The organism is Streptomyces sp. NPDC044002 (genome assembly GCF_056434525.1).
Genome location: NZ_JBWKEZ010000060.1, coordinates 1 through 47,775, shown reverse-complemented (window position 1 = coordinate 47,775; position 47,775 = coordinate 1). Strand labels below are relative to the sequence as shown.

The 47,775-nt window shown below is 74.0% G+C and carries 46 protein-coding genes and 1 pseudogene; 23 read left to right on the top strand and 24 right to left on the bottom strand.

The features are described from left to right. Window positions 1-198: 198 nt before the first annotated feature. A complete protein-coding gene (locus AC07A6_RS32700) occupies window positions 199-567 on the top strand; it encodes an ArsR/SmtB family transcription factor (protein WP_478779537.1) in 369 nt (122 codons plus the stop codon). Here the strand turns inward: AC07A6_RS32700 and AC07A6_RS32695 are convergent. Then, window positions 564-1,934 (bottom strand): FAD-dependent oxidoreductase, encoded by a 1,371-nt coding sequence (locus tag AC07A6_RS32695; RefSeq protein WP_478779536.1) that lies wholly within the window; start codon window positions 1,932-1,934, stop codon window positions 564-566. The two genes, AC07A6_RS32700 and AC07A6_RS32695, sit on opposite strands and share 4 nt — an antisense overlap. Before the next feature lie 52 nt (window positions 1,935-1,986). Further along, complete coding sequence (locus tag AC07A6_RS32690) at window positions 1,987-2,643, bottom strand: DUF305 domain-containing protein (RefSeq protein WP_362462490.1); 657 nt, start codon at window positions 2,641-2,643, stop codon at window positions 1,987-1,989. A 76-nt stretch (window positions 2,644-2,719) separates the two neighbouring features. Here AC07A6_RS32690 and AC07A6_RS32685 point away from each other — a divergent pair, with 76 nt between their 5' ends. Then, entirely contained in the window at window positions 2,720-4,207 is a 1,488-nt protein-coding gene (locus AC07A6_RS32685; RefSeq protein ID WP_362462487.1) for an LVIVD repeat-containing protein, read from the top strand. 6 nt (window positions 4,208-4,213) lie between these two features. Here AC07A6_RS32685 and AC07A6_RS32680 read toward each other — a convergent pair whose 3' ends face one another. The 4 genes from AC07A6_RS32680 to AC07A6_RS32665 all read right to left on the bottom strand — a co-directional run bounded on the left by AC07A6_RS32680 (window position 4,214) and on the right by AC07A6_RS32665 (window position 7,170). After that, window positions 4,214-4,846: a TetR/AcrR family transcriptional regulator gene (locus AC07A6_RS32680; protein WP_478779535.1), complete on the bottom strand. Its 633-nt coding sequence runs from the start codon at window positions 4,844-4,846 to the stop codon at window positions 4,214-4,216. Between the two features lie 37 nt (window positions 4,847-4,883). Further along, the gene (locus AC07A6_RS32675; protein WP_362462481.1) at window positions 4,884-5,549 is read right to left on the bottom strand and encodes a phosphatase PAP2 family protein; all 666 of its coding nucleotides are present in this window, start codon (window positions 5,547-5,549) and stop codon (window positions 4,884-4,886) included. 34 nt (window positions 5,550-5,583) lie between these two features. Next, window positions 5,584-6,522 (bottom strand): M56 family metallopeptidase, encoded by a 939-nt coding sequence (locus tag AC07A6_RS32670; RefSeq protein ID WP_362462478.1) that lies wholly within the window; start codon window positions 6,520-6,522, stop codon window positions 5,584-5,586. A gap of 102 nt (window positions 6,523-6,624) precedes the next feature. After that, window positions 6,625-7,170: a DUF5134 domain-containing protein gene (locus tag AC07A6_RS32665; protein WP_478779534.1), complete on the bottom strand. Its 546-nt coding sequence runs from the start codon at window positions 7,168-7,170 to the stop codon at window positions 6,625-6,627. A 132-nt stretch (window positions 7,171-7,302) separates the two neighbouring features. Here AC07A6_RS32665 and AC07A6_RS32660 point away from each other — a divergent pair, with 132 nt between their 5' ends. Beyond that, window positions 7,303-7,845 (top strand): GNAT family N-acetyltransferase, encoded by a 543-nt coding sequence (locus tag AC07A6_RS32660; protein WP_362462472.1) that lies wholly within the window; start codon window positions 7,303-7,305, stop codon window positions 7,843-7,845. Window positions 7,846-7,850: 5 nt separating this feature from the next. Here the strand turns inward: AC07A6_RS32660 and AC07A6_RS32655 are convergent, their stop codons facing one another. Beyond that, window positions 7,851-8,543, bottom strand: coding sequence for a glycerophosphodiester phosphodiesterase (locus AC07A6_RS32655; RefSeq protein ID WP_478779533.1), 693 nt, complete (start codon window positions 8,541-8,543; stop codon window positions 7,851-7,853). A gap of 257 nt (window positions 8,544-8,800) precedes the next feature. Further along, window positions 8,801-9,496 carry a PadR family transcriptional regulator gene (locus tag AC07A6_RS32650; RefSeq protein WP_478779532.1) on the bottom strand — a complete coding sequence of 232 codons (696 nt, stop codon included), beginning with the start codon at window positions 9,494-9,496 and terminating at the stop codon, window positions 8,801-8,803. Between the two features lie 49 nt (window positions 9,497-9,545). Between AC07A6_RS32650 and AC07A6_RS32645 the strand changes: the two genes are divergently transcribed. The 5 genes from AC07A6_RS32645 (at window position 9,546) to AC07A6_RS32625 (ending at window position 14,834) form a co-directional block, all read left to right on the top strand. Further along, entirely contained in the window at window positions 9,546-10,688 is a 1,143-nt protein-coding gene (locus AC07A6_RS32645) for an LLM class flavin-dependent oxidoreductase (protein ID WP_478779531.1), read from the top strand. A 213-nt stretch (window positions 10,689-10,901) separates the two neighbouring features. Beyond that, on the top strand, window positions 10,902-12,308 hold the full coding sequence (locus AC07A6_RS32640) for a DUF6421 family protein (RefSeq protein WP_362462461.1): 1,407 nt from the start codon (window positions 10,902-10,904) through the stop codon (window positions 12,306-12,308). A gap of 32 nt (window positions 12,309-12,340) precedes the next feature. Further along, complete coding sequence (locus tag AC07A6_RS32635; RefSeq protein ID WP_362462458.1) at window positions 12,341-13,090, top strand: SDR family oxidoreductase; 750 nt, start codon at window positions 12,341-12,343, stop codon at window positions 13,088-13,090. After that, window positions 13,087-14,148, top strand: coding sequence for a threonine aldolase family protein (locus tag AC07A6_RS32630; RefSeq protein ID WP_362462455.1), 1,062 nt, complete (start codon window positions 13,087-13,089; stop codon window positions 14,146-14,148). Before AC07A6_RS32635 ends, AC07A6_RS32630 begins: the two co-directional genes overlap by 4 nt. Window positions 14,149-14,234: 86 nt before the next feature. Continuing rightward, complete coding sequence (locus AC07A6_RS32625) at window positions 14,235-14,834, top strand: transglutaminase-like domain-containing protein (RefSeq protein ID WP_362462606.1); 600 nt, start codon at window positions 14,235-14,237, stop codon at window positions 14,832-14,834. Here the strand turns inward: AC07A6_RS32625 and AC07A6_RS32620 are convergent. Further along, the gene (locus AC07A6_RS32620; RefSeq protein ID WP_478779530.1) at window positions 14,770-16,017 is read right to left on the bottom strand and encodes an MFS transporter; all 1,248 of its coding nucleotides are present in this window, start codon (window positions 16,015-16,017) and stop codon (window positions 14,770-14,772) included. The genes AC07A6_RS32625 and AC07A6_RS32620 overlap by 65 nt on opposite strands. A gap of 82 nt (window positions 16,018-16,099) precedes the next feature. On the opposite strand from AC07A6_RS32620, the gene AC07A6_RS32615 reads away from it, so the two are divergent. Then, window positions 16,100-16,720 (top strand): CGNR zinc finger domain-containing protein, encoded by a 621-nt coding sequence (locus tag AC07A6_RS32615; RefSeq protein WP_478779529.1) that lies wholly within the window; start codon window positions 16,100-16,102, stop codon window positions 16,718-16,720. A 7-nt stretch (window positions 16,721-16,727) separates the two neighbouring features. Here the strand turns inward: AC07A6_RS32615 and AC07A6_RS32610 are convergent, their stop codons facing one another. After that, window positions 16,728-17,456 (bottom strand): lysophospholipid acyltransferase family protein, encoded by a 729-nt coding sequence (locus AC07A6_RS32610; RefSeq protein WP_125814484.1) that lies wholly within the window; start codon window positions 17,454-17,456, stop codon window positions 16,728-16,730. Window positions 17,457-17,699: 243 nt separating this feature from the next. Here AC07A6_RS32610 and AC07A6_RS32605 point away from each other — a divergent pair, with 243 nt between their 5' ends. The 5 genes from AC07A6_RS32605 (at window position 17,700) to AC07A6_RS32585 (ending at window position 22,310) form a co-directional block, all read left to right on the top strand. Beyond that, window positions 17,700-18,020, top strand: coding sequence for a thioredoxin family protein (locus AC07A6_RS32605; protein WP_362462446.1), 321 nt, complete (start codon window positions 17,700-17,702; stop codon window positions 18,018-18,020). Between the two features lie 254 nt (window positions 18,021-18,274). Beyond that, on the top strand, window positions 18,275-18,805 hold the full coding sequence (locus tag AC07A6_RS32600; protein WP_478779528.1) for a flavin reductase family protein: 531 nt from the start codon (window positions 18,275-18,277) through the stop codon (window positions 18,803-18,805). 202 nt (window positions 18,806-19,007) lie between these two features. Beyond that, complete coding sequence (locus AC07A6_RS32595) at window positions 19,008-19,793, top strand: electron transfer flavoprotein subunit beta/FixA family protein (protein ID WP_007262570.1); 786 nt, start codon at window positions 19,008-19,010, stop codon at window positions 19,791-19,793. A gap of 59 nt (window positions 19,794-19,852) precedes the next feature. Continuing rightward, entirely contained in the window at window positions 19,853-20,815 is a 963-nt protein-coding gene (locus tag AC07A6_RS32590; RefSeq protein ID WP_362462441.1) for an electron transfer flavoprotein subunit alpha/FixB family protein, read from the top strand. Window positions 20,816-21,011: 196 nt separating this feature from the next. Beyond that, window positions 21,012-22,310 (top strand): DUF6986 family protein, encoded by a 1,299-nt coding sequence (locus AC07A6_RS32585; RefSeq protein WP_362462439.1) that lies wholly within the window; start codon window positions 21,012-21,014, stop codon window positions 22,308-22,310. Between the two features lie 29 nt (window positions 22,311-22,339). Here AC07A6_RS32585 and AC07A6_RS32580 read toward each other — a convergent pair. After that, window positions 22,340-23,557 (bottom strand): annotated as a pseudogene (locus AC07A6_RS32580) (MFS transporter); the annotation flags it as partial. Window positions 23,558-23,612: 55 nt separating this feature from the next. Between AC07A6_RS32580 and AC07A6_RS32575 the strand changes: the two are divergent. Beyond that, the gene (locus AC07A6_RS32575; RefSeq protein ID WP_478779527.1) at window positions 23,613-24,602 is read left to right on the top strand and encodes an ArsR/SmtB family transcription factor; all 990 of its coding nucleotides are present in this window, start codon (window positions 23,613-23,615) and stop codon (window positions 24,600-24,602) included. 12 nt (window positions 24,603-24,614) lie between these two features. Here the strand turns inward: AC07A6_RS32575 and AC07A6_RS32570 are convergent, their stop codons facing one another. Then, complete coding sequence (locus tag AC07A6_RS32570) at window positions 24,615-25,601, bottom strand: LacI family DNA-binding transcriptional regulator (protein ID WP_362462603.1); 987 nt, start codon at window positions 25,599-25,601, stop codon at window positions 24,615-24,617. 229 nt (window positions 25,602-25,830) lie between these two features. On the opposite strand from AC07A6_RS32570, the gene AC07A6_RS32565 reads away from it, so the two are divergent. Continuing rightward, on the top strand, window positions 25,831-26,868 hold the full coding sequence (locus AC07A6_RS32565; protein ID WP_478779526.1) for an NUDIX hydrolase: 1,038 nt from the start codon (window positions 25,831-25,833) through the stop codon (window positions 26,866-26,868). A 50-nt stretch (window positions 26,869-26,918) separates the two neighbouring features. On the opposite strand, the gene AC07A6_RS32560 is transcribed toward AC07A6_RS32565, so the two are convergent. Together AC07A6_RS32560 and AC07A6_RS32555 are read right to left on the bottom strand one after the other, a co-directional pair. Further along, entirely contained in the window at window positions 26,919-27,617 is a 699-nt protein-coding gene (locus tag AC07A6_RS32560) for an MBL fold metallo-hydrolase (protein WP_362462431.1), read from the bottom strand. 112 nt (window positions 27,618-27,729) lie between these two features. Then, complete coding sequence (locus AC07A6_RS32555) at window positions 27,730-29,094, bottom strand: M20/M25/M40 family metallo-hydrolase (protein ID WP_478779525.1); 1,365 nt, start codon at window positions 29,092-29,094, stop codon at window positions 27,730-27,732. A gap of 161 nt (window positions 29,095-29,255) precedes the next feature. Between AC07A6_RS32555 and AC07A6_RS32550 the strand changes: the two genes are divergently transcribed. Next, entirely contained in the window at window positions 29,256-30,584 is a 1,329-nt protein-coding gene (locus AC07A6_RS32550; protein ID WP_386272203.1) for a geranylgeranyl reductase family protein, read from the top strand. A gap of 111 nt (window positions 30,585-30,695) precedes the next feature. Here the strand turns inward: AC07A6_RS32550 and AC07A6_RS32545 are convergent, their stop codons facing one another. Beyond that, window positions 30,696-31,157: a nitroreductase/quinone reductase family protein gene (locus AC07A6_RS32545; protein WP_362462426.1), complete on the bottom strand. Its 462-nt coding sequence runs from the start codon at window positions 31,155-31,157 to the stop codon at window positions 30,696-30,698. A 150-nt stretch (window positions 31,158-31,307) separates the two neighbouring features. On the opposite strand from AC07A6_RS32545, the gene AC07A6_RS32540 reads away from it, so the two are divergent. Both AC07A6_RS32540 and AC07A6_RS32535 read left to right on the top strand, forming a co-directional pair. Further along, complete coding sequence (locus AC07A6_RS32540) at window positions 31,308-32,006, top strand: TetR/AcrR family transcriptional regulator (protein WP_362462424.1); 699 nt, start codon at window positions 31,308-31,310, stop codon at window positions 32,004-32,006. A 135-nt stretch (window positions 32,007-32,141) separates the two neighbouring features. Then, complete coding sequence (locus AC07A6_RS32535) at window positions 32,142-33,098, top strand: spherulation-specific family 4 protein (protein ID WP_478779524.1); 957 nt, start codon at window positions 32,142-32,144, stop codon at window positions 33,096-33,098. A 96-nt stretch (window positions 33,099-33,194) separates the two neighbouring features. Here the strand turns inward: AC07A6_RS32535 and AC07A6_RS32530 are convergent, their stop codons facing one another. Beyond that, window positions 33,195-34,397: a GDSL-type esterase/lipase family protein gene (locus tag AC07A6_RS32530; RefSeq protein ID WP_478779523.1), complete on the bottom strand. Its 1,203-nt coding sequence runs from the start codon at window positions 34,395-34,397 to the stop codon at window positions 33,195-33,197. Window positions 34,398-34,492: 95 nt separating this feature from the next. Beyond that, a complete protein-coding gene (locus AC07A6_RS32525) occupies window positions 34,493-35,236 on the bottom strand; it encodes a maleylpyruvate isomerase family mycothiol-dependent enzyme (RefSeq protein ID WP_362462409.1) in 744 nt (247 codons plus the stop codon). 120 nt (window positions 35,237-35,356) lie between these two features. On the opposite strand from AC07A6_RS32525, the gene AC07A6_RS32520 reads away from it, so the two are divergent. Next, window positions 35,357-36,001, top strand: a complete 645-nt coding sequence (locus AC07A6_RS32520) for an alpha-ketoglutarate-dependent dioxygenase AlkB family protein (protein ID WP_478779538.1) — start codon at window positions 35,357-35,359, stop codon at window positions 35,999-36,001. Between the two features lie 41 nt (window positions 36,002-36,042). Beyond that, window positions 36,043-37,305 carry an ROK family protein gene (locus AC07A6_RS32515; RefSeq protein ID WP_362462406.1) on the top strand — a complete coding sequence of 421 codons (1,263 nt, stop codon included), beginning with the start codon at window positions 36,043-36,045 and terminating at the stop codon, window positions 37,303-37,305. A 51-nt stretch (window positions 37,306-37,356) separates the two neighbouring features. Here AC07A6_RS32515 and AC07A6_RS32510 read toward each other — a convergent pair whose 3' ends face one another. Next, on the bottom strand, window positions 37,357-37,902 hold the full coding sequence (locus AC07A6_RS32510; protein ID WP_362462403.1) for an ATP-binding protein: 546 nt from the start codon (window positions 37,900-37,902) through the stop codon (window positions 37,357-37,359). 209 nt (window positions 37,903-38,111) lie between these two features. On the opposite strand from AC07A6_RS32510, the gene cds1 reads away from it, so the two are divergent. After that, window positions 38,112-39,275, top strand: coding sequence for an L-cysteine desulfhydrase Cds1 (cds1, locus tag AC07A6_RS32505; RefSeq protein WP_362462400.1), 1,164 nt, complete (start codon window positions 38,112-38,114; stop codon window positions 39,273-39,275). Between the two features lie 8 nt (window positions 39,276-39,283). Here cds1 and AC07A6_RS32500 read toward each other — a convergent pair whose 3' ends face one another. The 6 genes from AC07A6_RS32500 to AC07A6_RS32475 all read right to left on the bottom strand — a co-directional run bounded on the left by AC07A6_RS32500 (window position 39,284) and on the right by AC07A6_RS32475 (window position 46,322). Beyond that, window positions 39,284-39,772 (bottom strand): SRPBCC family protein, encoded by a 489-nt coding sequence (locus AC07A6_RS32500; protein WP_386272197.1) that lies wholly within the window; start codon window positions 39,770-39,772, stop codon window positions 39,284-39,286. Between the two features lie 128 nt (window positions 39,773-39,900). Next, a complete protein-coding gene (locus AC07A6_RS32495; RefSeq protein ID WP_478779522.1) occupies window positions 39,901-42,411 on the bottom strand; it encodes a right-handed parallel beta-helix repeat-containing protein in 2,511 nt (836 codons plus the stop codon). 147 nt (window positions 42,412-42,558) lie between these two features. Further along, window positions 42,559-43,143 (bottom strand): Rv1733c family protein, encoded by a 585-nt coding sequence (locus tag AC07A6_RS32490; RefSeq protein ID WP_362462391.1) that lies wholly within the window; start codon window positions 43,141-43,143, stop codon window positions 42,559-42,561. Between the two features lie 190 nt (window positions 43,144-43,333). Further along, on the bottom strand, window positions 43,334-44,161 hold the full coding sequence (locus tag AC07A6_RS32485) for an MOSC domain-containing protein (protein ID WP_478779521.1): 828 nt from the start codon (window positions 44,159-44,161) through the stop codon (window positions 43,334-43,336). A gap of 134 nt (window positions 44,162-44,295) precedes the next feature. Then, window positions 44,296-44,874: a DUF6643 family protein gene (locus AC07A6_RS32480; protein ID WP_362462385.1), complete on the bottom strand. Its 579-nt coding sequence runs from the start codon at window positions 44,872-44,874 to the stop codon at window positions 44,296-44,298. Between the two features lie 266 nt (window positions 44,875-45,140). Next, window positions 45,141-46,322 (bottom strand): glycosyltransferase, encoded by a 1,182-nt coding sequence (locus tag AC07A6_RS32475; RefSeq protein WP_478779520.1) that lies wholly within the window; start codon window positions 46,320-46,322, stop codon window positions 45,141-45,143. A 204-nt stretch (window positions 46,323-46,526) separates the two neighbouring features. On the opposite strand from AC07A6_RS32475, the gene AC07A6_RS32470 reads away from it, so the two are divergent. Then, window positions 46,527-47,321 (top strand): glutamate racemase, encoded by a 795-nt coding sequence (locus AC07A6_RS32470; protein ID WP_362462379.1) that lies wholly within the window; start codon window positions 46,527-46,529, stop codon window positions 47,319-47,321. Window positions 47,322-47,775 lie beyond the last annotated feature (454 nt).

Genomic DNA, 47,775 nt, shown 5'->3' with positions numbered 1-47,775 from the left:
AAACCCCGCACTGGCCCCGCAGGGGGATCGTCAGCTTAGGCGAGGGAACCCCCAAACAGGACAGGAACCACCCCAGTTGGCACCCCGGGGGCGTCCCCGCCCCCCCCGCCCCCCCCCCCGCCCCCTTCCTACGACACCTCTCGTACGATGGGAGTCCGAGGGGGAATCCCCAGCCCGGCCGAACGAGTGGAGCAGGACATGACGGAACGCGACACGGCCCGCGCCCTCGCCCACCCCGAGTCGTGCGAGATCCGGCTGGAGGGCGTCCTGCACGCCCTCTCGGACCCGATGCGGCTGTCCATCGTCCGCGAACTCGCCTCCACGGACGCCGAACTGGCCTGCTCCGACTTCGTCCTGCCGGTCACCAAGTCCACGACCACCCACCACTTCCGGGTGCTGCGCGAGAGCGGCGTCGTACGCCAGACCTACCGCGGCACGGCCAAGATGAACGGCCTGCGCCGCGAGGACCTCCAGACCCGCTTCCCGGGCCTCCTGGACAGCATCCTGACGGCCGCCACCGCCGAGGAGGACCGGGCAGAGGACGATTCCACCGGGGACGCTTCCTAGGCGCCGCCCGGCCCCGCCGCCGCGCGGAGGCCCGCCCAGTCGGGGATCTTCACCGAGCGGCGGCCCAGGGAGTGCCCCAGGGCCTCCTCGGCCGCCTCGATGGACAGCCAGCCCGGCCACTCCACCGGACGCAGGCCCGCCGCCCGCAGGGCCTCCAGCGGGTCCCCGGGGAGGTCGCGCCGGGCCAGTGCGCCCGCGTCCTGGAGCAGCGAGGACACCGTCTCCTTCGCGCACGGCCGGTTGGTGCCGATCACCCCGGTCGGGCCGCGCTTGATCCAGCCCGCCACGTACTCGCCCACCGAGGCCCGGCCGTCGCGCACCACCCGGCCCGCCGCGTGCGGCACGGTTCCGGTGGCCGCGTCGAAGGGCAGGCCGGGCAGCGGCACGCCCAGGTAGCCCACCGAGCGCAGCACCAGCTCGGCCTCGACGTCCTCGTACGTGCCCGTCCCGGTCACCCCGCCCCGGCCGTCCGGGGCCGTCCGCTCGAAGCGGAGCCCGCGGACCCGGCCGTCGGGCCCGCCCAGCACCTCCACCGGCCGCAGGTAGAAGCGCAGCCGGATGTCCCGGGCCGCCTCCGCGCCGCCGCCGTCCGGGCCGGCCTCGGACCAGCCCCGCAGCACGTCGAGGTTGCGCCGGACCGCCGCGGGCAGCGCCGCCGCCGCGCCCTGGCCGTCGTACGCAGGGTCGAGGGCCAGCTCGGCGGGCTCCACCCGGGTGCCGACCCCGGGCAGCGTGCCCAGTTCGCGGAGCTCCTTGGTGGTGAACTTGGCCTGGGAGGGGCCGCGCCGGGCCACCATCGACACCGTCCGCACCCCGCTGTCCGCCAGCACGCCCAGCGCGGGCTGGGGCATGTCGGTCGGCTCCAGCTCGGGCACGCCCCGGGCGAGGATCCGCGTCACGTCCACCGCCACGTTGCCGGCGCCGACCACCACCGCCGAGCGGACCCCGCCCAGGTCGAAGGGGCCGGCGTCCGGGTGGCCGCTGTACCAGGACACGAAGGCCGTCGCGGAGTGCACCCCGGCCAGGTCCTCGCCGGGGATGCCGAGCGTCCGGTCGCGGGCGGCGCCCACGCAGTACACCACCGCGTGGTACAGCTCCAGCAGCCGCGCGGTCGTCAGGCCCTCGCCGCCGACCTCCACGTCGCCGAGGAAGCGGATCCGCTCGTCCTCCAGGACCGACCGCAGATTTCCGGTCAGCGATTTGATCTTCTCGTGGTCGGGGGCCACCCCGTACCGGACGAGGCCGTAGGGGGCCGGCAGCCGGTCCAGCACGTCGACCCGGACGCCCGGCACCTCCCGCTGCTGGACCAGCGTCTGGGCGGCGTAGACCCCGCTGGGGCCCGAACCGACGACGGCGACACGAAGCACGGCGGTACTCCTCCCGCAGGTGCTCCCAGGATGCCACCGGCCCCCGGACCCGTCAGCCCATCGCGCGCATCCGTTCGATCTCGGCGCTCTGGGTGGCCACGACCTCGTTCGCCATCTCCTCCACGGCGACGTTGTTGCCCTGGGCGAGGGCCTCGCCGGCCATCTTCAGCGCCCCCTGGTGGTGGGCGGTCATCAGCCGCAGGAACAGCCGGTCGAAGTCGGCGCCCTTGGCCGCGGTCAGCTCCGCCAGCTGCTGTTCGGTCGCCATGCCGGGCATCGCGGCGTGGTCGTGGCCGCCGGAGTCACCGCCCGGCGCCGGGTAGCGGGAGAGCCACTTCTCCATGGCGCCGATCTCGGGCCCCTGCGCGGCCGAGATCCGTTCCGCGAGCCGTTTCACCCCGTCCGCCGAGGCCCGGCCGGGGGCGAGGGCGCTCATCGCGAGGGCCTGCCGGTGGTGCTCGACCATGTGCCGCACGTACGCGTGGTCGGCCGCGTTGGGGCTGTCGTCGGGGCGTTCCTTCGCGGCCTGTTCGGGGGTGAGGGTGCGGGCCGGGCCGCCCGGTTTCCCGGGGGCGACGACCACCGGTGAGCCGTCGCCCGCCGCCCGGGAGCCCGCGTCGCCGCCCTGGCATCCGGTGGCGGTGAGGAGGAGGCCGGCGGTCAGCGCCGCCCCCAGGAATCGGCCGAGTAATGCGTTTGCCATGTCCATGAAAAGCACGATACTGCCGGGGTCCAGGTTCCGTTCCCAGGAGGAACGAAACGTACGGGCCCCCACGGGAGGCACAGTGACCTCGCACCGCAGTGTCAGAGCGCGCCACCGGAGTCTGGGGGCGGCCCTGGCCGCCGCCGGACTCCTCACCACGCTCCTGGCCACCGCCGGACCGGCGGCAGCCACCCCCGACCCGGGCGACTTGACCCCGGGCCCCGGATCCCGGCAGAACTCCGCCCCCGCACAGGACCGCGAACTCGCCCCCGGGGAGATCCCCGGCAAGGACGAGATCGTGCACAGCGCCAACATCAAACCCCTGGCCAACATCCCCAGCGCCAACCCGGCCGGGATCAACTCGGACCTGGCGTTCCAGGGCGACTACGCCTACGCCGGCAGCTACGACGGCTTCACCATCTACGACATCGCCAACCCCAAGTCGCCCAAGGTCGTCACCCAGGTCCTGTGCCCGGGCGGCCAGAACGACATCTCGGTCTCCGGCGACCTGCTCTTCCTCTCCACCGACTCCTCCCGCAGCGACGACTCCTGCAACAGCGTCTCGCAGCCCGCGACGGAGAAGTCCTCGTGGGAGGGCATCAAGATCTTCGACATCAAGGACAAGAAGAACCCCAAGTACATCAAGTCCGTCGAGACCGCCTGCGGATCCCACACCCACACCCTGGTGCCCGGCGGCCGCGACATCTACCTCTACGTCTCCTCGTACTCGCCCAACGAGGCCTTCCCGGACTGCAAGCCGCCGCACGACGGCATCTCCGTGGTCAAGGTCCCCAAGAAGGCCCCGACCCAGGCGTCCGTCGTCGGCTTCCCGGTGCTCTTCCCGGACGGCGGCAACCCGGGCGCGCCGACCAACCCGGGCGTCTCCAAGACCACCGGCTGCCACGACATCACCGTGCTGCCGTCCAAGAACCTGGCCGCCGGTGCCTGCATGGGCGACGGCATCCTCTTCGACATCAGCAAGCCGGAGCAGCCGAGGGTCATCGACCGCGTCCAGGACAACGTCAACTTCGCGTTCTGGCACTCGGCGACCTTCAACGAGCGCGCCAACAAGGTGGTGTTCACCGACGAACTCGGCGGCGGTGGCGGCGCCACCTGCAACGAGGCCACCGGACCCAACCGGGGCGCCGACGGGATCTACGACATCACCGGCCGGGGCGACCAGCGCAAACTGGTCTTCAAGGGCTACTTCAAGATCCCGCGCCACCAGGCCGACACCGAGAACTGCGTGGCCCACAACGGCTCGCTGATCCCGGTCGGCGGCGGCCGCGACATCATGGTCCAGGCCTGGTACCAGGGCGGCGTCTCGGTCTGGGACTTCACCGACTCCGCGGCCCCCAAGGAGATCGGCTACTTCGAGCGCGGCCCGCTGAGCACCGACCAGCTGGGCCTCGGCGGCTCGTGGTCGGCGTACTACTACAACGGGCACATCTACTCGAACGACATCGTCAAGGGCCTCGACGTGCTGAGGCTCGACGACTGGCGCACCGAGGGCGCCAAGTGGGTGCGGCTGGACCGGCTCAACGTGCAGAGCCAGCCCGAGTACCACTGACGGCCGTCACCCCGCACAAGGAGGAAACGTTCCGCCGGGCGGCCCCCCGTCCGGCGGAACACCCAGCTCCCAGTCCAGCCCGTACCGCTGGAACAGCTCCGCCCGCAGTCGGGACGCGGGCATCGGCGCCCCCGGCAGCAGCACCGCGACCACCGCCCCCATCAGCAGCGCCCGCAGCAGCGGGTAGTCGGTGTCCACGTCCGCCGAGCCGTACGCGGCGACGGCCCCCCGCAGCAGCTCCGCCAGGCGCTGCTGCTCCGGACACCGGATGAACCCCTCCGCCTGGAGGATGCCCGCCATGTGCGTGCGCATCAGCCGGGGCTGGTCCCGGGCCAGCCCGAGGATCGCGTCGATCGCCCGGGCCAGCAGCTCCCGCCCGTCGTCGGTGCGGGGCCCGCGCTCCAGGGCCGCCTCCAGCGTCAGGTGCATCAGCCGGTGCACGGCGGACTGGAGCAGCTGCCGCTTGCCGGGGAAGTAGTACGAGACCAGGCCGCGCGCCGCGCCCGCCCGGTCGGCGATGTCGCCGAGCTTCGTCGCCTCGTACCCGCGCTCGGCCACCAGTTCGACCGTAGCCTGCAGCAGCCGCTCCCGGGAACGTCTGCGCAATTCTTCATTGACCGACGGGCTGCGCGGGACCATGCTTACTCCTGCGTTGACTGGCTCCGAGCCAATATACTCAGCGCGCGGGACCGTCTGCTCGGGGCGACGCGGGGGATCGCCCCGGGCAGGCGTGCCGGAACGCCGCGAGCGACACCACGGCCACGCCCAGCAGCCAGCCCGCGAGCACGTCCGTGAACCAGTGGACGCCCAGGTAGAGCCGGGTGAAGCCGACCCCGAGCACCGAAACGGCCGCCACCGCCCAGGCCGCGGCCACCGCGCCCGCCGACGCCTTCGCGGGCAGCAGCCACAGCAGCAGCCCGCACACCACCGTGGCCGTCATCGCGTGGCCCGAGGGGTACGCCGCGAAGTGGGCCGTCGCGACCGGATCCGGCCACTCCGGGCGGGCCCGGCCGGTCAGCGCCTTCAGCCCCTGCTGCACCGCCGCGGACGCCAGCACCGCCGCCCCCACCCGCACCGCCCGCGAGCGGTCCCCGCGCCGCCAGAGCCACAGGCAGGCGAGGGCGGCCAGGGCGCGCATCGTCCACGGGTCCCAGACCCAGTCGGAGAGGACCCGCATGGTGTGGGTGACCCCGCCATGGGTGACGGCGTACGCGTGCAGGTCCCGCGCGAGCCGGTCGTCGTACGAGATCAAGGGCTGCCGGCCCGCCACCACCAGCCCGGTCAGCACGGCCGCGAGCAGCGCGCAGCCCGCCCCAACCCTCGAAAGCCACGTGTTCCGCATGCCCTTGATCCTGTCAGCACGCGGGCCGCGCGTTTCAGGCCAGTGCGCTCAGACCCGGTACGAAGGCCACCAGCAGCGGAACGGCCGGAACCAGCGCGGCCAGCGCCGCCAGCCTCAGCCGGCGCGCCGGCGACAGGCGCGGCGGGGCCGACAGCAGCCGCCGCACCCGCTGCGGGACGTGCGCCTCCTCGGGCCCGCACGGGCCGAACACGCCCCGGTCCTCGTTCAGTCCGACCAGGGCCAGGGCGACGGTCAGCCGCCCATAGCGCCGCGAGGCCACGTCGTCGGCCGCCAGCTCCACCAGCCGGTGCATCTCCGCCTCGAACGCCGCGAACACCGGCACCTGCCCGAACCCCTGGGCCAGCGCCCGCGAGCAGTGCAGCAGCCAGTCGTGCCGGGCCGCCACGTGCCCCTGCTCGTGCGCGAGCACCGCATCGAGCTGGCTGCCCTTGAGCCGGCCGAGCGCCGCCGTGGTCACCACCAGCCGCGGCGCCGTCCCGGGCTGCCACCAGGCCTCCGGACGCGGACCCTCCAGCACCACCAGACGCGCCGCGGCCGGGTCCTCGCCGGGCAGCAGCGGTGCCCGGACCAGGAGTTCGGCCCCCCGGGCGCGTCGCCGGGCCCGCGCCCGCAGCACCTCCCGCGCCAGCATCGCCCCGGTCCACAGCCCCCCGAAGGCCAGCGCCAGCGCCGTACCGGCGGCCCAGGCGCCGCCCTCCGCGCCCAGTGCGTAGGCGTCGACCACCCCGTGCGGGGCCGCGGCGAACAGCCGGCCCCGTACCGCCTGCCAGGCCGCGGCCGCGCTCAGCAGCATCGACAGCGCCAGGCACAGCAGGGTCGCGGCCACCACGCACTGCCACACCCACAGCGCGACCACCGGTTCGCGTTCGGGCCACTGGGCCCGGGCCAGCAGGCGGGGCGCGAGCACCGCGGTCAGTGCGCCGAGCAGCAGGAGAGCGGCGGGGACCATCATGTCCGCCAGCCTATGAGCGCGGCCCCGCCCACCGGTACGGGCTCGGGGCATTGGTGACGCAGGACACGTCACCCCCGTGCCCCGACACCCGCACCAGGGGCCTCACATGGCCAGCAGCATCGCCAACATCCCCGTCCCCATGGCCAGTCGGCAGGCCCGGATCAGCTCCCCGGCCCCGCCCGGCACCCCTGCGGGGACCGAGGCCACCGGCTGCGGCGCACCGCCCGCCGTCACCAGCCGGGCCCCGCCCAGCAGCACGTACCCGGCGTAGTAGAGGAGCAGCGCCCCCGTCACCGCGGGCAGCCCCGCCCGGCCGTGCCCGTGCCCGGCAGTCATCGCCAGGGCCATGTACGCCATCGCCAGCGAGCCGATCAGGTGGTGCGCGTGGTGCACCCCGCTGCGCACCAGCCACAGCGCGTGCAGCGCCGCCCCGCAGAAGACGGCCAGCAGCACCGGCGGGCCCCACGGGCCGACGTCCGCCGGCAGGGCCATCGCCGCCATCCCGAAGCCCATCACCGCCTCGCCGGCGGCCGCCCCGCGCGTGCTCCGGTCCGCTCTGCGCGCCCGCAGCAGGCAGTACCCGCCGCTCGCCGCGCACAGCGCCACGAGCATCCAGGCCAGGGTGAGGGGCATCGCGGATCCGTGCACGGCGCAGCCTCCCGGTTCGTCGGCGTCAGCAGAAGGGATTCCCTGCTCACGCCGCCCTCACGCCGACCCGGGTTAGGCTCTGCTTGCCGTACCGGGCATGTCATATGCCGCCGCGATTGAACGGAGCCCCCGATGCCGACCGCCCAGCCCGCCGCCGCCCTGAGCTTCCGCAGCGCCGTGGAGGCGGACGTACCGGACCTGGTGGCCCTCGTCGAGTCGGCCTACCGCGGCGACGCCAGCCGGGCCGGCTGGACCACGGAGGCCGACTTCCTGGACGGGCAGCGCACCGACCCGGAGGGCGTGGGCGCGATCATCGCCGACCCGGACGGCATCCTGCTGGTGGTGGAGCGCGCGGGTGAGCTCGTCGCCTGCTGCCAGCTCGAACACCGCGGGGACCACGCCTACTTCGGCATGTTCGCCGTGCGCCCCGGGCTCCAGGGCGCCGGCCTCGGCAAGGAGGTCCTGGCGGAGGCCGAGCGCCGGGCCCGCGAGACCTGGGGCGCCAAGCAGATGCGGATGACCGTGGTGAACGTCCGGGAGGAGCTCATCGCCTACTACGTGCGCCGCGGCTACGAGCGCACGGGCGAGCTGAGCCCCTTCCCCTACGGCGACGAGCGCTTCGGCGTGCCGCTCCGCGACGACCTGGCCTTCGAGCTGCTCGTCAAGGCGCTGTAGTACGCCTATGCGGTGAAGCGGCCGGTGCTGCGGATCTCCGGGAAGTCGGTGGCCGCGCCGTCCAATTGCAGGGCCCGCGCCAGCCGCAGCCGGTCCAGGGTGTTGACCGTCCGGCCCGTCACCCGCAGCCCCGCCGCGTGGGCGGCCTCCACCGTCTCCAGGGTGAGGCGGCGGATGTCCAGGGCCACGGTGCGGGCGCCCGCCGCCAGCGCCAGGTCCACGAGGTCCTCGGCGGCCGCGCCGGGCCGCTCCGGGTGCAGGGCCGTCCGGACGCCGGGGGCGTGCCGGGCGACCGCCGCGAGCACCTCGCCGTCACCGGAGGCCACCTCCACCCGGGCGGCCAGGTCGCGGCGCACGATCAGCTCCGCGAGCGCGGTGGCCGCGGCCCGGTCCTGCACCGACACCTGGAGCGGGACCCGGACGGCGTCCAGGACCTCCTCCAGGACCGGGACCCGCTCGCCCTGGCCGGCGTCCAGTCCGCGCAGCTCGGCGAGGGTCAGGTCGGCGACGGCGCCGGTGCCGTCGGTGGTGCGGTCGACCTCGGCGTCGTGCAGTACGACCAGGGCGCCGTCCTTGCTGAGGCGCACGTCCAGCGCGATGACGTCCATCCCGCAGCGTTCCGCGCGGACGAACGAGCGCAGGGTGTTCTCCGGCTCGACACCCATGACCCCGCGGTGACCGATGGTGAGGAAAGTCAAGGTTCTCTCGCTTCCGTCGAGGGCGGCTCCCCGCGCGGTCGCGGTGTCCCGACCGGCCGCGCGCGGTGAGGACGCATGCTAGTGCGCCCCGCCCGCGATGGGACCGGTCGTGCAAGGGCCCGCGGAAGCCCTCCGGCCGCTTCCCGCCAGGGGTGCGCGGCGCCCGGCGGGCCCGGGGTGCCGTATCGCGTCACCCCTGCGTGGGCGCGTCCCCGCAGGCTTGACGCAGCGCCGTTCCGGGCGGGCGGCTCTCCGGCTCAGGCGGTGGTTCCGGCGGTCGGCTCTCCGGCTCCGGAGGCGTCCCGGGCGGGCGGCTTCCCGGCTCCGGAGGCGTCCCGCGTGGCCCGCTCCCCGGCTCCGGGGGCCGCGCCGGCGGCCCGTGCCGCGGCCTCGCGGAGGTCGTCGAGGAGGGCCCCGGCCAGGTCCAGCTCGGCCAGGTGCTGCCGTTCGCTCCAGCGCAGCGCGAGCACCGGGAAGGCCCACTCCGGTACGTCCGCCGCGTGCTCCATGGCCTCCCGTACGGCGGCCAGCTCGCCCCGGGTCCGCTCCACGTGCTCCTCGACCATCGCGCGCAGCCGTTCCGGCTCGGCCAGGTGCCCCAGCCAGATCCGCAGCAGCAGCCCGTGCTTGAGCACCGGAGGCCCGGCGTCCGCGGTGTCGGAGGCCCAGCCGGCCAGGGCCTCGCGGCCCGCCTCCGTGATGGCGTAGCGGCGCTTGGCGCGGACCTCCTCGGGCCCCGAGCGCGCGGAGGCCGCGTAGCCCAGTTCCTCCAGGCGGCGCAGTTCGGCGTAGATCTGGCTGATCGCGGGCGACCAGTAGAAGAAGCGCAGGGAGGAGTCCGCCCACTTCTTCAGCTCGTAGCCGGTGCGCTCACCGGGGAACGACAGCAGGCCGAGCACGGCCCACGCGGTCGGCGGGAGCTCTTGCTTCTTCGAGGTCTGACTACTAGTCATATTTCTAATCGAAGTAAGACCGGGCACGGGACGCATCCCTGGAGGCATCGTGAAATTCTCCGTGATCTTCGAGGCTCAGCTGGCCGATCCGACCGTGGAACGGGAACACCAGGTCATCCGGGACTGCGTCGAGCAGGCGGTCCTCGCCGAACGCATGGGATTCGACCGGATCTGGGCCGTCGAGCACCACTCCTTGAAGTGGTACGCACACATGAGTGCCCCGGAGGTCTTCCTGACCTGGATCGCGGCCCGGACGCACACGATACGCATCGGCCACGGCGTCGTGTGCATGCCCTTCAACTTCAACCACCCGGTACGCGTGGCGGAACGGGCGGCGATGCTCGACCTGCTCTCCGGCGGGCGGCTCGACCTGGGTGCCGGGCGCGGCGGCACCGAGCAGGAGACCTCACTGTGCGGGGTGGACCGGGAGCGCACCACCGCCGAGGTGGAGGAGGCGCTGCGGATCATCGGGAAGGCCTGGCAGGAGGAGGAGCTGGAGTACCACGGCGAGCTGCTGGACATCGGCCCGCACCCGATCCTGCCGCGCCCGGCCCAGCGGCCCCATCCGCCGCTGTTCTTGGCGTGCAGCCGGGGCGAGACCCTGGTGCAGGCCGCCGAACTGGGCGTCGGGGCCCTGGTGATGGGCTTCGCCGGGCCGGAGTCCATCGCGGGGATGCGGGCCGTGTACGACGCCGCGATCGCGGCCCGTGACGGCGGCCGGTTCGTCTCCACGGCCGTCAACGACCACTTCTCGGTGCTCTGCCCGACCATCGTGCTCGACGACCCCGAGGAGGCGCGCCGGATCGGCGTCCGGGGGCAGCGGTTCTTCGCGCAGTCCATCGGGCACTGGTACGGGGGCGCCGGCGTCCCGGACGAGGCGGTGGTGGCCGGCGCCGACGAGGCGGCGGACATGCGCCGGGCCGCAGAGCAGGTGGTGGCCCGGCTGCACGAGCTGGACATCCCGGTGCGGCCGGCCTCCACGGCCACCTTCAACGCCGACCACGCCTACGGCAGCGCGGACGAGGCCATCGCGTACGTGGAGCGGCTGCGGGCGGCCGGCGCGGACGAGGTGATGTGCCTGGTGCAGATGGGAACGGTGCCGCAGGAGGCCTGTCTGGAGACCCTGCGGCAGTGGGGGGAGAAGGTCATCCCGCACTTCCGGGGGGAGCGGGGCGGTGCGGACCCCGCCTGAGTGGGGGAGTCCCCCCTTTCTTTTCGCCGGGCCGCCGGTGGAGGCCGAACGGGTCAACTACTAGGCGGAGTGGTGGATTCCACCGTGAGTTACGGGAAGACTTCCGGTGGAGTGGGGGGTCCCACAGGATAATTTCCTTAGTTTCCTCTTGAGCGGGGGAGCCTCGCATGCATACGCTGTCTTAACGCGAGGTTCTCCTGTGGAGGAAGTGACATGACGGAAACTCTTGTGCCGGGCTCCGGCGGTGCCGTGATAACCGCTGGCGCGCGGGTGGTCGACCACCCCGCCTGGCCCGTGCTCAAGGCCGCCGTGGAGGAGATCCGCCCCTGGCAGGCCAAGGACGGATCGATCGACTTCGACGCCGAGGGCGCCCCCGCCCGCGCCGAGGTCGAAGCCGCCGTGGAGCGGGTCGCCGGCGCCGTCGAGGAGCTGTCCCCGCTGCTGCCGCACGCCACCGCGTACCACGCCGCGCTCGTCGCCGACCTGCGCAAGTGGGTCTCCGAGGGCTTCGGCGTGCCGGACTTCCTGGACTCCCTGCTGGCCTTCCACCCGGCCGCCCAGCGCGCCGACGGCCTCCAGCACCTCGTGGTCTTCCCGATGTACACGCAGAACGGCAACCCGGACCGCAACTTCGAGGCCGTCGTCCTGAAGATGGTGTGGCCCGAGTGGCTCTCCGAGCTGGAGCGCACCCGGTACGACAACCCGCTCTTCCTCGGCATCACCCTCGAGGACTTCACCCCGGGCTACGACACCCACTCCGCCGTGCTCTTCCCGGAGACCATCGCCGTGCGCGAGGCCCCCGAGCGCTTCACCTGGGGCGGCATCTTCTGCGACCGCGAGGCCGCCCGCTACCGCAAGGTCACCGGCGCCGCCGTGGACATCCTGGGCATCGAGCTGCCCGAGGACATCGCCCGCATGGTCGAGGACCAGGAGCGCTGCGAGAAGGCCTTCGTCCTGTGGGACATGGTCCACGACCGCACCCACAGCCACGGCGACCTGCCGTTCGACCCCTTCATGATCAAGCAGCGCCAGCCGTTTTGGATGTACGGCCTGGAGGAGCTGCGCTGCGACCTCACCGCCTTCAAGGAGGCCGTGAAGCTGGAGTCCGAGGGCAACGAGCACGGCCGTGACGTGCAGTACGCCGTCCTCTTCGACCGGATGTTCCGCTTCCCGGTCTCCGGCGACCGCAACCGCAACTACGACGGCCTCGGCGGCCAGCTGCTCTTCGCGTACCTCCACAAGCACGACGTCGTGCGCTGGACGGACAACAAGCTGAAGATCGACTGGATGCGCGCCCCGCAGGTCACCAACCAGCTGTGCGCCGACATCGAGGACCTCTACCGCGCGGGCATCGACCGCCCGAAGCTGGTCCACTGGTTCAAGGCCTACGAGCTGGTCTCCACCTACCTCGCCCCGCACCCGGGCTCCAAGTGGGCCAAGGGCCCCGACGCCCTGGACCTGACGCAGCCGCCGCGCAAGCTCGTGGACGACGTGCTTCCCGACGAGTTTCCCCTCAGCATGTTCTACGAGGCCCTCGCCAAGAAGCTCAAGGGTGTGATCGCCTCCACCAAGGGCATCACCCCGGCGAACGCGGACGACGCCGAGCGGGCCGCCGCGTGAGCGACCGCGTCGACGCACAGGAGGCTGTACGGATGAACGGCAATGGGACGCTCCACGGAGCCGTCGTGGCGGTGGCCGGGGCCGGCGGCCCCGCCGGCCGGGCCGCGCTGATGCGCCTCGCCGAGGCGGGGGCCACGGTCGTGGCCTCCGACGCCGACCCGGCGCGCCTGGCGGAGGCCGTGGACGCCGCCCGCTACGCCCATGGAGGCGCCACCGTCACCGGTGACACCGTCGACCTGCTCGACCTGGAGGCCACCAAGGCCTGGGCCGAGCGCACCGAGAAGGAGTTCGGCCGGGTCGACGGCCTCGTCCACCTGGTCGGCGGCTGGCGCGGCAGCAAGACCTTCACCGACGTGGACCTCGCGGACTGGGACTTCCTGGAGAAGCTCCTGATCCGCACCGTCCAGCACACCTCGCTGGCCTTCCACGACGGGCTGCTGCGCAGCGACCGCGGACGCTACGTGCTGATCAGCCAGTCCGGCGCCCACAAGCCGGTCGCCAACAACGCCGCGTACAACGCCGGCAAGGCGGCCGCCGAGGCCTGGACCCTGGCCATGGCGGACTCCTTCCGCAAGGCCGGGGGAGAGGACGGGCCGCAGGCCGCAGCTGCGATCCTGGTGATCAAGGCACTGGTGCACGACGCGATGCGCGCCGAGCGTCCCAATGCGAAGTTCGCGGGCTTCACCGACGTCAAGGAGCTGGCCGAGGCCATCGCCGGCGTCTGGGAGCGGCCCGCCTCCGAAGTGAACGGACAGCGTCTGTGGCTCACTCCGCAACCGTGAAGACCGATGCCCGCCGCCACCACGATCCGGCGGTCCGCGGTTTCGCGAGCGACAACTACGCGGGGGTGCATCCGGAGATCCTGGAGGCCATCGCGCTCGCCAACGGCGGCCACCAGGTCGCCTACGGCGAGGACGAGTACACCGAACACCTGCAGAAGGTCATCCGCAGCCACTTCGGCCCGTACGCCGAGGCCTTCCCGGTCTTCAACGGCACCGGCGCGAACGTCACCGCCCTCCAGGCGATGACCGACCGCTGGGGCGCCGTGATCTGCGCCAAGACCGCCCACATCAACGTGGACGAGGGCGGCGCCCCGGAGCGGATGGCCGGCCTCAAGCTGCTCGCCGTGCCCACCCCGGACGGCAAGCTCACCCCCGAGCTGATCGACCAGGAGGCCTGGGGCTTCGAGGACGAGCACCGGGCGATGCCCCAGGTCGTCTCGATCACCCAGAACACCGAGCTCGGTACGGTCTACACCCCGGACGAGATCAGGGCGATCTGTGAGCACGCCCACGGCCTCGGCATGAAGGTGCACCTCGACGGTGCCCGGATAGCCAACGCCGCGGCCTCGCTCGACGTGCCGATGCGCACCTTCACCAACACGGTGGGCGTCGACGTGCTGTCGTACGGCGGCACCAAGAACGGCATGATGTTCGGCGAGGCCGTGGTCGTGGTGAACCCGGACGCCGTCCGGATGATGAAGCACGTCCGCAAGATGTCGATGCAGCTCGCCTCCAAGATGCGCTTCGTGTCGGTGCAGCTGGAGGCCCTGCTCGCGAAGGACCTGTGGCTGCGCAACGCCCGCCAGGCCAACGCGATGGCGCAGCGGCTCGCGGCCGGTGTGCGCGAGACCGACGGGGTGGAGATCCTCTACCCGGTGCAGGCCAACGCCGTCTTCGCGAAGCTGCCGCACGAGGTGTCGCGCCGGCTCCAGCAGCGGTACCGCTTCTACTTCTGGGACGAGGCCGCCGGCCACGTCCGCTGGATGTGCGGCTACGACACCCAGGAGGAGGACGTGGACGGCTTCCTCCAGGCGCTCAAGGAGGAGCTGGCCCGCTAGCCACTCTCTCCCGCAGAACTGAATAAATATGCCTCCGACCGTAAATCTATTGATCTACGGTCGGAGGCATGCCTATGCTCCCGCCCATGCAGCTCATCCAGCAGAACCCTGACATCCATGCTTACCTGGCCTCCGACGAGGCCATTGACCACTGGCACCCCCTGGTGCAGGAGACCGCCGACGCGCTCTGGTCTGCCACCGAGGATGCATACTCATACGCCAAGGCGGCTTTCGAATTCGTCCGGGACACCATCCCGCACTCGGCCGATTCCGGCGACATGCGCGTCTCCTGGCGAGCCTCCGACGTGCTCGCCACCCGCAACGGCATCTGCTACGCCAAGTCCCACGCCCTCGCCGCCCTGCTGCGCGCCCAGGGCATCCCGGCGGCCCTCTGCTACCAGCGCCTGACGGAGGACGACGGCACCGCTCCGGCCGTCCACGGGCTCGTCGCCGTCCGGCTGCCCGGCGCCGGGGCCTGGTCCCGGATCGACCCGCGCGGCAACAAGCCCGGCATCGACGCCCGGTTCAGCCTCGACCGGGAGCAGCTCGCCTTCCCGGTCCGCCCCGAGCTCGGCGAGACCGACTACCCCGAGCTCCACGCCGCCCCGCACCCCGCCGCGCTCAAGGCGCTCCAGGAGTCCGCGGACCGGCCGGAGCTGTGGCGGAACCTTCCGACGGCTCTGTGACCCCCTCGGCGGGTACGGGCTTCCGCCCCGCCACCAGCGCGTGCAGCGCGGCAGCCGCGAGCTGCAGCACGGCGATCCCGAGCAGCAGCGTCCACGGCGGCGCTCCGGCGGCCAGCCCCACCAGGGCGGCGCCGGTCGAAGCCGCCGTGATCTTCAGCCCCGCCCCCAGCGTGAACACCTGCGGCCGCACCGCCGCCGGGGCGTTCTCCGAGCGGATCCGCAGCGTGGCCGTCAGCAGCGGCCCGTCGCAGTAGCCGGCCACCGCGAACGCCGCCGCCGTCAGGGCCACCGACGGCGTGAACGCCGCCGCCGCGAGGGCCGCCCCGGTCCCCGTCATGCCCCAGCGGGCCAGCCGGCCCGGCGCCACGCCCGTCATCCGGCCCAGCGTCAGGGCCCCGGCCAGCGCACCCGCCGCGAAGGCCGTCATCAGCACCCCGCCCGCGCCCGGACTGCCGAGCCCGGTCGCCAGCAGCACCGAGGTGGTGGTCAGCGACCCGATGCCGACGAAGGCCAGGGTGGTCGCCGAGGTGATGGCCCTCAGCTCCCGGACCCGCCACAGGGCGGCCAGCCCCGCCCCCAGCCCGGCGCGGGGCCCGTCCGGTGAGGAGGAGCCCGCGCCCGTGCCCGCGTCCGCGTACGGCAGGGTCGCCGCCAGCAGCGCCGCCAGGGCCGCCGAAGCCGCCAGCACCGCCATCGCGGGCCCGGCCGAGAGCACCGCCCCGACCACGCTGACCGCCGCCGGGGCCGTCACCGCCGCCGCGTTGTAGGTGGAGGCGTCCCAGCCGTACGCGCGGTCCCGCGCGGGGCCCGCCGGCAGCAGCCCCGCGACCAGGCTGGAGAGCCCGCCGGTCACCACCGGCCCGCAGGTCCCGCCCAGCACCGCCACCGCGAGCACCGCGGGCACCGGGGCCCGGCCCAGCAGCAGCGACAGCGCCGCCACCGCTGCCGTGAACCCCGCCAGCGCGCCCGCGTAGAACAGCCGGGGCCGCCGGGCCCGGGCCGCGGCGGTACCCGCCAGCGGCGCGGCCAGCACGTGCGGCGCCAGCCAGGCGGTCAGCACGAACGCCCCGTGGGCCGCGCTGCCGGTGCGCTCCACGGCCAGCAGCACCACCGCCATGCCCATGCCCTCGGACGCGAAGCGCGCGGCCAGCGCCGCCGCCAGGTACCGCCCGAACCCGCCCATCTGCGAACCCCCTCCGCGTTCGGTAACGTGTTAAGCGAAAAAGACGTTACGTCAGGCGAGTGCAGGATGAAAGGATCCGTGCATGGCGGACCGGCGGGACCCGAGCGGTGGATTCGCGGCGGCCCGGAGGCTGATCGAGCTCGCGGAGGCGGTCCGCACGGACCCCGGGCTGCCGCGCGCCGCCCTGGCGGAACTGCTCGCGCGGCACGGGGAGCGCCCGGAGGAACTCGCCCCGGAGGTCTTCACGGAAGCGGAGGCGGACGAACTGCGCGCCGCGGTCCGGCGCATGGCCGAGGTCCTCGCCGAGACCGACGAGGACCGCGCGGCCGGAGCCCTCAACGCCCTGCTGGAGGAGTGCGCCACCCGGCCCCGGCTGACCCGGCACGACGGGCACCCCTGGCACCTGCACGTGGACCGGGGCGACGGGGCGGACTGGGGGGAGTGGTTCCTCGCCTCCGGCGCCCTCGTCCTGGCCCAGCTGCTCACCGAGTACGGGCGCCTCGCCTGGGGCGCCTGCGCCGCGGCCGGCTGCGGCCGGCTCTTCCTCGCCACCGGCCCCGGCAGTGCCCGCCGCTACTGCACCCCCGCGTGCGCCACCCGCGCCAGGGTCGCCGCCCACCGGCGCCGCAGGCGCGACGGCACGCTGCCGGATCCGGCGGACGCCCCGGCGGGCGGGGCGGTGGAAGGGACGGCCGGGCCGTAGGCCGGGGTCAGTTGGCCTCGCGCTCCTTGACCTGTGCGGCCGTCGGGGCGGTGCCGCCGAGGTGGGCCGGGAGCCACCAGGAGTCCGCGGAGCCCTGCGGCTTCGCCGGGTAGGCGCTCTGCGCCGCCTCCAGCAGCTCCTGCACGCGCTCGCGCAGGCGGCGGGTGATGGCGCCCGCGAACTGGTCCTTCGGCGCCTCGATCGGCTCGCCGACGCGCATCGTCACCGGGATGTGGCTGCGCTTCAGGTCCTTCGGGCGGCCCTTGGTCCACAGCCGCTGCGTGCCCCACAGGGCCACCGGGATCAGCGGGACGCCGGCCTCCTGGGCCATGCGCGCCGCACCCGACTTGAAGCTCTTGAGGGTGAAGGACTGGGAGATCGTCGCCTCCGGGAACACCCCGATGATCTCGCCGGAGCGCAGCGAGTCCAGCGCGTGCTGGTACGCGGTCTCGCCCTGCTGGCGGTCCACCGGGATGTGCTTCATCGCGCGCATCAGCGGGCCCGAGACCTTGTGCCGGAACACCGACTCCTTGGCCATGAAGCGGACCAGGCGCTTCTGCGGGCGCGCGGTCAGGCCGGCGAAGATGAAGTCGAGGTAGCCGATGTGGTTCGACACCAGGACCGCCCCGCCCTTGCGCGGGATGTTCTCGGTCCCCTTCATGTCGATCCGGATGTCCAGCGCACGGAAGAGGGTGTGCGCGGCACCGATCACCGGGGGGTATACGAGCTCAGCCATGATGGGGAGACCCCGCTTTCTGCCTGGGGAGGTGCTCCCGGCCGGAAGTTACGGCAGCGTAGGTACGCGGCCATGGGGATCGTGCCCCAAACGCGGCCCGCTGGCCAGCCCAGACGCCCGCGCCGGGCGAGATTCTCGTCACGCGGGGAATGCCGGGCGCCGGACGGGTGCTCGGACCAGGGTACGTACATGCGAACAGGGCGGACGGGAGCGGGTGTGCGCGGGCACGGAGAAGGAACGCCGGTGAAGGGCGGGCAGGGGCCCCTCGGCGCCGCCGAGCTGGGCCGGGAGCCGGGGGAGCGGGCCAGCCTGGTCCAGTTCTCCACCGCCTTCTGCCAGCCCTGCCGGGCCACCCGCAGGATCCTCGCCGAAGTCGCCGAAATGGTGGACGGCGTGGAGCACATCGAAATCGACGCCGAGCGCAACCTCGAACTCGTGCGCGCCCTCGGCATCGAGAAGACCCCCACCGTCCTCGTCCTGGACGCCGCCGGGCGCGTCGTCCGGCGCGCGGCCGGGCTGCCCCGCAAGGCGGACGTGATCGCCGCACTGGGGGCCGCGGTGTGACGGACGCGCCGGTGCGCGCGCCCGCACGCAGCGTGACGCGCCTGACATCTGCCCGCTGCGGCTTGACTGTGCGCGCGTGAGATCGCCAGGCTGGCGGCATGCGGTATGAACTCCTGCTTTACGGGCGGCTCCACGTGGACCTCGTCCGCCATGCGAGCGCGCGCTGTCGGGACTGCTGAAGGCCCCAGTCCAGGCCCCCGGCCCCCGGTCCCCCCAGCACGCCCGCGACCCCGCGGCAGAAGGAAGCATCCCCCATGACGGCCCCCACGGCCCCGCCCGTATCCCTCGGCTCCGCCGACGACCACCTGCCCGGCTCTCCCGAACTGCTCCGCTCCGTCTTCCGGCGGCACGCCGCGGGCGTCGCGGTGATCACCGCCGAGACCGGGGGCCGGCCCGCCGGCTTCACCGCGACCTCGCTCAACTCCGTCTCCGCGGACCCGCCGCTGCTCTCGTTCACCATCGGCACCGGCGCCTCCAGCTGGCCGGCGGTGCGCGACAGCGAGTACCTCGGCGTCCACATACTCGGCGAGCACCAGCGGGAGCTGGCCGGCCTCTTCGCGCGCAGCGGCGCCGACCGCTTCGGGGCACAGACCGACTGGGCCGCCGGCCCGCACGGCGTGCCGCTGCTCGGCGGGGTGCTGGCGTGGATGGTGTGCCGGGTGGTGGCGCGCGTGCCCGCCGGGGCCCATCGGGTGGTCATCGCCGAGGCCGTGGCGGGGGACCCCGCCGGGGAGGGCCGCCCCCTGCTGTACCACCAAGGGCGCTTCAACGCGTTGCGGGACTGAATCGTCCCTGCTGGGGCGGGTTCGGGCGGCGTTGGACAGATCACAGTTCAGCGGCCTTGCAACCGGGGAAGACCCACTGTGTACTGACGAGTAACATTCCCTTCGGAGCGCGGGCCGCCCCGACCGGGACCCGCCCTACAAGGCGCCTATGCTGCCTGCACAAGGCGGTTTCAGAAAAAGACGATGCGGTAGGAGAGCCGGCGTGAGCCTGAGGATCGTTGTCTGTGTGAAGTACGTGCCCGACGCCACCGGTGACCGGCACTTCGCCGATGACCTGACCGTCGACCGCGACGACGTGGACGGTCTGCTGTCGGAGCTCGACGAGTACGCCGTCGAGCAGGCGCTGCAGATCGCCGACGAGGCGGACGAGGCCGAGATCACCGTCCTGACGGTGGGCCCCGAGGACGCCAAGGACGCGCTGCGCAAGGCGCTGTCGATGGGCGCCGACAAGGCCATCCACGTCGAGGACGACGACCTGCACGGCACCGACGTCATCGGTACCTCGCTGGTCCTCGCGAAGGCGATCGAGAAGGCCGGCTACGACCTGGTCATCACGGGCATGGCGTCGACCGACGGCACCATGGGTGTCCTCCCGGCGATCCTGGCCGAGCGCCTGGGCGTCCCGCAGGTCACCCTGCTCTCCGAGGTCAAGGTCGAGGACGGCACCGTCACGGGCCGCCGCGACGGCGACTCCGCGAGCGAGCAGCTGGAGGCCTCCCTCCCGGCCGTCGTCTCGGTGACGGACCAGTCGGGCGAGGCCCGCTACCCGTCCTTCAAGGGCATCATGGCCGCCAAGAAGAAGCCGGTGGAGTCCTGGGACCTGTCGGACCTGGACCTGGAGGCCGAAGAGGTCGGCCTCGAGGGCGCCTACACCGCGGTCGACTCCGCGGCCCAGCGTCCGGCCCGCACCGCCGGCACGATCGTCAAGGACGAGGGCGAGGGCGGCAAGCAGCTGGCCGAGTTCCTGGCCGGCCAGAAGTTCATCTAAGAACTTCGGTCACCCCTCTCAAGCCCCCAGACACTTCGCAATAGCAGGAGAGCAGTCACATGGCTGAAGTTCTCGTCTACGTCGACCACGTGGACGGTGCCGTCCGCAAGCCCACCCTCGAGCTGCTGACGCTGGCCCGCCGCGTCGGCGAGCCCGTCGCCGTCGCCCTGGGCGCCGGTGCCGAGGCCACCGCCGCCGTGCTCGCCGAGCACGGTGCCGTCAAGGTCCTCACCGCCGACGCCCCCGAGTTCGCCGACTACCTCGTCGTACCGAAGGTGGACGCGCTGCAGGCCGCGTACGACGCCGTCTCCCCGGCCGCCGTGCTCGTCCCGTCCTCCGCCGAGGGCAAGGAGATCGCCGCGCGCCTCGCCGTGCGCATCGGCTCCGGCATCATCACCGACGCCGTCGACCTGGAGGCCGGTGACGAGGGTCCGGTCGCGACCCAGGCTGCCTTCGCCGCGTCGTTCACCACCAAGTCCCGCGTGTCCAAGGGCACCCCGGTCATCACCGTGAAGCCGAACTCGGCCCCGGTCGAGGCCGCCCCGGCCGCCGGCGCCGTCGAGGCGCTCGCCGTCACCTTCGGCGCCCTGGCCACCGGCACCAAGGTCGTCTCCCGCACCCCGCGCGAGTCGACCGGCCGTCCGGAGCTGACCGAGGCCGCGATCGTGGTCTCCGGCGGCCGCGGCGTCAACGGCGCCGAGAACTTCGCGATCATCGAGGCGCTCGCGGACTCCCTCGGTGCCGCCGTCGGCGCCTCGCGCGCCGCCGTCGACGCCGGCTGGTACCCGCACTCCAACCAGGTCGGCCAGACCGGCAAGTCGGTCTCCCCGCAGCTGTACATCGCCTCCGGCATCTCCGGCGCGATCCAGCACCGGGCCGGCATGCAGACCTCGAAGACCATCGTGGCCATCAACAAGGACGCCGAGGCCCCGATCTTCGACCTGGTCGACTACGGCGTGGTCGGAGACCTCTTCGAGGTCGTCCCGCAGCTGACGGGCGAGATCAAGGCGCGCAAGGGCTGACACCGGGGCTGACCCGGGCGCCCGGTCCCTGACCTGCGCATCTCTTGGCCTACGGGGCCGTGTGGTGATTGTCACCGCACGGCCCCGAGTCGTTTGTCCCAGGCGGTGGAGGGACCATTGACTGAGCGGAACCCCGTGGCTAAATTCTGCTATGCGGATCTAAGCTTCCGTGAAGCGGAAAAGAGGAGAGTGCACGATGGGTCAGCAGGAGAAGGTGGCGACGAGCCTCGCAGGCGCGGTCAGCGAGGGCATCAGCGCCTCCCTGGCGCCGGTGGACGCGGAACTCGCGCGCCACTACCCGGGCGACCCCGGCACCCGCCAGCCCATCCACACCGTCTACGTCCCCGGTGACGTCTTCGCCGCCGACACCATCCGCTCCTGGGGCGACCAGGCCCTCGCGGCCATGGACGAGCACGCCCCCGACGCCGCCACCTTCGCCAAGGTACTCGGCATCTCCGACGAGCTGGCCGTACCGGTCTACGACCGCGTCCGCGCCAAGCTCGCCACCGAGCCCATCGAGGACCTCCGCGTCGACTTCGAGGACGGCTTCGGCGTCCGCTCCGACGAGGAGGAGGACCAGGCCGCGGCCCGCGCCGCCCGCCTGATCTCCGAGGCCTACTCCAACGGCACCAACGCCCCCTACATGGGCATCCGCATGAAGTGCATGGAGTCCAACGTCCGCGACCGCGGCATCCGCACCACCGACGTCTTCCTCTCCGGCCTGCTTGCCCACGGCGGCCTCCCGGACAACCTGGTCCTGACCCTGCCCAAGGTCACCTACGCCGAGCAGGTCACCGCCTTCGTGCAGCTGCTGGAGGCCTTCGAGTCGGCCCGCGGCCTGCGCACCGGCCGGATCGGCTTCGAGATCCAGATCGAGACCAGCCAGTCCATCCTGGCCTCCGACGGCACCGCCACCGTGGCCCGGATGATCGAGGCCTCCAAGGGCCGCGCCACCGGCCTGCACTACGGCACCTTCGACTACAGCGCCTGCGTAGGCGTCTCCGCCGCCTACCAGGCCAGCGACCACCCCGCCGCCGACCACGCGAAGGCGATCATGCAGGTCGCCGCGGCCGGCACCGGCGTACGCGTCTCCGACGGCTCGACCAACGTGCTGCCCATCGGCACCACCGAGAAGGTCCACGAGGGCTGGAAGCTGCACTACGGCCTCACCCGCCGCGCCCTGGCCCGCGCCTACTACCAGGGCTGGGACATGCACCCGGCGCACCTGCCGACCCGCTACGCGGCCGTCTTCACCTTCTACCGCGAGGGCCTGGAGGCCGCCGCCGCCCGCCTGAAGGCCTACGTCGCCAAGATCGAGGGCGACGTCATGGACGAGCCCGCCACCGCCAAGGCCCTGGCCGGCTACCTGGTCCGCGGCCTCGACTGCGGCGCGGTCGGCACCGACGAGGTCACCGCCCTCACCGGCCTGACCCGTGCCGAACTCGACGCCTTCGCCATCCCGCGCCGCTCGGCCACCCTGACGGCCACCGCCTGATCCCCAGGCCCCCGCACGGCCCGGCCCGGACCCCTCCGGGCCGGGCCGTCGGCGTGCCGCGCGGACGGCCGCACCAGGTGGCGGCCCAGGGGCAGGACGGCGAGCACCGCCACGAAGCCGCACACCCCCGCCCATCCCGCGAGGCCGTGGATCCGCACCCCCAGCCAGGAACCGGCACTTCCGCCCAGGTACGCGCAGGTCATGTACGCGGTGTTGAGCCGGCCCCGGGCCTCGGGGCGCACGGCGAAGACCCGCGCCTGGTTGGCGACCGTGCCGCACTGCAGCGCCACGTCGAGCAGCAGCGTGCCCGCGGTCAGCGCGGCCAGCCCCCGCGCACCGCCCGCGAGGCCCCCGGCGAGGACGGCGGCCGACAGGAGCACCCCGAGCAGACAGGCGAGGTTCAGCCCGTCGGGCCCGCGCCGGTCCACCAGCCGCCCGGCGAGCGGGGTGCACAGCATGGTCACCGCGCCGACCAGGGCGAGCATCCCCACCGCCCGGGTGTCCATGCCGTAGGCCGGCCCGGTCAGCAGCAGCGCCAGGCAGGTCCAGACGGCGGAGAAGGCCCCGAAGACCGACGCCTGGTAGAGGCAGGAGCGGCGCAGTTCCCGCTCGGTGCGCAGCAGCCGCAGCGAGTCCGCCAGCAGCGTCCGGTACGGGCTGCGCGGGGGCGGGGGCGACGTAGGCAGCACCCGGGACAGGACGCCTGCGAGGAGCAGGACCACGGCCGCGGCCGCCAGGTACGGGGCCCGCCACCCCAGCCGTTCGCCGAGCGTCGAGCTGAACGTACGGGCGAGCAGCATGCCCCCGATGGAACCGCTCAGCAGGGTCCCCATCACCGCTCCCCGCCGGTCGGGGGCCACCAGCCCGGCGGCCATCGGGGCGATGACCTGCGCGGCCACCGTGGAGACCCCGACGCACACGCCGGCGGCGACGAGGAACGGCAGCGCGGGAGCGCAGCCCGCCGCGAGCAGGGCCGCGCCGGAGAGCGCGAGCAGGGTGACCAGGTACGGCCGGTGCGGCAGCCGGTCCCCGAGCGGGACCAGCAGGAACATCCCCGCCGTGTAGCCGACCTGGGTGGCCGTCACCACGAGCGAGGCGGTGTCGGGCGACACCCCCAGCCCCGCCGCGATCAGGGGGCCGATCGCCTGCGGGAAGTAGATGTTGCCGACGGCCACCGCGCAGGTCAACGCGAGGATCAGAACGGTGCCGCGCCCCAGCTCGGCCCGCCGGGCCGTCGTGTCTGTCATGCGTCGAGTCCACGGCACCCGCACCCGGCGGCCAATGGATGTAGCGTGGCGCTTAATGATCAGCTTCGGTCTCGGCGTGGAGGACCTCGCCGACACGCGGTTCGCCCTCTCCCCGCTGGGCGAGACGGTCTTCAGCCTGCGCGTCCTGCGCGAACCGGGGCTCTCGGCCCTCCACCTGCCGTGGCGCGGCTCCGTCCTGGCCCGCCTCGGGGCACTCGACACGCGGCTGCTGATGTCCCTGGTCGCGCCGCGGCTCACCCTGCCGGACTTCCTGACCCCCCGGCCGGCGGCCTTCGACCCGGGGTTCGAGGAGGAACTGGCCGCGGTCCGCGCCACCCCGCCCGGCCTGGTCCGGCGGGACCTGATCGCCGCGTACGCCCCGGACCCCCTTCCCGCGCCGCTCGCGGACGCTGCCGGCGCGGACGACGCGCGGGTGGCCGCCCTGCGCGACGCCGTCTGCGACCTGCTGAGGGACTACTGGGAGGTCGCCGTGCGGCCGATGTGGCCCTGGATGAGGCAGCTGCTGGAGGCGGACATGACCTACCGCGCACGGCAACTGGCCGTGGGCGGCGCCCGCCGGCTGTTCGCCGGCATGCACCCGAACCTGCGCTGGCACGACGGGGTGCTGTACGTCGACCGGATGCTCTCCGCCCACCACGTCGAGGCGCAAGGCCGGGGACTGCTCCTGGTCCCGTCGGTGTTCGCCCACAAGCCGGCGCCCCCGGTGAGCCCCGAGGAACCGCCCCTGCTGATCTATCCCAGCCGGGGGGTGGCGACGCTGTGGGACCCGGTGCCGACGGCCGACGCGTCCGCGCTGGACGCCCTCCTCGGCGCTCCCAGAGCGCGGCTGCTGCGCCTCCTGGACGAGCCGCTGCCCACGGTGGAGATCGCCCGCCGGTTCCGGATCACCCCCAGCGCCGTGTCCCAGCACCTGCGGGTGCTGTACGCCGCCGGGCTGTTGACGCGGGCCCGGGACGGGCGGCTGGTCCTGTACCGGCGCAGCCCCCTCGGCGACGGGCTGGCGGGCCCCGGCGGGCCCGCGTGACCGGTCCGGCTGTCAGTCCGCCGGGGGGAGTTCGCCCGAGCCGCGGGGGACGAGACGGGTGGGGAGTTCGATGCGGGTCGGGGGCAGGGGAGTGCCCGCCAGGCGCTGGAAGAGGCGGTCCGTGGCCACCCGGCCCAGCGCCGCCGGGTCCTGCGCGACCACCGTGACGCCCGGGCGCAGCAGGTCGGCGAGCTCGAAGTCGTCGAAGCCGACCAGGGCCACCGGCCGGGGGAGCGCCGCGAGGACCCGTACGACGGTGACGGTGACCCGGTTGTTGCCGGCGAAGACGGCGGTGACCGGTTCGGGGCCCGACAGCATCGCGCCGGCCGCCGCCGCCACCCGTTCCGGGGCGGTCGAGCCGAGGGAGATCCAGGACTCCGAGACCGGGAGGCCCGCGCGGGCCATGGCCTCGCGGTAGCCGCGCAGGCGTTCCGTCGCGGTGTGGATGCGGGGGTGGTCGCCGATGAACCCGATCCTGCGGTGCCCGGCCGCGATCAGGTGCGCCACCCCGTCCCGGGCGCCGCCGAAGCTGTCCGACAGGACCACGTCCGCCTCGATCCCGCCCGCCGGGCGGTCCACGAACACGGTGGCCACCCCCGCCCGGATCTCGGGTTCCAGGTAGCGGTGGTCGTCCCCGGCGGGGATCACGATCAGCCCGTCCACCCGGCGGGCGCACAGCGCGAGCGCCAACTCCCGCTCGCGGTCCGGGTCCTCGGCGCTGGAGCCGTTGATGAGCAGGGCGCCGTGGGTGCGCGCCACCTCCTCGACCGCCCGGTTGAGGGGGCCGTAGAAGGGGTCGGCGAGGTCCTCCAGCACCAGGCCGACGGTGGCGGTGCGGCCCTTGCGCAGGACGCGGGCGCTGTCGTTGCGCCGGAACCCGAGCTCCTCGATGGCCTCCTGCACCCGCCGCTCGGTGTCGGGAGTCACCCCCGGCTCGCCGTTGACGACCCGCGAGACCGTCTTCAGGCCGACGCCCGCCCGGGCCGCCACGTCCTTCATGGTCGGCCGGTTGCCGTAGCGGGGCTCGGACGGGTGGCGGGTCTGCGGCACGGCGGGGGAACCTCCGGAGGCGGTGGACGGCGGGCGGGGCGGGAGGGCTCCCGCCCCGGCGGTGATCTCGGCTCGCCCCCGAGCATAAGCACTCGACCGGCGGGCGGGTTTCCATGGCAGGGTGGGGCGGGCAAGCCACCGGGGGGCTTCGAGGCGAGCCACAGGGAGAGGGGTAGACGTGATTGTCTGGATCAACGGCACTTTCGGGGCGGGGAAGACCAGCACGGCCCGCGAACTGGCCGGACTCCTTCCGGACAGCAGCGTGTACGACCCGGAGCTCATCGGCGACGCGCTGCGCCGGCTGCTGCCGCCCAAACGCCTCGCCGAGGTCGAGGACTACCAGGACCTCCCGATCTGGCGGCGGCTGGTCGTGGACACGGCGGCGGCGATGCTGGCGGAGCTGGGCGGGGTCCTGGTCGTGCCGATGACGCTGCTGCGGCAGGAGTACCGCGACGAGATCTTCGGCGGGCTCGCGGCGCGCCGGATCCCGGTGCGGCACGTGGTGCTGGCTCCGGAGGAAACGATCCTGCGGGAACGTATCGCCACCCGTCAGGAGCCCGGCGCGCCCGAGGTGGTGGACGTACGGGTCCGCCAGTGGGCGTACGACCACATCCCGGCGTACCGGCAGGCCCTGGGCTGGCTCAGCGCCGACGCGCACCTCGTCGACAACGGGCACCTGACGGTACGGGAGACGGCGCAGCGCATCGCCGACGCCGTACGCACCGGCACGGCGCCGGTCTGCGACATCGTGCAGACCCCGGAGCCGACGCGGGAGACGGTGGCGGCGGGGGTCCTGCTCTTCGACGACCGGGACCGGGTCCTCCTGGTGGATCCGACGTACAAGCCGGGCTGGGAGTTCCCGGGCGGGGTGGTCGAGCCGGGCGAGGCCCCGGCACGGGCCGGCGTACGGGAGGTCGCCGAGGAGCTCGGCCTGACGCTGGAGCAGGTCCCCGGCCTGCTCGTGGTCGACTGGGAGCCGCCCCGGCCCCCGGCCTACGGGGGGCTGCGGCTGCTGTTCGACGGCGGCCGGCTGTCGGAGCCGGAGATCGCGCGGCTGCGGCTGCCGGGTCCGGAACTGCGGGCCTGGCGCTTCGTCACCGAGGCGGAGGCCGTGGGGCTCCTGCCGCCGCAGCGCTACGAACGGCTGCGCTGGGCCCTGCGCGCCCGCGAGCGCGGCAACCCGCTCTACCTGGAGGCGGGCCGGCCCACCCCCTGACGCGGTCCGGACCCCGGACCCCGGTCCCGCGCACCGGGGTCCGGCAGGGCTCAGGCCGCGGCCGCCGCCAGCGCGGCCTCGTGGAGCGCCTTCGCGGTGTCCTCGGTCCAGGGGTCGCCGTGGCCGAAGCAGGCCACGGACGGGGCGAGCGCGGCCAGCCGGCCGAAGGAGGCGATCGCCCCGGCGCGGTCGACGTTGAAGACGCCCAGCATCACCTGGCCGACCCCCGCCACGCAGTCCCCCGTGAACAGCACCCCGTGCGCGGGCAGGTGCACCCCGATGCTGCCCGGCGTGTGACCCGGGGCGTGGACGACCACCGCCCCGCCGCCGAAGTCCAGCACCTCGCCGTCCTCCAGCTCCCGGTCGACCCGGGTCGCCGGGGCCTCGGGGGTCGTCAGCCCGTGCGCGTACAGCGGGACTTCCCAGTCCAGCAGCACCGGCTCGGGAACCGGCTGCTCGCCGCGCACCACCGGGGCGTCCAGCCGGTGCGCCAGCACCCGGGCGCCCCAGCGGGCGGCGAGTTCACCGGCGGAGCCGACGTGGTCGCGGTGGCAGTGCGTCAGCACGATCCGCTCCAGCCGCCCGGGCTCCAGCCCGAGGGAACGTATCGCCTTCTCGATGTCGTCGGCGGCGCCGGCCCAGCCGGCGTCGATCAGGGTGAGGGCCCCGCCGTCCTGCCAGAGGTAGGCCTGGCCGATGGCGAAGCGCAGCATGTGGAGCCGGTCCGGGATGACTTCAACAAGATCCATGACGGCGACCGTAGGCGCCCGGTCCCGCCGCGGCCACCGGACTTCGCCGGGAGCGGAGTACGCCCAGGGCGCACTGCGCCCTGGGCGTACGGAAAGGGGACGCCGGCCGGCGTCAGGCGTTCTTGGAGGCCGCGTAGTTCACCAGGAACAGGGCCTCGGCGACCGACAGCCGCTCCAGCTCCTCCGGGGAGACGCTCTCGTTCACGGCGTGGATCTGCGCCTCCGGCTCGCTCAGCCCGATCAGCAGCATCTCCGCCTCCGGGTACAGCGACGTCAGCGTGTTGCACAGCGGGATGGACCCGCCCATACCGCTGATCTGCATCTCCTGGCCGTCGTACGCCTCACTGAGGGCCGCCGCCATCGACGCGTACGCCGGGCTGCTCGTGTCCGCCTGGAAGGGCTGGCCCTGACCGACGACCTCCAGCTCCAGCCGTGCCTTCCACGGGGTGTGCGCCACCAGGTGCGCCTCCAGCAGCTTGATGGCCTCGGCGGTGTCCACGCCCGGCGGCACGCGCAGGCTGATCAGCGCGCCCGCGCTCGCGTGCACGGACGGGGTCGCACCGACGACCGGCGGGCAGTCGATGCCGAGCACGGTGACGGCGGGACGGGCCCACAGCCGGTCGGCGATGGTGCCCTCACCGATCAGCCCGACGCCGTCGAGGACCTTCGCGTCCGCGCGGAAGTCGGCCTCCGGGTACTGCAGGCCCTCCCACACCGCGTCCGAGGCGAGCCCGTCGACGGTCGTCGAACCGTCCGCGGAGCGCAGCGAGTCCAGCAGGCGGATCAGCGCGGCGAGCGCGTCGGGGGCGACACCGCCGAACATGCCCGAGTGCAGGTTCCCGCCCAGGGTGTCGATCTTGACCTTGATCAGGGTCATCCCGCGCAGGGTGGCCGTCACCGTCGGCAGGCCGAGGCGGAAGTTGCCCGCGTCGCCGATGACGATCGTGTCGGCGGCCAGCAGCTCCGGGTTGGCCTCGGCGTACTGCTGGAGGCCGCCGGTGCCCTGCTCCTCCGAACCCTCGACGATCACCTTCACGTTCACCGGCACCCCGCCGTTGGCCTTCAGGGCGCGCAGCGCGAGCAGGTGCATGATGAAGCCGCCCTTGCAGTCCGCGGCACCGCGCCCGTACCAGCGGCCGTCGCGCTCGGTCAGCTCGAAGGCCGGGGAGATCCAGGCGGCGTCGTCCAGCGGAGGCTGCACGTCGTAGTGCGCGTACAGCAGAACGGTCGGGGCGCCCTCGGGGCCGGGCAGGAACCCGTACACGGACTGGGTGCCGTCCGGGGTGTCGAGCAGCTCCACGTCCTGGAAGCCCTCGGCGCGCAGCGCGTCGGCCACCCAGTTCGCGGCGGCCTGGCTCTCGCTCTGCGGGAACTGGGCCCAGTCCGCGACCGACTGGAAGGCCACCAGCTCGGTCAGCTCCGCCTTGGCGCGGGGCATGAGCGAGGCGACGGTCTCGGCGATCGGATTCTGGGACATGGGCACGCTCCTCGTGGGTGCGACGTTGTTGTGGGTGCCGGGGTACGGCGAATGCAAGGCGAAAGACTGTCACGATCCTCGCACAGAGGGACGAGGCGGCGGCTCGCCGTAGGATTTCCACGGCATCGGAGCAACCGGGTGATCAGGAGCAGCAGCACATCGTGAGCAGCGACGACGACGTGAACGGCGCGAACGCAGAGCAGGCCGCTCGGGGGGCGGACGAGGGGACCCCGGCGGAGGCGGTCGGGGAGACGGCCGAAGGGGCGGGCGGCACCGCCGCGGAGGGCGCGGCGGAGGTGTGGGACGTCGTCGTGGTCGGCGCCGGACCGGCCGGGGCGTCGGCGGCGTACGCCGCGGCCTCGGCGGGCCGCAGCGTCCTGCTGCTGGAGAAGGCGGAGCTGCCCCGGTACAAGACCTGCGGCGGCGGCATCATCGGCCCCTCGCGCGACGCCCTCCCGCCGGGCTTCACGCTGCCCCTCAAGGACCGCATCCACGCCGTCACCTTCTCCCTGGACGGCAGGCTGGCCCGGACCCGGCGCTCGAAGAGCATGCTGTTCGGGCTGATCAACCGGCCCGAGTTCGACGCGGCGCTGGTCGCGGAGGCCGAGAAGGCCGGCGCGACCCTGCGTACGGGCACGGCGGTCTCCCGGGTCGAGCAGCACGGCGCGGCCGTGCCGGACCGGCGCACGGTCGCCGTGGTGCTCGCGGACGGCGAGACCGTCCTGGCCCGCGCCGTGGTCGGCGCCGACGGCAGCGCCAGCCGGATCGGCGCCCACGTCGGCGTGGAGATGGAGCAGGTGGACCTCGGTCTGGAGGCGGAGATCCCGGTGCCGGAGACGGTGGCCGAGGACTGGAAGGGCCGCATCCTGATCGACTGGGGCCCGCTGCCCGGCAGCTACGGCTGGGTCTTCCCCAAGGGCGACACGCTCACCGTCGGGGTCATCTCGGCGAAGGGCGAGGGCGCGGCGACCAAGCGCTACCTCGACGACTTCATCGCCCGGCTGGGGCTGGCCGGCTTCGAACCGGCCGTCTCCTCGGGCCACCTGACCCGCTGCCGGAAGCCCGATTCCCCGCTCTCGCGCGGCCGGGTGCTGGTGGCGGGTGACGCGGCCGGGCTGCTGGAGCCGTGGACGCGGGAGGGCATCTCCTTCGCGCTGCGCTCGGGACGGCTCGCGGGGGAGTGGGCGGTCAAGGTCTCCGAGGCGCAGGACGCGGTGGACGCGCGCCGCCAGGCACTCAACTACGCCTTCGCGGTCAAGGCCGGGCTGGGTGTGGAAATGGCGGTCGGCAAGCGGATGCTGACCGTCTTCGAGTCCCGCCCGGGGCTGTTCCACGCGGCGCTCACGGGCGTGCGGCCGGCCTGGCTGGCCTTCGCCCGCATCTGCCGGGGCTCGACGACGCTGCCCGACCTGGTCCGTACGCACCCGCTGGCGCGCAGGGCCCTGCACCTGCTGGACGAACGCCAGGCGCGCGCCGCCCGCCGCGGATAGCGGCACGAGTACGCCGGAAGACGCGGAGCGCCGGTTCCCCTCGGGGGCCGGCGCTTCGGCGTGCCCGGGGGCGGGCGGGCCGGCGAGGTGGGCCGGGCGGGGCCGGGCCGGTCAGTGGGACACCGTGATGCGGAAGACGGGGTGGTCCTCGGCGGCCGCCCGCAGCTCGGCGTCGGTGGACTCGGCGGTGACGCCCTGGAAGAACCGGTTGACCTCCCACCCCCACTTCTCCAGGTAGGCGCGCAGCACGGCGGCCTTCTCCGCCGGGTCGGCCAGCTCCTCGGCCGTGAAGGCGCGGACCTTGCGGCCGACACGCAGCTCGCCGCCGCCCGCCACGCGCATGTTGCGGACCCACTGGGAGTGGCCGCGGGCCGAGACGAGGTACTGCTCGCCCCCGTGGAGGTGAGGGTTGACGGGTATGCGCTGCATCGTGCCGGAGGTGCGGCCGCGCACCGACAGTTCGGCCGTGCCGGCCAGGCTGATGCCGAGGCGGGCGAGCTTGCCGAAGAGGGCGTTGAAGCGGACGGCGAAGGGGCCGGCCTGGACGTAGTAGGGGGCGGCGGGCGCGTTCATGGGGGCCTCCGGGCGGTGTTTCGAGAGCACTGCTCTCGCTTGAGATCAGTGTGCACGGATCGGTGCGCCAAAACAAGAGCAGTGCTCTCTGAATGGATCGGCGCTCACGTTTTTGTTCACTGCTCCGATCCGCATGGCACACTGACCCGCATGAGCACCGTGCGAGGAGCCAGGGAACGGGCCCGTATCGAGGTCACCGCCGCCATCAAGGACGAGGCGCGCCGCAGGCTCGCGGCCGAGGGCGCCGCCAAACTCTCGCTGCGCGCCGTCGCCCGCGAGCTGGGCATGGTCTCCTCCGCCCTCTACCGCTACTTCCCCAGCCGCGACGACCTGCTCACCGCGCTGATCATCGACGCCTACGACGGCCTCGGCGCGGCCGTCGAAACCGCCGACGCCGCCGCCCTCGCCGCCGGCGCCACACCCCGCGCCCGCTGGACGGCGGCCTGCGGGACGGTCCGCACCTGGGCGCTGGCCCACCCCCACGAGTACGCCCTCGTCTACGGCTCACCGGTCCCCGGCTACAGCGCCCCGGCCGACACCGTCGGCCCCGCCTCCCGCGTGGGCAACGTCCTCATCGGCATCGTCCGCACCGCCTACGAGGGCCGCGGCCTCGCCCTGCCGCCCCTGCCCGACGCCCTGCGCCCCGAAGCCCGGCGGATGACCGCCGACTTCGCCGAAGGCCTGCCCCCGGCGGTGACGGCCGCCCTGGTCGCGTCCTGGGCGCAGCTCGTCGGCCTCGTCTCCTTCGAGCTGTTCGGCCAGTTCAACCGGGTCGTCGAGGAGCGGGAGGCCTTCTTCGCGCACGCCGCCGGGCAGCTGGCGCACTCGGTCGGACTGCCCGCCGTGTGACCGGGCCGTACCGGGCCACGGTGACGAGTCGTTCGTCTGTTCTTCATACCGATCGTGGTGGTTCGGCTTGCACCGGGTTGCCGCGCGTCTAGTGTTCCTCGGGTCCCCGCCCCCGCCGCAGCCGGAGGAACAGCCGTGGCCCCCGCCCGCGTACTGAAGGCCCTGTACGCCGTCGCCCTGATCGTGCTGCTCGCCGCACCGGCGCCGGCCGTACCCGCCTCCGCGAGACAGACGGAGCCGTCGCCGGCTCCCGCACCCCGGATATCCGGGGTGCGCGGCCTGGAGATCGGCGTCCCCGCCTACGTCTGGGCCGGCGACCCGATGCTGACCGCCCTCACCGCCACCACCCCCGCCGCCTCCGTGGTCGTCCTCAACCCCGGCAACGGCGACGCCCCCTTCGACGGCCCCTGGCGGGCCCGCGCCGACGCCCTGCGCGCGGGCACCACCGCCACCGGCGAGAAGACCAAGGTCCTGGGCTACGTCCACACCGACCACGGCAACCGGGACCCCGCGGCCGTCAAGGCCTCCGTGGACAACTACCTCAAGCCCGCCGGGGAGGGCGACGGCCGGCTCCACGTCGACGGCATCTTCTTCGACGTCGTCAGCCGCGACTGCGGCCCCGGCAACGCCACCCGCGACCACTACGCCGCCCTTCGCCGCTACGTCCAGGAGGCCGTGCACGCCGTCGACCCGGACGTCGACGACCTCGTCGTGAACAATCCCGGTACCGCCATCGCCGACTGCTACCTCGAACCGGGCCACCGCACGGCCGACGTCTTCGTCACCTACGAGGACACGTACGCGGCGTACACCACGGGCGGCTGGCAGGGCAACGTGTTCGACGCCCTGGGCGGCTACCGCCCGGGCACCGAACTCGACCCGAGCGGCACCGCGTTCTGGCACCTCGTCCACGAGGTCCCGGACACCACCGCGATGCGCACCACGCTCCGCACCGCCTTCGACCGCGGCGCCGGATACGCCTACGCGACGAGCGCGGCCATGCCCAACCCCTGGAACACCAGCCCCTCCTGGAAGTACCGGCCCCAGACCGCCTACGCGGCCACCCTCGGCGGCACGGACCCGTCCGGCTGACCGGTCCGGCCGACCCGTCCGGCTGACCGGTCCGGCCGACCCGTCCGGCCGGCCGGTCCGTCCGGCCGGTCCGGCCGAGGCGGCGCCGGGGCCCGGCTATCGGGCGCCGAAGGGGCCGTCGGGAGCGAAGGCGCGGTCGGCGAAGCGCGTGCCGATCAGGCGGTGGGTCTCCGGAGCCGGGTGGAGGTCGTCGGGGAGGGGGAGTTCGGCGAAGTCGGCCGCGCCGTAGAGGCCGAGGCCGTCCAGGTGGTGCAGGTTCGGGTCGTCGGCGGCGCGCTCCCCCACGATGCGGGCCAGTTCCCCCCGGACGGCCTTGAGGGTCAGCTTGCCCGCGGCCGCCTCCGCCGGGTTCCCCGCGGCCTTGAACCGGAGCCTGCCGGCGGCGAGTTCGGAGAAGTCGGGGGCGCTGGGCCCCGGGGTGTCCTCGTGGATCGGGCAGAGGATCGGTGAGACGACCAGCAGCGGGACGGCCGGGTGGCCCTCGCGGACGGTGTCGAGGAAGCCGTGGACGGCGGGGCCGAAGGCGCGCAGCCGCATCAGGTCGTGGTTGACCAGGTTGATGCCGATCTTGATGCTGATCAGGTCGGCCGGGGTGTCCCGCAGGACCCGGGCGGTGAACGGGTCGAGGAGGGCGCTGCCGCTCAGACCGAGGTTGACCAGCTCCACCCCGCCGAGGGAGGCGGCCAGGGCCGGCCAGGTCGTGCTGGGGCTCGCCGCGTCGGAGCCGTGGCTGATCGAACTGCCGTGGTGCAGCCAGACCCTGCGGCCCCGGTCCGGGGCCGGCTCGACGGGGGCGTCGGTCCGCAGGGCCACCAGCTCGGTGACCTCGTTGTGCGGCAGCCAGATCTCCACGTCCTTGACCCGGTCCGGCAGGCCGGAGAAGCGGACCGTGCCGACCGGGCCGGGGATCCGCTCCACCGACCCGGTGGACATGTCGGTCATCAGGACGTGTCCGCCGGTCACCCCGCCCTGCCCGGCGAGCCGGCCGTCGACCAGCAGGTCGTACACGCCGTCGGGACGCGGCGGGGCTCCCCGGTAGGCCATCTTGGTCCGCACGGCGTCCAGTTCGACGGCCGTCGCCCGGGTGCGGAACACCAGCCGCACGCCGGAGGGCTGCGCCTCCGCCATGGCCAGCTGCCCGTCGGCGCACTGGGCGCGGGCCCGCGCGGGCAGCCGGTGCGGCAGCAGCCCGAGCCCGGTGCGCTCCACCTCCAGGGCGCCGCGCAGGAGGCGTTCTGAGACCGGGGTGGTGATCCAGCCGGGGGAGTGCGGGGAGGAAGGGGAGGTACCGGATGCCATGGTGCCCACCCTGCCAAGCCGCCCGCCGCCCCGCACGCCCATTTCCGTCGGCCGCCGCCGGATTTCCGGCCGCCGTCCCCGTCAGATGCCCGCCGTCAGATGCCCGCCGTGTCCTGCCAGAGGCGGGCCAGGGACTCGTCCCCGCGTACGCCCGGACCGGAGAGCGGGAGCCGGTTCCACAGGGCCGCGTACAGCCAGGACGCCTCGCCGGTCACCTCGCAGTGCGGCTCCTCGCCGGTGTCGCCGCGCACCGTACGGGCCGGCTCCTTCGACAGGTGGACCGTCCACACCGCGCCCGTGTCCGCCGCCCGGACCCGCAGCACCCGGGGCTCCTCGGTCCGCACCCGGCTGCCCGGCCGGGCGTGGAAGCCGGTCAGCAGCTCGTCCACGCCGTCCTCCGCGAACTCCGGGGCCACCTCCGAGAAGGCGGTGCCCCGCGCCGACTCGGCGTCGAAGCGGTGCACGGTCGTCTCGTGCGCCTGCCGCCGGGCCCAGAACGCCAGCGGCGACGGCGGCGCCGTCGGCAGGAAGGTGAAGCAGGCCACCCCCTCCGGCGCCTCCGCCAGGGTCCGGACCAGCTCCGCGTGCCCCTCCCGGAACCAGGCCAGCAGCTCCGCCCCCGCCAGTTCCGGCGGCTGCGGGAACGGCATCCGCTCCACCACGGCGTCCCGCACGAAACCGGCGGCCCAGCGGTGCACCGCGCCGGTGTGCTTCAGCAGGTCGGCGACCCGCCACTCGGGACAGGTGGGCACCACGGCGTCCGTACCCGCCCGTTCGGCCTGTTCGGCGAGCAGCTCGCCCTCCCGGGCCAGGGTCTCCACGTATTCGGTGATCTTCATGCCGCGAGTCTGCCAGCCGACCCCGACAATGGAAGGGTGGACGGAGAAGTCTTGCCGCACGGAGAACTCTCGCCGCACGGAGAACCGTCGCCGCACGGTGACCCCTCGCCGCAGGCGGAGCTGTTCCCGCGCGAGCGCACCGAGGTCGCACCCGGCGCCGTGCACCTGCCCGACTGGCTCGGGCCCGGGCGCCAGCGGGAGCTGCTCGCCGCCTGCCGGGAGTGGGCCCGCCCGCCCGCCGGACTGCGCACCGTACGCACCCCCGGAGGCGGGACGATGACCGCCCGGCAGGTGTGCCTGGGCCTGCACTGGTACCCGTACGCCTACGCGCGCACCGCCGTCGACGGGGACGGGGCGCCGGTCAAGCCGATGCCCGCGTGGCTCGCCGAGCTGGGACGGCGGGCCGTCACCGCCGCGTACGGGACGCCCCCGCCGCCCTCGGAGGCGTACGACATCGCGCTGGTCAACTTCTACGACGGCGACTCCCGGATGGGCATGCACCGCGACGCCGAGGAGCGGTCCGGGGCCCCGGTGGTCTCGCTCAGCCTGGGCGACTCCTGCCTCTTCCGCTTCGGCAACACCGCCACCCGGGGCCGCCCGTACCGGGACGTCGAGCTGCGCAGCGGGGACCTGTTCGTCTTCGGCGGCCCGAGCCGGCTCGCCTACCACGGCGTGCCGAAGGTGCTGCCCGGCACGGCCCCGCCGGGGCTGGGGCTGGCCGGCCGCCTCAACATCACCCTGCGGGTCGGCGGCCTGGGAACGTAGCCGGGGCGAGGGGCGGCCCCCGATCATGCGAGGATCCCCTCATGAACGGCAACGGGGCCCCGCTGGGGGCGGGGGACGAGAGCACGGCGTCGGCGGCGTCCGCGAGGACCAGGCTGGAGCGCGGCCGCGGCGCACTCGGCCCGGCGCTGGAACTCGTCCACACCGGCCGGGCCCCGACCCGGGCGGTGCTCACGGCCGAGCTCGGCGTTACGCGCGCCACCGCCGGAGCCGTCGCCGCCGAGCTGGAGGCGCTCGGCCTGATCCGCGTCGACTCCCGCCCCGGCGGCGCCGGCGGCACCCAGGGCCGCCCCTCGCACCGGCTCGCCGTCGACGAGAACGGCCCCGTGGCGCTGGCCGCGCAGGTCCACCCCGACGGGTTCCGGGCCGCGCTCGTCGGCCTCGGCGGGCGCATCGTGGCCACCGCACCCGGCAAGCTCACCGTCTCCGCCGACCCGGCCCAGGTGCTCGGCGCGGTCGTCGACGCGGGCGCCCGGCTGCTGGCCGAGTCCGGGCGGCGCTGCGTCGGCGCGGGCCTCGCGGTGCCCTCGGCGGTCGCGGAGCCCGAGGGGACGGCCCTGAACCCGCTGCACCTGGCCTGGCCGCCCGGCTCCCCGGTGCGGGCCATCTTCGCCGAGCGCGTGAAGGCGGCCGGCATCGACGGGCCGGCCCTGACCGGGAACGACGTCAACCTGGCCGCGCTCGCCGAACACCGGCACGGCGCGGGCCGCAGCGCCCAGCACCTGCTCTGCGTGGCCACCGGACACCGAGGGGTCGGCGGGGCGCTGGTGCTCGACGGCCGGCTGCACAGCGGCAGCGCGGGCCTGGCCCTGGAGGTCGGCCACCTCACCGTGAACCCGGAGGGGCGGGCCTGCCACTGCGGCAGCCGGGGCTGCCTGGACGTGGAGGCCGACCCGCTGGCCTTCCTCACCGCCGCCGGCCGCACGCCCGGCCCCGAGGTGTCGCTGCTGGCGCAGGCCCGGGACCTGCTGCGCGCCGAGTACGCGCAGCCTTCGGTCCGGGCGGCCGCCGAGGAGCTCATCGACCGGCTCGGACTGGGCCTCGCCGGCCTGGTCAACATCCTGAACCCGGACCGGATCATCCTCGGCGGACTGCACCGGGAGCTGCTCTACGCCGACCCGGAGCGGCTGCGGGCGGTGGTCGCCGACCGCAGCCTGTGGGGGCGCAGCGGGGGAGTGCCGATCCTGCCGTGCACCCTCGACCACAACAGCCTGGTCGGGGCGGCGGAGCTGGCGTGGCAGCCCGTGCTGGACGACCCGCTGGGGACGCTGGGCGCGGCGGCCTGAGCCGCGCGGGCGCGCCCCGGCCGGGTCGCGGGGCGGGTGGCCGCGGAGGAGTCAGCCGGGCCTGGCGCCGAGGGTGGCCGACGCGGGCACGCCGGTCACGACGGCCCGGGCGTCGACGGCGGCGAGCACCGGGCGGGCGGGTTTCCGTACGGTCTTCTTCACGCCGATACTGACCGTGCGCGTCGGCGCCGCCGGTGCGGGAGCGGCCCGCATGGAGAACCAGACCACCTTGCCGGGCCCGTCCGGCCGGTGCCGGGCCCCCCAGGCTTCGCTGACCGCCTCGACGAGCGCGAGGCCGCGCCCGCAGGTCTCCAGGTCATCGGCGACCCGGCGGACGGGCAGCCGCGGATCGCTGTCGTGGACGGAGACGGTCAGCCGCCCCAGGCGGAGTTCGATCTCGACCGTGCACGTCTTGTCCGGCTGCGCATGGCGGTGGACGTTGCTGAGCAGCTCCGTCACGCCGAGCGCAGCCCGGTCTATGAGCGGGTCGAGCTGCCAGTGGCGCAGTTGCGCCGAGATGATCCTGCGGACCTGGCCGATCCGCGCTGGCAGGGCCTGCAGTTCGACGACGCAGTGCCTGCGGGAATGACTGATCACGGCTGCGACTCCCCGACATCATCGTTACGGGTGCTGCACCCTCGGTGACGCAATCACCAGGGTCACCCACAGTGGCGCCGCTTGCAACCGAACGCCCGGGGAAGCGACCGAAAGCGATCCGCATGGAAACCCAAAGTAATCATTTGCGCAGGTGAGGGGGGTACATTTCGAAAGGAGGGGGCTTTGGAAACGACAAAGGAGCAAGGCGCATGAGCACCACCGGCACCACCGGTACCCCGGCCTCGAACACGGCCGGAAGCACGGCGGCGACGACGGTCGACATCGACCGCAGCGACGCCGATTACCGGGCCTGGCTCAAGGAAGCCGTGCGCAAGGTCCAGGCGGACGCCAACCGCTCCGCCGACACGCACCTGCTGCGCTTCCCGCTGCCCGAGGCCTGGGGCATCGACCTCTACCTGAAGGACGAGTCCACCCACCCGACGGGCTCCCTCAAGCACCGCCTCGCCCGCTCGCTGTTCCTCTACGCCCTCTGCAACGGCTGGATCCGCCCCGGCCGCCCGGTCATCGAGGCCTCCAGCGGCTCCACCGCGGTCTCCGAGGCGTACTTCGCGAAGCTGATCGGCGTCCCGTTCATCGCGGTCATGCCGAGGACCACCAGCCCGGAGAAGTGCCGGCTCATCGAATTCCACGGCGGCGAATGCCACTTCGTCGACGACCCGATGAAGATGTACGAGGAGTCCGCCGACCTGGCCGCCCGCACCGGCGGCCACTACATGGACCAGTTCACCTACGCCGAGCGCGCCACCGACTGGCGCGGCAACAACAACATCGCCGAGTCGATGTACCAGCAGCTGCGCCTGGAGCGGTACCCCGAACCCGCCTGGATCGTCGCGACGGCCGGCACCGGCGGCACCTCCGCCACCATCGCCCGCTACGTCCACTACATGCAGCACGACACCCGCGTCTGCGTCCCGGACCCGGAGAACTCCTGTTTCTTCGACGGCTGGACCCGCCACGACCCGCACGCGAGCAGCGACTGCGGCTCGCGCATCGAGGGCATCGGCCGCCCCCGGATGGAGCCGAGCTTCGTGCCCGGCGCCATCGACCGCATGATGAAGGTCCCGGACGCGGCGTCCGTCGCCGCCTGCCGGGCCCTCGAACAGGCCATAGGGCGCAAGGCGGGAGGCTCCACCGGCACCGGGCTGTGGAGCGCACTGAAGATCGTCTCCGAGATGGTGGCGGAGGGCCGCAAGGGCAGCGTCGTGACCCTGCTCTGCGACCCGGGCGACCGCTACCTCGACAAGTACTACTCGGACGAGTGGCTGGCGGCCCAGGGCCTCGACATCGCCCCGTACGCCAAGACGCTCCAGACCCTGCTGGAGACCGGCGAGTGGCGCGAGCCCCAGGCCTGAGCCGACGGCTAGGAGGCGGTGCGCGCCGCGAGGCGGGTGTCCAGGGCGCGCACCGCCGTGCGGAAGGAGTGGCCGAGGCCCGGGCGGGCCGCGGCCAGCGCCAGCCGGACGGGGGCCGGCCCGTCGGCGGCGAAGGTCCAGCGGACCAGGGTCCCGGCGGCGTCCGGCCCCGGCGCCAGCAGCCACTCCTCCACCAGGGCGCTCATGCCCGGCGCGTTGGTCTCGTCCACGCGGTAGGCGTAGCGCAGCCCGGGGTCGCTCGCCACCACCGTCTCCCGGAACCGGACCCCGCCCACCAGCCGTATCTCCCGGCCCGCCCCGCCGCCGGTCGGCCGGGCCAGGGTGACCGCACGGAACCAGGCGGGCCAGCCCGTCACCTCGTCCGCGAGCGCCCGGTACACGGCGTCCGGCGGGGCCGCGGCCCGGGCCGTGAAGGCCAGCCGGGTCGGGGCGTGCTCGATGAAGTCCAGCCCCACGGGACGGAGTCGGCGGACCATGGCGTTACCCCCTGGGGTGCGTCCGGGTGTGCGTGTCGTCTGCTGTTGCTGCGCGGCGCGGCGCGGCGTCGGCGTGCGCCGCGCCACCATAGCTGACTGTCTGTCAGAAGTCCCCGCCGGGCGGCGGATCAGCACTCCGCCGGCAGCGCCGGCAGGTCCTCCGGGAACAGCAGGGTGAGCTCGTCCGTGCCCGGGTCGGCCAGCTGCGCCACCCGGCCCGCGTGCCGCTCCACCATCGCCTCGAAGGTCTGGCGGGCGGTCCGGCCGTTGCCGAAGGCAGGGCCCTTGGGAAGCTCCGTGAAGTACTTCAGCAGGGCCTCCCCGGTGCCCTCGCCGAGCCGGTACTCGTGCTCGTCCGCCTGCTGCTCCACGATCCGCAGCAGCTCCTGCGGCCCGTAGTCCCCGAAGGTGATGGTGCGGGAGAACCGCGAGGCCACCCCCGGGTTGACCGTCAGGAACCGCTCCATCTCCTCCGTGTACCCGGCGACGATCACCACCACCGCGTCCCGGTGGTCCTCCATCAGCTTCACCAGCGTGTCGATGGCCTCCCGCCCGAAGTCCCGGCCGGAGTCCTCCGGGGCCAGCGCGTACGCCTCGTCGATGAACAGCACCCCGCCCCGCGCCCGGTCGAAGGCCTCCTGCGTACGGATCGCCGTCGACCCGATGTGCTCGCCGACCAGGTCCACCCTCGACACCTCGACCAGGTGGCCGCGCTCCAGCACCCCGAGGGAGGCCAGGATCTCCCCGTACAGACGGGCGACCGTGGTCTTGCCCGTGCCGGGGGAGCCCGTGAAGACCAGGTGCCGGCGCACCGAAGCCGCCTTCAGGCCCGCCTGCTGCCGACGCCGCCCGACCTCGATCATGTCGGTGAGGGCCCGCACCTCGCGCTTGACGCTGTCCAGCCCGACCAGCGCGTCGAGCTGCCCCAGCACCTCGCCCGAGCCCCGGGCGGCCCCCGCCGCGGCCGGGGCCGGCGCGGTCTGTGCGGCCTGCGCGGCGGCGGGGCAGCCGGCCCCGGCCCCGGCATCCGGGCCGCCGGCGGACCGGGAGGCCGGCACCCGGTCCGCAGGATGCCCCGCGAGGTCCTGCGCGGCCGTCGCCGTACGCGGACCCGTGCCGCCGGGCAGCGCCCCCGCGAGCACACCGCCGGCCGCCCGCGCCGCCGGGCCCGTACCGCCCTCGTCGCCGGTGCAGCCCTCGGCGAGCGGGCCGTCCTCCGCGAACTCGTAGCCCCCGCGCGCGCAGCGCTCGGTGTGACACCGGGTCAGGGTCGTGCGGCAGCCGTCGATGACGTGGAAGCCGAAACCGGAACTGCCCGTCACCCGGCAGGCCGTGAAGGTCCCCCGGCCGCCCGCCGACACGTAGAACCCGGCCTCGGCGGCGGAGGTGACCGTGCACCGCTCCAGGACCGGATCGGCGCCCTTGGTGACGATCACACCCGTCTGCACGGCGTCGACGGTGCAGTTGGCGAGTGATCCGCCGCTGCCGTGGTCGCGGAACCACGCCCCGGTGCCCGCCTCCCGGATCCGGCAGTCTTCGAGCTGTGCGCTCGCCCCGTCGCTCACCGAGACGGCCGTGTTGCGCACCTGCCAGAGGTCGCTGTCGACCACGTCCACCCGCGAGCCCCGGTCCAGCACGAACAGCGCGTCCGGCACGTCGTGCAGCCGGCAGGAGTCCAGCGAGGCGGTGGCCCCGTCGCTGACCCACACCGCCGGATAGTCGCCCGTACTGTCGTGGATCTCGCAGGACTCGGCGTCGACCCGGGTCCCCGGGTCCCACACCGACAGGCCGTTGCGCCCGAACCGGCGCACCGTGGTGCGGCTGAGGGTGAGCACCGAACGGGAGCGCAGGTCCACGGCGTTCTCCGGGATGTCGTGGATGTCGCAGCCGGCGAGCGTCAGCACCGCGTCCGTGTCGAGGGTGACCCCGTCGGCGGACGTGCGGTGCACCGCGCAGTCGGTCAGCCGGGCCGCGGCCCGCGCGGCGACCTGCACCCCCGCGCCCTTGACCTCGTACACCTCGCAGCCGAGCGCCTCCAGCCCTGAACCCTCGCCGGTCACCGCGATGCCCGCGCCGACGGCGTGGTGGATCCGGCAGCGCTCCAGGCGCGGGTGTCCGCCGCGCACCGAGACCCCGGCCTGCCCGGCGACGACCACCTCGCACTCCTCGAACACCCCGCCGCCGCCGTCCAGGACGGAGATCCCGACCCCGGCCGGATTCTCCACCGTGCACCGGCGCACCAGGGGCCGGGCCCCGCCGCGCACCTCGATGCCGGACGCCGAACGGGTGTGCACGCGCAGGTCGGTGAGCTCGGGCGAGCCCTCCTCGACCAGCAACGCGGGCGCCGCCCGGTCCGCGCCCTCCAGGTACAGGTCCTGGACCACGGCCGAGGCGCGCACGGTCAGCGCGACCCCGTCGAGCGGGGCGATGCGGACCGACCCGGCGACCGCGCCCTCGGGCCCGCGCAGGGTGACGGCATGACGCAGGACCAGGTTCTCCCGGTAGGTGCCGGGGGCGATGGACAGCACGTCCCCGTCACCCGCCGCGGCGAGCGCGGCGGCCAGCGTCGGATACTCCCCGGAACGCCGCCGCCACCGCGAGGTCCCGCCGTGCGTCACCTGGACCGTGCCCTGAGCCATCGTGCTGTCGTGCCCCCACCCTGGTACTCGCGCTGCCGGACCCGCGGAAGCGACCGGGAGCCGGGAGCGACCGAAGGGACCGAAGAGGCCGGAGCGACCCGGCCTCCGGCTCCACGGTAGCGCGCGAGGGGCTGGTGAGTGGCCAGGTCAGCTGCCCGCACCCGCCCGGCCCCAGTCCGGTCCCGCCGCCGCCCACGCCCGGTCCAGACGCGTGTACCGCCGATGCATGAGCCGGCGTACGACCAGCCGCCGGACCGTCTCCGCCAGCGCGGCCGCGGTGAGCGCGGCGGCCAGGCCCGCGGCACCCGCGTGGAACGAGGCGGCGGTGGGGTCGAGCGGCTGACCCACCAGCCGGCCCCGGATGTCGGTCCATATCCGGAACCGGTCGCCCGCCCGCGGCGGTTCCTCCGCCGCCGGGACCGTGCCCTCGTGCCTGCTGCCGTCGGGCGCGGTCCAGGAAGCCACGATCCGGGTCCGCTCGGGCGCCTGCCGCTGCGCCGACGGATCGGCCGAGCCCGGTGCCGGCCGGACCACCACCGCCGGGACCAGGTACCGCTCGTGCCGCTGCTCGCGCGCGGCCCGCTGCAAGGTCCCGTCCACCTGGAGGCCCGCCACCCAGCCGACGGCCGGGGCCACCAGCAGCACGCACACCAGCGCGGCGAACGCCACCCAGGCCTCGAAGAGATCGGTCGGCCTGCGCAGTGGATTTCGCCGCCAACGCCATACACCCATTGCTGTCCGCACGGTCCGGCTCCCCCTGCCCCATGCCCGGTTCTACGTCTTCGTCTGCCGTCCTGAATGCTCCAACGGCCCCGTGCGGCCCGTTGGTTCCAGTGGACGCCACGAGCCCCTCGAAGGTGTCATTCCGTCTGCCCGCCGTGGTCAGCGGCGGGTCCGGCACCTCCGGATGCGGCGGCCGCGGTCACTCCAGGACGCGCACCTCGTCGCCCACCCGGACCGTGCCCGTGACGACCGGCACCAGCTGGCGTCCGAAGGCCAGCGACTTCCCGATCCGCCGGTGCCGGGCCAGGGTCTTCAGCGGCTCCCGCCCGCGCTCGGACGTGCTCTGGTCGGTCGTGGTCACGATGCAGCGGCCGCATTCGCGCACCCCGCGGAAGACCGCGTCGCCGATCGCGATGCGCCGCCAGCCGTCCTCGGCCCAGGGCGCGGCGGGACCGCCGACCACCAGGTTGGGCCGGAAGCGGTTCATGGGCAGCGGGCCCTCCTCCGGGTGCTCGCCCTGGGCGATCAGCTCGTTGAGGGCGTCCAGCGAGGCGCTGGTGGCCAGCAGCAGGGGGTAGGCGTCGGCGAGGCTGACGGTCTCCCCCGGGAGGGCGTAGTCGGGGTCCACCGGCCGCCGGACGGCCGGGTCGTCCATGTGCACGAGGCGTGCGGGCTGGCCGAGATAGGCGGTGAACCACTCGGCGGCGGCGATCGCGGCTACCACCGTCTCGACCTTCTTGCCGAAGAGCACGACCGGCTCCAGCGGGCCGGGCTCCGGAACCTCCACCACGAGAGCGGGCATGCCCGGTCCCGACAGCTCGATCCGCCCGCCCGGCAGCGGACGCGCCGAGGCCAACGCCAGCCGCGCCTGCTGGCGTTGGGTGATGACCGCGCCGCTCGTGTCGACCACGGCCCAGCGGCGGTCCCCGGCCGGTCCCCAGGGCTCCACGACGATCTCGTCGGGAGCGGTCCCCGCCACCGATTTGACGGGGTGGACGTGCAGCGACTGGACGTACAAGTTCGACATGGGGGCATTGTGACAGCTGCCCCCGCCGGCCCTCCAACGGCCGCGTGCACGGTGCGCGGGACGCCGGCGGTGCCACCGCCGGCGTCCGCCCGGATCAGCCCGGATCAGCCGGGATCAGCCCGGATCAGCCCGGATCAGTAGGCGCGCTGCTGGTACTGGCGGCCGTACGGGTCCTCGTACGAGGGGACGCCCGCCGCGGACGCCACCGGCGCCATGGTGGGAGCCATCGTGGGGGTCATCGGCGCCACGGGAGCCATGGGCGCCATCTGCGCCATGGGACGCGGCGCCGCCGGGCGCATGGCCTCGTACCCGGTGCCCATGGCGGCCGGACGGGGCTGCTGGGGCTGCGGCTGCGGCATGTACCCGGCCCGGGGCGCGACCTGCTGCTGCGGGATGTACGGGGCCGGCGCGTGCTGAAGCGGAACCGGCATCTGCTGCGGCTGCGGAGCGGCCTGCTGCGGATACCCGTAGCCGTACGAGGGCGCCGGCAGCTGCGGTGCGGCGGGCGGCAGGGCGGGCATGGACGAGGCGAGGGCCGGCAGGAAACCACCGCTCGAGTAACCGGCACTCGGGTATTCGTAGGCGGCCGGAACGCGGATCGGGGCGATCTGCGGAGTACCCCGCTCGGCGACGAGGGAGTCGTAGATGGGGGTGTCCGGGAAGGAGGGCGCGGAGTAGTAACCGCCGCCATAAGTGGAGCGGGGGGAGGTCATGGGAGACAAGTTAAGCCCACGACTTCACCGGGTCCATAGCCAGGTGTCGCCAACACCGCGCTGACCTGCATATTCCCAGGTCAGCGCCACAGCTTTCACTAGACGTTCACCTGCACGATTCGTCACTTCCGCCCCGTCTTGCTGCTACTCGTACTCGGCGGTTGGCCCCTGCACGCACCTCGCGCTGACGCACCGTCACAACGCGGTGACCTCGGATGACGTCCCCTCAGTCGGACGGATTCCGCGTCCCGGCCGCCCGGCCGGTTTCAGGCGTCGCTCGGGCGGGCATAGGTACGGCCCTTCCAGGCCGCCCCGCGCCCCCGGTAGTGCTGGACGGCCGAGTCGACGGTCATCAGCAGGTAGAGCAGCGCGGTGAGCGGCAGCAGCGGGGCGAGCGCGGCCGGCTGCCGGTAGTAGCGCAGCATCGGCAGGTAGGTCCCCGCCATCAGCAGCCAGGCGAGCCCCCCGGCCCAGGCCGTGGCGGCGCTCCCGGCCGAGGGCGGGCCCGCCAGCCCCGCGAACAGGGCCGCCGGCGGCACCAGGTACACCAGCGCCAGCCCCGCCACCGTCCCGCCCAGCAGCAGCGGACGGTGGCGGAGTTGGGCGTACGCGCTGCGCGACACCATCCGCCACAGGTCCCCGAGGGCCGGGTACGGGCGCACGCTGTCCACCCGCTCCGCCAGCCCCAGCCAGATCCGCCCGCCCGAGCGCTGGACGGCGCGGGCGAGGGAGACGTCGTCGATGACGGCCTGCCGGATCGAGTCCGGGATCCCCGCCCGGACGGCCGCGTCCGTCCGCAGCAGCACGCAGCCGCCGGCCGCCGCGGCCGTCCGGGAGGCGGGACGGTTGATCCGGCGGAAGGGGTAAAGCTGGGCGAAGAAGTACACGAAGGCGGGTACGACGAGCCGCTCCCAGAAACCGGCCACGCGCAGCCGGGCCATCTGGGAGACCAGGTCGAGGCCGGCGCTGGTCGCGGCGGCGACCAGCTCGCGCAGGCTGTCGGGCTCGTGCGCGATGTCGGCGTCGGTGAGCAGCAGGTACTCGGGCGCGCCGGCCGCGGCGGTACGGGCGTGGCCGATGCCGTGCCGCAGCGCCCAGAGCTTGCCGGTCCAGCCGGGCGGCGGGTCCCCGGGGGAGACGACGGAGAGGGGGAGGCCGGGCTGCTCGGCGGCCAGGCGGCGGGCGAGCGCGGCCGTGCCGTCGGTGCTGCCGTCGTCGACCAGGACGATCCGCGCCTCGCCGGGATAGTCCTGGGCCAGGAGCGAGGGCAGGCTCAGCGGGAGCACCCCGGCCTCGTCCCGGGCCGGGACCACGACGGCCACGGAGGGCCAGCGGGCGGGGGCGGTGCGCGGGGGGAGGCGGACGTCGGTGCGCCAGAACATGCCCTGGGCGAGGGTCAGCCAGAGCCAGGCGGCGAGGGACGCGCAGGCGGCGATGAGGAGGCCCATGGCGGCAGTGTGGCCGAAGCGGCGGGGCGTGTCCCGGTCTTCCGGGCGAGTCGGGCGGAGAGTCGCGGCGCGCGTCGGGGGCCGGTCGGGTGCGGTCCGGGGGCGGGCTGGGTACGTGGCGGGGGCGGGCCGGGTACGTGCCGGGGGCGGGTCCGCGGTGCGGGGGATCGCGGGCGGGACGGACGCGTCGACTAAAGTGACCGGGTGAAGATCGCGCTCATGGACTCGGGAATCGGCCTCCTCGCTGCGGCCGCCGCGACGCGTCGGCTCCGGCCCGACGCCGATCTGGTGCTGTCCTCCGACCCCGACGGGATGCCCTGGGGGCCCCGTACGCCCGTCGGCATCACCGAGCGCGCCCGCTCCGTCGCCCGGGCCGCCGCCGCGCTGGGCCCGGACGCGCTGATCGTGGCCTGCAACACCGCCTCCGTGCACGCCCTGGCCGCCCTGCGCGCCGAGCTGGAGCCCGGCATTCCCGTCATCGGCACCGTCCCGGCGATCAAGCCCGCCGCGGCCGCCGGCGGGCGGGTCGCCATCTGGGCCACCCCCGCCACCACCGGCAGCCCCTACCAGCGCGGGTTGATCCGCGACTTCGCCGCCGGGGCGCGGGTCACCGAGGTGCCCTGCCCCGGGCTCGCCGACGCCGTCGAGCACGGCGACGAGGAAGCCGTCGCCCGCACCGTCGCGGCCGCCGCGGCGCTCACCCCGGCCGACGTCACCGACGTGGTGCTCGGCTGCACCCACTACGAACTCGTCGAGGAGTCCATCCGGGCCGCCCTCGACGCCCGGACCGCGGGAGCGGAGCTCGTCTACCACGGCTCCGCCGAGGCCGTCGCCGTGCAGGCGCTGCGCCGCATCGGTCTCGGACCCGCGCCGGACCTGCCCCGCACCGGCGGCCTGACCGTGCTGCACAGCGGCCGGACCGCCACGCTGCCCGACGCCGCCCTCGGCTACGCCGAAGGCCGCCTGCTCGCCGGCCGGCAGCAGGCCCACCAGCACTGAAGCGGCGGGCCGCGAAAGGCGGTTGGAGGGCCCGGGCCGGGCTCGCATACTGGGCGCGTGATTGCCTATGCCAAGCACCTTCCAGCCGGCGTGGTACCGGCAAGTGATGTGCGGACATGGGGCGTTGAGGGGTCCGAGCGCTGGCGCAAGGCGCGGACCCCGGTCATCTTCGCCCCTGCTGTGGGGAGTTGGTTCCTCGCTGTCCTGGTGACCGTCTCACTCGTGCTGCTCCTCCGCGACGGGGGACCGGCCGCTGCGGTGGGCACGGCGTGGCGGTTCTATCCGGCGGCCGTGCTGCTGGTGGCCCTGCCTCTCTGGTACCGGTTCCTGCCCGCCGCGGCCGCGGGGGGGGGGGGGGGGGGGGGGGAGGGGGGGGGGGGGGGGGGTCCCTATGGGCCGGTGCGGTCCCCCCGTTTTCTTCCCCTCTTTGGTCGGCCCCCGGGGAGCGCTGTGG

Coding starts and splice junctions, on each gene's coding strand:
- AC07A6_RS32700 (WP_478779537.1), top strand. CDS start 199: ATGACGGAACGCGACACGGCCCGCGCCCTCGCCCACCCCGAGTCGTGC.
- AC07A6_RS32690 (WP_362462490.1), bottom strand. CDS start 2,643: ATGGACATGGCAAACGCATTACTCGGCCGATTCCTGGGGGCGGCGCTG.
- AC07A6_RS32680 (WP_478779535.1), bottom strand. CDS start 4,846: ATGGTCCCGCGCAGCCCGTCGGTCAATGAAGAATTGCGCAGACGTTCC.
- AC07A6_RS32675 (WP_362462481.1), bottom strand. CDS start 5,549: ATGCGGAACACGTGGCTTTCGAGGGTTGGGGCGGGCTGCGCGCTGCTC.
- AC07A6_RS32670 (WP_362462478.1), bottom strand. CDS start 6,522: ATGATGGTCCCCGCCGCTCTCCTGCTGCTCGGCGCACTGACCGCGGTG.
- AC07A6_RS32660 (WP_362462472.1), top strand. CDS start 7,303: ATGCCGACCGCCCAGCCCGCCGCCGCCCTGAGCTTCCGCAGCGCCGTG.
- AC07A6_RS32650 (WP_478779532.1), bottom strand. CDS start 9,496: ATGACTAGTAGTCAGACCTCGAAGAAGCAAGAGCTCCCGCCGACCGCG.
- AC07A6_RS32640 (WP_362462461.1), top strand. CDS start 10,902: ATGACGGAAACTCTTGTGCCGGGCTCCGGCGGTGCCGTGATAACCGCT.
- AC07A6_RS32635 (WP_362462458.1), top strand. CDS start 12,341: ATGAACGGCAATGGGACGCTCCACGGAGCCGTCGTGGCGGTGGCCGGG.
- AC07A6_RS32625 (WP_362462606.1), top strand. CDS start 14,235: ATGCAGCTCATCCAGCAGAACCCTGACATCCATGCTTACCTGGCCTCC.
- AC07A6_RS32620 (WP_478779530.1), bottom strand. CDS start 16,017: ATGGGCGGGTTCGGGCGGTACCTGGCGGCGGCGCTGGCCGCGCGCTTC.
- AC07A6_RS32615 (WP_478779529.1), top strand. CDS start 16,100: ATGGCGGACCGGCGGGACCCGAGCGGTGGATTCGCGGCGGCCCGGAGG.
- AC07A6_RS32610 (WP_125814484.1), bottom strand. CDS start 17,456: ATGGCTGAGCTCGTATACCCCCCGGTGATCGGTGCCGCGCACACCCTC.
- AC07A6_RS32600 (WP_478779528.1), top strand. CDS start 18,275: ATGACGGCCCCCACGGCCCCGCCCGTATCCCTCGGCTCCGCCGACGAC.
- AC07A6_RS32590 (WP_362462441.1), top strand. CDS start 19,853: ATGGCTGAAGTTCTCGTCTACGTCGACCACGTGGACGGTGCCGTCCGC.
- AC07A6_RS32585 (WP_362462439.1), top strand. CDS start 21,012: ATGGGTCAGCAGGAGAAGGTGGCGACGAGCCTCGCAGGCGCGGTCAGC.
- AC07A6_RS32575 (WP_478779527.1), top strand. CDS start 23,613: ATGATCAGCTTCGGTCTCGGCGTGGAGGACCTCGCCGACACGCGGTTC.
- AC07A6_RS32570 (WP_362462603.1), bottom strand. CDS start 25,601: ATGAAGGACGTGGCGGCCCGGGCGGGCGTCGGCCTGAAGACGGTCTCG.
- AC07A6_RS32560 (WP_362462431.1), bottom strand. CDS start 27,617: ATGGATCTTGTTGAAGTCATCCCGGACCGGCTCCACATGCTGCGCTTC.
- AC07A6_RS32555 (WP_478779525.1), bottom strand. CDS start 29,094: ATGTCCCAGAATCCGATCGCCGAGACCGTCGCCTCGCTCATGCCCCGC.
- AC07A6_RS32545 (WP_362462426.1), bottom strand. CDS start 31,157: ATGAACGCGCCCGCCGCCCCCTACTACGTCCAGGCCGGCCCCTTCGCC.
- AC07A6_RS32540 (WP_362462424.1), top strand. CDS start 31,308: ATGAGCACCGTGCGAGGAGCCAGGGAACGGGCCCGTATCGAGGTCACC.
- AC07A6_RS32530 (WP_478779523.1), bottom strand. CDS start 34,397: ATGGCATCCGGTACCTCCCCTTCCTCCCCGCACTCCCCCGGCTGGATC.
- AC07A6_RS32525 (WP_362462409.1), bottom strand. CDS start 35,236: ATGAAGATCACCGAATACGTGGAGACCCTGGCCCGGGAGGGCGAGCTG.
- AC07A6_RS32515 (WP_362462406.1), top strand. CDS start 36,043: ATGAACGGCAACGGGGCCCCGCTGGGGGCGGGGGACGAGAGCACGGCG.
- cds1 (WP_362462400.1), top strand. CDS start 38,112: ATGAGCACCACCGGCACCACCGGTACCCCGGCCTCGAACACGGCCGGA.
- AC07A6_RS32500 (WP_386272197.1), bottom strand. CDS start 39,772: ATGGTCCGCCGACTCCGTCCCGTGGGGCTGGACTTCATCGAGCACGCC.
- AC07A6_RS32495 (WP_478779522.1), bottom strand. CDS start 42,411: ATGGCTCAGGGCACGGTCCAGGTGACGCACGGCGGGACCTCGCGGTGG.
- AC07A6_RS32490 (WP_362462391.1), bottom strand. CDS start 43,143: ATGGGTGTATGGCGTTGGCGGCGAAATCCACTGCGCAGGCCGACCGAT.
- AC07A6_RS32485 (WP_478779521.1), bottom strand. CDS start 44,161: ATGTCGAACTTGTACGTCCAGTCGCTGCACGTCCACCCCGTCAAATCG.
- AC07A6_RS32480 (WP_362462385.1), bottom strand. CDS start 44,874: ATGACCTCCCCCCGCTCCACTTATGGCGGCGGTTACTACTCCGCGCCC.
- AC07A6_RS32475 (WP_478779520.1), bottom strand. CDS start 46,322: ATGGGCCTCCTCATCGCCGCCTGCGCGTCCCTCGCCGCCTGGCTCTGG.